Source organism: Amycolatopsis sp. NPDC023774 (assembly GCF_040639695.1).
In the GTDB taxonomy this organism is placed as follows: domain Bacteria; phylum Actinomycetota; class Actinomycetes; order Mycobacteriales; family Pseudonocardiaceae; genus Amycolatopsis.
On sequence record NZ_JBFAAJ010000015.1, the window covers coordinates 1 to 57,283 of the forward strand.

The 57,283-nt window shown below is 70.8% G+C and carries 49 protein-coding genes and 3 pseudogenes (1 of these 52 cut by a window edge); 28 read left to right on the forward strand and 24 right to left on the reverse strand.

Features of this window, described 5'->3' with window-relative positions:
- Window positions 1-437: 437 nt before the first annotated feature.
- On the forward strand, window positions 438-1,268 hold the full coding sequence (locus AB0F91_RS27160; protein WP_360601778.1) for an alpha/beta fold hydrolase: 831 nt from the start codon (window positions 438-440) through the stop codon (window positions 1,266-1,268).
- An 8-nt stretch (window positions 1,269-1,276) separates the two neighbouring features.
- Window positions 1,277-2,026 (forward strand): SDR family NAD(P)-dependent oxidoreductase, encoded by a 750-nt coding sequence (locus AB0F91_RS27165; RefSeq protein WP_360601780.1) that lies wholly within the window; start codon window positions 1,277-1,279, stop codon window positions 2,024-2,026.
- On the opposite strand, the gene AB0F91_RS27170 is transcribed toward AB0F91_RS27165, so the two are convergent.
- Complete coding sequence (locus AB0F91_RS27170; RefSeq protein ID WP_360601782.1) at window positions 2,023-3,627, reverse strand: transposase; 1,605 nt, start codon at window positions 3,625-3,627, stop codon at window positions 2,023-2,025. The genes AB0F91_RS27165 and AB0F91_RS27170 overlap by 4 nt on opposite strands.
- 153 nt (window positions 3,628-3,780) lie before the next feature.
- Between AB0F91_RS27170 and AB0F91_RS27175 the strand changes: the two genes are divergently transcribed.
- Together AB0F91_RS27175 and AB0F91_RS27180 are read left to right on the forward strand one after the other, a co-directional pair.
- Window positions 3,781-6,378, forward strand: a complete 2,598-nt coding sequence (locus AB0F91_RS27175; protein WP_360601784.1) for a bifunctional FO biosynthesis protein CofGH — start codon at window positions 3,781-3,783, stop codon at window positions 6,376-6,378.
- A gap of 87 nt (window positions 6,379-6,465) precedes the next feature.
- Window positions 6,466-6,987 carry a DUF4232 domain-containing protein gene (locus AB0F91_RS27180; RefSeq protein WP_360601786.1) on the forward strand — a complete coding sequence of 174 codons (522 nt, stop codon included), beginning with the start codon at window positions 6,466-6,468 and terminating at the stop codon, window positions 6,985-6,987.
- A gap of 3 nt (window positions 6,988-6,990) precedes the next feature.
- Here the strand turns inward: AB0F91_RS27180 and AB0F91_RS27185 are convergent, their stop codons facing one another.
- Complete coding sequence (locus tag AB0F91_RS27185; protein WP_360601788.1) at window positions 6,991-7,959, reverse strand: alpha/beta hydrolase; 969 nt, start codon at window positions 7,957-7,959, stop codon at window positions 6,991-6,993.
- 354 nt (window positions 7,960-8,313) lie between these two features.
- Between AB0F91_RS27185 and AB0F91_RS27190 the strand changes: the two genes are divergently transcribed.
- Together AB0F91_RS27190 and AB0F91_RS27195 are read left to right on the forward strand one after the other, a co-directional pair.
- Window positions 8,314-10,542 (forward strand): discoidin domain-containing protein, encoded by a 2,229-nt coding sequence (locus AB0F91_RS27190; protein WP_360602072.1) that lies wholly within the window; start codon window positions 8,314-8,316, stop codon window positions 10,540-10,542.
- A gap of 40 nt (window positions 10,543-10,582) precedes the next feature.
- Window positions 10,583-12,784 (forward strand): discoidin domain-containing protein, encoded by a 2,202-nt coding sequence (locus tag AB0F91_RS27195; RefSeq protein ID WP_360601790.1) that lies wholly within the window; start codon window positions 10,583-10,585, stop codon window positions 12,782-12,784.
- A gap of 58 nt (window positions 12,785-12,842) precedes the next feature.
- Here AB0F91_RS27195 and AB0F91_RS27200 read toward each other — a convergent pair whose 3' ends face one another.
- Genes AB0F91_RS27200 through AB0F91_RS27225 form a run of 6 tightly spaced genes read right to left on the reverse strand, consistent with a single transcriptional unit; the run spans window position 12,843 to window position 18,671 of the window.
- Window positions 12,843-14,198 carry an MFS transporter gene (locus AB0F91_RS27200; protein WP_360601792.1) on the reverse strand — a complete coding sequence of 452 codons (1,356 nt, stop codon included), beginning with the start codon at window positions 14,196-14,198 and terminating at the stop codon, window positions 12,843-12,845.
- Entirely contained in the window at window positions 14,195-14,875 is a 681-nt protein-coding gene (locus tag AB0F91_RS27205; RefSeq protein ID WP_360601794.1) for an alpha/beta hydrolase, read from the reverse strand. The genes AB0F91_RS27200 and AB0F91_RS27205 overlap by 4 nt, the downstream gene beginning before the upstream one ends.
- Window positions 14,876-14,930: 55 nt before the next feature.
- Window positions 14,931-15,929 carry a 2Fe-2S iron-sulfur cluster-binding protein gene (locus AB0F91_RS27210; protein ID WP_360601796.1) on the reverse strand — a complete coding sequence of 333 codons (999 nt, stop codon included), beginning with the start codon at window positions 15,927-15,929 and terminating at the stop codon, window positions 14,931-14,933.
- Window positions 15,926-16,888 carry a 4-hydroxythreonine-4-phosphate dehydrogenase PdxA gene (locus AB0F91_RS27215; protein ID WP_360601798.1) on the reverse strand — a complete coding sequence of 321 codons (963 nt, stop codon included), beginning with the start codon at window positions 16,886-16,888 and terminating at the stop codon, window positions 15,926-15,928. Before AB0F91_RS27215 ends, AB0F91_RS27210 begins: the two co-directional genes overlap by 4 nt.
- Entirely contained in the window at window positions 16,885-17,349 is a 465-nt protein-coding gene (locus AB0F91_RS27220; RefSeq protein ID WP_360601800.1) for an aromatic-ring-hydroxylating dioxygenase subunit beta, read from the reverse strand. Before AB0F91_RS27220 ends, AB0F91_RS27215 begins: the two co-directional genes overlap by 4 nt.
- Complete coding sequence (locus AB0F91_RS27225) at window positions 17,349-18,671, reverse strand: aromatic ring-hydroxylating dioxygenase subunit alpha (protein ID WP_360601802.1); 1,323 nt, start codon at window positions 18,669-18,671, stop codon at window positions 17,349-17,351. The genes AB0F91_RS27220 and AB0F91_RS27225 overlap by 1 nt, the downstream gene beginning before the upstream one ends.
- Before the next feature lie 142 nt (window positions 18,672-18,813).
- Between AB0F91_RS27225 and AB0F91_RS27230 the strand changes: the two genes are divergently transcribed.
- The 6 genes and pseudogenes from AB0F91_RS27230 to AB0F91_RS27255 all read left to right on the forward strand — a co-directional run bounded on the left by AB0F91_RS27230 (window position 18,814) and on the right by AB0F91_RS27255 (window position 25,658).
- Window positions 18,814-19,566, forward strand: a complete 753-nt coding sequence (locus AB0F91_RS27230) for an IclR family transcriptional regulator C-terminal domain-containing protein (protein WP_360601804.1) — start codon at window positions 18,814-18,816, stop codon at window positions 19,564-19,566.
- Window positions 19,567-19,641: 75 nt separating this feature from the next.
- Window positions 19,642-20,649, forward strand: a complete 1,008-nt coding sequence (locus tag AB0F91_RS27235; RefSeq protein ID WP_360601806.1) for a LacI family DNA-binding transcriptional regulator — start codon at window positions 19,642-19,644, stop codon at window positions 20,647-20,649.
- 116 nt (window positions 20,650-20,765) lie between these two features.
- Window positions 20,766-22,156, forward strand: a pseudogene (locus AB0F91_RS27240) (extracellular solute-binding protein).
- Entirely contained in the window at window positions 22,134-23,102 is a 969-nt protein-coding gene (locus tag AB0F91_RS27245) for a sugar ABC transporter permease (RefSeq protein ID WP_360601808.1), read from the forward strand. The pseudogene AB0F91_RS27240 and the gene AB0F91_RS27245 overlap by 23 nt, the downstream one beginning before the upstream one ends.
- Before the next feature lie 9 nt (window positions 23,103-23,111).
- Window positions 23,112-24,029, forward strand: a complete 918-nt coding sequence (locus tag AB0F91_RS27250) for a carbohydrate ABC transporter permease (protein ID WP_360601810.1) — start codon at window positions 23,112-23,114, stop codon at window positions 24,027-24,029.
- A 39-nt stretch (window positions 24,030-24,068) separates the two neighbouring features.
- Window positions 24,069-25,658, forward strand: coding sequence for a glycoside hydrolase family 13 protein (locus AB0F91_RS27255; RefSeq protein ID WP_360601812.1), 1,590 nt, complete (start codon window positions 24,069-24,071; stop codon window positions 25,656-25,658).
- Between the two features lie 224 nt (window positions 25,659-25,882).
- Here the strand turns inward: AB0F91_RS27255 and AB0F91_RS27260 are convergent, their stop codons facing one another.
- Window positions 25,883-26,143: a hypothetical protein gene (locus tag AB0F91_RS27260; RefSeq protein ID WP_360601814.1), complete on the reverse strand. Its 261-nt coding sequence runs from the start codon at window positions 26,141-26,143 to the stop codon at window positions 25,883-25,885.
- A gap of 555 nt (window positions 26,144-26,698) precedes the next feature.
- Between AB0F91_RS27260 and AB0F91_RS27265 the strand changes: the two genes are divergently transcribed.
- Both AB0F91_RS27265 and AB0F91_RS27270 read left to right on the forward strand, forming a co-directional pair.
- Window positions 26,699-27,268: a dihydrofolate reductase family protein gene (locus AB0F91_RS27265; protein WP_360601816.1), complete on the forward strand. Its 570-nt coding sequence runs from the start codon at window positions 26,699-26,701 to the stop codon at window positions 27,266-27,268.
- A 65-nt stretch (window positions 27,269-27,333) separates the two neighbouring features.
- Complete coding sequence (locus tag AB0F91_RS27270; protein ID WP_360601818.1) at window positions 27,334-27,615, forward strand: hypothetical protein; 282 nt, start codon at window positions 27,334-27,336, stop codon at window positions 27,613-27,615.
- 61 nt (window positions 27,616-27,676) lie between these two features.
- Here the strand turns inward: AB0F91_RS27270 and AB0F91_RS27275 are convergent, their stop codons facing one another.
- A complete protein-coding gene (locus AB0F91_RS27275; protein WP_360602074.1) occupies window positions 27,677-28,978 on the reverse strand; it encodes a hypothetical protein in 1,302 nt (433 codons plus the stop codon).
- Window positions 28,979-29,111: 133 nt separating this feature from the next.
- Here AB0F91_RS27275 and AB0F91_RS27280 point away from each other — a divergent pair, with 133 nt between their 5' ends.
- On the forward strand, window positions 29,112-30,569 hold the full coding sequence (locus tag AB0F91_RS27280; protein WP_360601820.1) for an ABC transporter substrate-binding protein: 1,458 nt from the start codon (window positions 29,112-29,114) through the stop codon (window positions 30,567-30,569).
- A 571-nt stretch (window positions 30,570-31,140) separates the two neighbouring features.
- Here AB0F91_RS27280 and AB0F91_RS27285 read toward each other — a convergent pair.
- Together AB0F91_RS27285 and AB0F91_RS27290 are read right to left on the reverse strand one after the other, a co-directional pair.
- Entirely contained in the window at window positions 31,141-31,728 is a 588-nt protein-coding gene (locus AB0F91_RS27285) for an NPP1 family protein (RefSeq protein ID WP_360602076.1), read from the reverse strand.
- Between the two features lie 50 nt (window positions 31,729-31,778).
- A complete protein-coding gene (locus AB0F91_RS27290; protein ID WP_360601822.1) occupies window positions 31,779-32,516 on the reverse strand; it encodes an SDR family oxidoreductase in 738 nt (245 codons plus the stop codon).
- A gap of 106 nt (window positions 32,517-32,622) precedes the next feature.
- On the opposite strand from AB0F91_RS27290, the gene AB0F91_RS27295 reads away from it, so the two are divergent.
- A complete protein-coding gene (locus AB0F91_RS27295) occupies window positions 32,623-33,255 on the forward strand; it encodes a class I SAM-dependent methyltransferase (protein ID WP_360601824.1) in 633 nt (210 codons plus the stop codon).
- Window positions 33,256-33,294: 39 nt separating this feature from the next.
- Here the strand turns inward: AB0F91_RS27295 and AB0F91_RS27300 are convergent.
- The 4 genes and pseudogenes from AB0F91_RS27300 to pip form a co-directional block, all read right to left on the reverse strand.
- Window positions 33,295-35,188 (reverse strand): annotated as a pseudogene (locus tag AB0F91_RS27300) (S8 family serine peptidase).
- A 252-nt stretch (window positions 35,189-35,440) separates the two neighbouring features.
- Window positions 35,441-36,826 carry a dihydrolipoyl dehydrogenase gene (lpdA, locus tag AB0F91_RS27305; protein WP_360601826.1) on the reverse strand — a complete coding sequence of 462 codons (1,386 nt, stop codon included), beginning with the start codon at window positions 36,824-36,826 and terminating at the stop codon, window positions 35,441-35,443.
- A 52-nt stretch (window positions 36,827-36,878) separates the two neighbouring features.
- Window positions 36,879-37,664, reverse strand: coding sequence for a lysophospholipid acyltransferase family protein (locus AB0F91_RS27310; RefSeq protein WP_360601828.1), 786 nt, complete (start codon window positions 37,662-37,664; stop codon window positions 36,879-36,881).
- A gap of 64 nt (window positions 37,665-37,728) precedes the next feature.
- Window positions 37,729-39,135, reverse strand: a complete 1,407-nt coding sequence (gene pip / locus AB0F91_RS27315) for a prolyl aminopeptidase (protein ID WP_360601830.1) — start codon at window positions 39,133-39,135, stop codon at window positions 37,729-37,731.
- A 37-nt stretch (window positions 39,136-39,172) separates the two neighbouring features.
- Here pip and AB0F91_RS27320 point away from each other — a divergent pair, with 37 nt between their 5' ends.
- The 7 genes and pseudogenes from AB0F91_RS27320 to AB0F91_RS27350 all read left to right on the forward strand — a co-directional run bounded on the left by AB0F91_RS27320 (window position 39,173) and on the right by AB0F91_RS27350 (window position 47,036).
- The gene (locus tag AB0F91_RS27320) at window positions 39,173-40,210 is read left to right on the forward strand and encodes a LacI family DNA-binding transcriptional regulator (RefSeq protein ID WP_360601832.1); all 1,038 of its coding nucleotides are present in this window, start codon (window positions 39,173-39,175) and stop codon (window positions 40,208-40,210) included.
- Window positions 40,211-40,289: 79 nt separating this feature from the next.
- Complete coding sequence (locus AB0F91_RS27325; protein WP_360601834.1) at window positions 40,290-40,973, forward strand: response regulator transcription factor; 684 nt, start codon at window positions 40,290-40,292, stop codon at window positions 40,971-40,973.
- Between the two features lie 2 nt (window positions 40,974-40,975).
- Window positions 40,976-42,319: a HAMP domain-containing sensor histidine kinase gene (locus AB0F91_RS27330; RefSeq protein WP_360601836.1), complete on the forward strand. Its 1,344-nt coding sequence runs from the start codon at window positions 40,976-40,978 to the stop codon at window positions 42,317-42,319.
- A 148-nt stretch (window positions 42,320-42,467) separates the two neighbouring features.
- Window positions 42,468-43,889, forward strand: coding sequence for an amino acid permease (locus tag AB0F91_RS27335; protein ID WP_360601838.1), 1,422 nt, complete (start codon window positions 42,468-42,470; stop codon window positions 43,887-43,889).
- Complete coding sequence (locus tag AB0F91_RS27340) at window positions 43,886-44,659, forward strand: carbon-nitrogen hydrolase family protein (protein ID WP_360601840.1); 774 nt, start codon at window positions 43,886-43,888, stop codon at window positions 44,657-44,659. Before AB0F91_RS27335 ends, AB0F91_RS27340 begins: the two co-directional genes overlap by 4 nt.
- Window positions 44,656-46,291, forward strand: a pseudogene (locus tag AB0F91_RS27345) (NAD(P)/FAD-dependent oxidoreductase). The gene AB0F91_RS27340 and the pseudogene AB0F91_RS27345 overlap by 4 nt, the downstream one beginning before the upstream one ends.
- Window positions 46,292-46,403: 112 nt before the next feature.
- Window positions 46,404-47,036: a TetR/AcrR family transcriptional regulator gene (locus AB0F91_RS27350; protein WP_360601842.1), complete on the forward strand. Its 633-nt coding sequence runs from the start codon at window positions 46,404-46,406 to the stop codon at window positions 47,034-47,036.
- A 178-nt stretch (window positions 47,037-47,214) separates the two neighbouring features.
- On the opposite strand, the gene AB0F91_RS27355 is transcribed toward AB0F91_RS27350, so the two are convergent.
- Window positions 47,215-47,943 (reverse strand): TetR family transcriptional regulator, encoded by a 729-nt coding sequence (locus AB0F91_RS27355; RefSeq protein WP_360601844.1) that lies wholly within the window; start codon window positions 47,941-47,943, stop codon window positions 47,215-47,217.
- A gap of 67 nt (window positions 47,944-48,010) precedes the next feature.
- Between AB0F91_RS27355 and AB0F91_RS27360 the strand changes: the two genes are divergently transcribed.
- The 3 genes from AB0F91_RS27360 to AB0F91_RS27370 all read left to right on the forward strand — a co-directional run bounded on the left by AB0F91_RS27360 (window position 48,011) and on the right by AB0F91_RS27370 (window position 49,718).
- Window positions 48,011-48,877 (forward strand): alpha/beta hydrolase, encoded by an 867-nt coding sequence (locus AB0F91_RS27360; RefSeq protein WP_360601846.1) that lies wholly within the window; start codon window positions 48,011-48,013, stop codon window positions 48,875-48,877.
- A gap of 84 nt (window positions 48,878-48,961) precedes the next feature.
- Entirely contained in the window at window positions 48,962-49,390 is a 429-nt protein-coding gene (locus tag AB0F91_RS27365; protein ID WP_360601848.1) for a hypothetical protein, read from the forward strand.
- Window positions 49,391-49,532: 142 nt separating this feature from the next.
- Entirely contained in the window at window positions 49,533-49,718 is a 186-nt protein-coding gene (locus AB0F91_RS27370) for a DUF5302 domain-containing protein (protein WP_285973648.1), read from the forward strand.
- A gap of 55 nt (window positions 49,719-49,773) precedes the next feature.
- On the opposite strand, the gene AB0F91_RS27375 is transcribed toward AB0F91_RS27370, so the two are convergent.
- The 5 genes from AB0F91_RS27375 to AB0F91_RS27395 form a co-directional block, all read right to left on the reverse strand.
- Window positions 49,774-50,106 carry a MarR family transcriptional regulator gene (locus AB0F91_RS27375; protein WP_360601850.1) on the reverse strand — a complete coding sequence of 111 codons (333 nt, stop codon included), beginning with the start codon at window positions 50,104-50,106 and terminating at the stop codon, window positions 49,774-49,776.
- Window positions 50,107-50,287: 181 nt separating this feature from the next.
- Window positions 50,288-51,361: a Glu/Leu/Phe/Val dehydrogenase dimerization domain-containing protein gene (locus tag AB0F91_RS27380; RefSeq protein ID WP_360601852.1), complete on the reverse strand. Its 1,074-nt coding sequence runs from the start codon at window positions 51,359-51,361 to the stop codon at window positions 50,288-50,290.
- Window positions 51,362-51,498: 137 nt separating this feature from the next.
- Entirely contained in the window at window positions 51,499-52,692 is a 1,194-nt protein-coding gene (locus AB0F91_RS27385) for a kynureninase (protein ID WP_360601854.1), read from the reverse strand.
- Window positions 52,689-53,480 (reverse strand): tryptophan 2,3-dioxygenase family protein, encoded by a 792-nt coding sequence (locus AB0F91_RS27390; protein WP_360601856.1) that lies wholly within the window; start codon window positions 53,478-53,480, stop codon window positions 52,689-52,691. The genes AB0F91_RS27385 and AB0F91_RS27390 overlap by 4 nt, the downstream gene beginning before the upstream one ends.
- Window positions 53,477-54,313, reverse strand: coding sequence for a PaaX family transcriptional regulator C-terminal domain-containing protein (locus tag AB0F91_RS27395; protein ID WP_360601858.1), 837 nt, complete (start codon window positions 54,311-54,313; stop codon window positions 53,477-53,479). Before AB0F91_RS27395 ends, AB0F91_RS27390 begins: the two co-directional genes overlap by 4 nt.
- 68 nt (window positions 54,314-54,381) lie before the next feature.
- Between AB0F91_RS27395 and AB0F91_RS27400 the strand changes: the two genes are divergently transcribed.
- Window positions 54,382-55,074, forward strand: coding sequence for an SDR family oxidoreductase (locus tag AB0F91_RS27400; RefSeq protein ID WP_360601860.1), 693 nt, complete (start codon window positions 54,382-54,384; stop codon window positions 55,072-55,074).
- Window positions 55,071-55,898, forward strand: coding sequence for an enoyl-CoA hydratase family protein (locus tag AB0F91_RS27405; RefSeq protein WP_360601862.1), 828 nt, complete (start codon window positions 55,071-55,073; stop codon window positions 55,896-55,898). Before AB0F91_RS27400 ends, AB0F91_RS27405 begins: the two co-directional genes overlap by 4 nt.
- A 64-nt stretch (window positions 55,899-55,962) precedes the next feature.
- Here the strand turns inward: AB0F91_RS27405 and AB0F91_RS27410 are convergent, their stop codons facing one another.
- Both AB0F91_RS27410 and AB0F91_RS27415 read right to left on the reverse strand, forming a co-directional pair.
- Entirely contained in the window at window positions 55,963-56,715 is a 753-nt protein-coding gene (locus AB0F91_RS27410) for a fumarylacetoacetate hydrolase family protein (RefSeq protein WP_360601864.1), read from the reverse strand.
- A gap of 41 nt (window positions 56,716-56,756) precedes the next feature.
- On the reverse strand, window positions 56,757-57,283 hold the 3' portion of the coding sequence (locus tag AB0F91_RS27415) for an SMP-30/gluconolactonase/LRE family protein (RefSeq protein ID WP_360601866.1). It continues 391 nt past the right edge of the window; only the last 527 of its 918 coding nucleotides appear in the window; the start codon falls outside the window, past its right edge; it ends in the stop codon at window positions 56,757-56,759.

Below are 57,283 nucleotides of genomic sequence, written 5' to 3' on the forward strand. Positions count from 1 at the left end.
TCTAGTTTTCTCAAAGGAAACCCCGACGAGGGGGTTTCATATAAGCTCTACTGGCTTAGTTCACTAGCACACTGTTGAGTTCTCAAGCAACACACGTCAGATCAATCCGCACCCAGTGCGCACCAACCATCGGCGTTGTTTCAAGCCTTTGTTGTTTGGGCCACCCACTCAATCGCCTGAGGCGAGAGCTTGGTTCGTGTCCCGGTGGCCGCCCGGTTTCCCTGGCGACTTGGAGAACTTTACATGGCCGGAAACGCCCCAAAACAGGGGGGTCCCTTAACGCGATCTTCCCAGGTCAAACCCCATGCAATGCCCGGAATCGGCCCGCTTCGGTCCAAGACACCCCGTCCGGCCGCTTCGTCGACCACCGAAAAACATTGCTCCGACTACATTGCGGCGTATTGCTCCGAGACAAAGCACTGCCTACCGTCAGCTCCATGCCCACCCTCCACACGGGTCCCGGCACCGTCCTCACCTACGACGACCGAGGCGCCGGCGGCCCAGCGCTGCTTCTCGTCCACGGCCACCCCTTCAACCGCTCCATGTGGCAACCCCAGACCGAGCACTTCGCCGAACGGGGCTTCCGGGTCGTCGTCCCCGACCTCCGCGGCTACGGCGAGAGCACCGGCCCCGCGGTGACCAGCCTGCGCGACTTCACGCACGACCTCATCGCGCTGGCCGACCACCTCGACCTCGCCACGTTCGTCCTCGGCGGCCTCTCCATGGGCGGCCAGATCGCCATGCAGACCGTCGCCGACCACCCCGAGCGCGTCCGAGCGCTCCTCCTGGCCGACACCTTCCCCACCGCAGAGACCCCCGAAGGCCGCCGGGACAGGCGCGCCGCTGCCGACAGGATCGAGCAGGAGGGCATGAGCGACTACGCGACAGAGCTCCTCCCGAAGATGGTCTCCCCGCGAACCCGGGCGCACGACCCCGAAGTCACTCACCACGTCCTCACGATGATGCGCACCACCCCGCCTGCCGGGGCTGCCTCGGCACTCCGAGCCCGCGCGCTGCGCCCCGACTACCGGGTGACCCTCGAACAAGTCGACGTCCCCACTCTGGTGACAGTCGGCAGCGAAGACGAGTTCACCCCGGTGTCCGACGCGCAGCTCATGCACGGACTCGTGGCCGGTTCCGCACTGGCGGTGCTGGAAGGCGCGGGCCACCTGCCTAACCTGGAGTCCACGGCCGGGTTCAACGACGTGTTCGGCCGGTTCCTGAACGCACTCCGGCCCCGGCCGGACCACCAGGCGGAAGAACGGTGACCCACCCCATGAAGACCGTATTCGTGACCGGCGCGAGTGCCGGGTTCGGTGCCGCGATCACGCGCCGGTTCGTGGCCGAGGGCGCGCGGGTCGTCGCCGCGGCCCGCAGCGCCGACCGGCTCGCCGCGCTGACCTCGGAGCTCGGTGAGTCCGTGCTGCCCGTGGTGCTGGACGTGCGCGACAGCGACGCGATCGTCGCGGCCGTCGGCGCGCTGCCCGGCGACTGGGGCCGGATCGACGTGCTGGTGAACAACGCGGGGCTGGCCAAGGGCCTCGAGCCGGCGCAGGAAGCCAAGCTCGAGGACTGGGACCAGATGATCGAGACCAACGTGACGGGTCTCGTGCACCTCACCCGCGCGGTGCTGCCCGGCATGGTCGAGCGCGGCAGCGGCCACGTGATCAACATCGGCTCCATCGCCGGCACCTACCCCTACCCCGGCGGCAACGTCTACGGCGCGACCAAGGCGTTCGTGCACCAGTTCAGCCTCAACTTGCGCAGCGACCTGCGTGGCACGGGCGTGCGCGTGACCAACATCGAGCCCGGCATGGTCGGTGGCACGGAGTTCTCCAACGTCCGCTTCGGTGACGACGAGAAGGCGGCCAACGTGTACGCCGGTACCACCCCGCTCACGGCCGACGACATCGCCGAGTCCGTGTTCTGGGCCGCCGCGCAGCCGCCGCACGTGAACGTGAACGTCATCGAGATCATGCCGGTCGTGCAGAGCTTCTCGGCCCTGAACATCCACCGCGAGAACTAGGGCGCGAACCGCTCGAGCCCGAACAGGTCGAACAGCGCCTGCTGCGCCGGATCGCGGTCGGTGAGGATTCGGCGGCTGCGCGGCCGCCCGCCGGTGGACGGGTAGCGCAGCACCGTCTCGCCGATGCCACACAGCTGGTCGAGCAGCTCGCCCACCGACAGGTTCATCCCGGCGCGGTCGGCCTCGCGCCGCATGAGGTGGGTGACGGTCGCGGCGAGCACCGAGACCAGCGCGTGCACGGCGACGCGGTGCGGGGTCCATTCCCACCGCGGCGTCGGGCCGACCGCGGCCGGGCCGGTGAGCCAGCGGAACGTGGACTCGAGGTAGGTCCGCGCGCGGTAGGCGGTGACGATCTCGGCCACCGGCCAGTCGCGGTCGGTCACCAGGATCTGCTTGCCGAAGTACTCGTCCACCAGCCGCGCGACGGCCGCCTCGTCGACCCGGCGCGTCAGCCGGATCTCGCCCGGCCGGGTACCGGTGAGCGTCGCCTCCAGGACCCGACCGATGCGGCGGCCGCGCGTGACCCGCGAGATCTCGGCGTGGACCTGCGTGCGGTCGCCGCGGTGGGTGCCGGCTTCCAAGGCCGCGGCCAGGCCGTCGAGCTCGCGGATCGCGGTGCTCAGCTCGTCGGTGAACGCGCGGTACTGAGCGGCGTACAGCGTGGCCGAGTGCGTGAGGATGACCCGGCGCCGCACTCCGTCGACGGTCGCGCGGGTGTCGATCGCGGTCAGCCCGGCGAAGCGCTCCGGGTCCACGCGCCGGCGGGCCGAGGCCGGTTGCGTGAGCAGGTCCGGGTGGTCGGCCGGCGGAAGCGAGCCGACGAACCCGCGCCGCGCGCCGAGATCGAGCTGCGCGGCCTGCCCGGCGTGGAAGACGAGCGTGACGTCCGTGGCCGGGTACCGCTCGCCCAGCTCCCCCGCCAGTGCGCCGAACGTCGGCGCCGCGCCGCTTTCCCTGCGGTACACGCGCGACGCGAGCGGGATCGCGCCGTCACGGGTGACCACGAGGCCGAGGCCGGCGAGCGCGTCCTGGCCGGCCGAGGGCACCGTGCAGTCGGCGGCGGTGAAGGCCGCGAACTGGGGGACGTCCACGGCGAGCGCGGAGGTGCCGTCGTCGCCGAGCAGGTCGAGCACGGCTTCGGCGATCGCCGTTTCGACGCCGGTGATGCGGTCCGGCGTCAGGCGCTGCAACGCCCGCCAGTGGGCCGCCGTGGTGACCGCGGCCTTCGGCGGACGCGGGCGCACGAGGTCCTGCGCCGCGCAGCCGGCCCACCACTGTTCGAAGTTCGCACCGGCGCCGGTCGCGCGGTGCAGCACGGCGAGCGCGACGTGGAACCCGAGTGTGGTCTTCGCTCGCTGCGGGCCCGCCACGGCATCGACCCGTCGCACGAGATCGAGGCGCTGGATCGTGCCCCACACGGCGGCGACGTCACCGAACGTGCGGTGCCGCGCGCCGCCCGGTTCCGCGCCGCCGGGCAGCGCGCCGGCGATGTCCTCGGCCGTGCCGAGGTACCGCTGCGTCACCACCCGCGGCGCGCCGTCGACCCGCGCGGATTCGGCCAGGTAGTAGTACGTCCGGCCGCCGATGCGCTTCCCGATCACCGATGCCACACTTTAGGTAATACACTCCTCTCGGGTGATCGACAACCTTTGCAAGCCTCTGACCAGCGCGGATGATCGTCTCTTCCGAACGGGTGAGCACGTGGCGGACAACGCACTGGCCTGCTTCCGCGAGCTGGTCCTAGCGTGACGGGAATGGCACCCGAACCCGAGTTGACCGCCCCCACCCCGTCGGCGATGCGCCGCGCGCTCGCGCGGGCCAGGGACGGGAAGACGCTCGACCTCGCCGAGGCCACCGTGCTGCTGCACGCGCGCGGTGACGACCTCAAGACGCTGTCCGAGCACGCCTCCCGCATCCGCGACGCCGGCCTCGAAGCCGCCGGGCGGGCGGGCGTCATCACCTACAGCCGCAAGGTTTTCATCCCGCTGACGCGCCTGTGCCGCGACCGGTGCGGCTACTGCACGTTCGTGACCGTACCCGGCCGGCTCGAGTCGCCGTTCCTCTCGCCCGACGAGGTCCTCGAGATCGCTCGCAAGGGCGCCGAGATGGGCTGCAAGGAAGCCCTGTTCACGCTCGGCGACCGGCCCGAGGACCGCTGGACGGCCGCGCGCGACTGGCTCGACGCCCACGGCTACGACGACACGCTCTCCTACGTCCGTGCGATGGCCATCCGCGTGCTGGAGGAGACCGGCCTGCTGCCGCACCTGAACCCCGGCGTGATGAGCTGGCAGGACTTCCAGCGGCTCAAGCCGGTGGCGCCGTCGATGGGCATGATGCTCGAGACCACGGCGACACGGCTGTGGAGCGAGAAGGGCGGCCCGCACTACGGCTCGCCGGACAAGGATCCCGCCGTCCGGCTGCGCGTGCTGGAGGACGCCGGGCGCAGCTCAGTGCCGTTCACGACCGGTGTGCTGATCGGCATCGGCGAGACGCACGAGGAGCGCGCGGACGCGATGTTCGCCATCCGCAAGACCGCGCGCGAGTACGGCGGCATTCAGGAAGTCATCATCCAGAACTTCCGCGCGAAGCCGGACACGAAGATGCGCGCGACGCCCGACGCCGACCTCGAGGAGCTGGCGGCGAACATCGCCGTGGCGCGGCTGGTGCTCGGGCCGAAGATGCGCATCCAAGCGCCGCCGAACCTCATCGGCAACCAGTACGACCTGATGATCCGGGCCGGCATCGACGACTGGGGTGGCGTCTCGCCGCTGACCCCGGACCACGTGAACCCCGAGCGGGCGTGGCCGCAGATCGACCAGCTGGCCCGGCAGACGGAGAAGGCCGGATTCTCTCTGCGCGAGCGGCTGACCATCTACCCCGAGTACGTGAACCTCGGCGAGCCGTGGCTCGATCCGCGCGTGACCCGGCACGTGGCTGCGCTCGTCGACCCCGCGACGGGGCTGGCGCGCGAGGACGCGATGCCCGTGGGGCTCCCGTGGCAGGAGCCGGACGGCGGCTGGCAGCAGTCGGGCCGCACCGACCTGCACACCGAGATCGACACCACCGGCCGCACCGACGACCGCCGCGGCGACTTCGACTCCGTCTACGGCGACTGGAAGGAAATCGGCCGCAAGATCAAGACGGGGCCGCAGAAGTTCGACACGGACATCCTGGAAGCCTTGCGCAGCGCGGAAAAGGACCCGGCCGGTCTGTCGGACGACGCCGCGTTGGCGCTGCTGCACGCCGACGGACCCGAGCTCGACGCCCTGGCGCGGATCGCCGACGACCTGCGGCGCGAGACGGTGGGCGATGACATCACGTTCGTGGTCACGCGCAACATCAACTTCACCAACGTCTGCTACACCGGCTGCCGCTTCTGCGCGTTCGCCCAGCGGCGCACCGACGCCGACGCGTACACGCTCTCGCTGGAGCAGGTGGGCGATCGCGTAGACGAGGCGTGGGCCGCGGGCGCCACCGAGATCTGCATGCAGGGCGGCATCCACCCGGACCTGCCCGGCACCGCGTACTTCGACCTCGCCGCCGAGGTCAAGCGCCGCCAGCCCGACATCCACCTGCACTCCTACAGCCCGATGGAGGTCGTCAACGGGGCGTCGCGGACCAACCTGTCGTTGCGCGACTGGCTGATCCGAGCCAAGGAGTCCGGTGTGGACTCCCTGCCGGGCACCGCCGCCGAGATCCTCGACGACGACGTGCGGTGGGTGCTCACCAAGGGCAAGTTGCCGACCTCGGCGTGGATCGAGGTCGTGACCACCGCGCACTCCGTGGGCCTCCCGACGACGTCGACGATGATGTACGGCCACGTCGACAACCCCAGCCACTGGGTCGCGCACCTGAAGCTGCTGGCTCGCCTGCAGCGCGAGGGCATGGAACGCAACGGCCGGCGCGGGTTCACGGAGTTCGTGCTGCTGCCGTTCATCCACCAGAGCGCGCCGATCTACCTCGCCGGCCTGGCTCGCCCCGGCACTTCCCTGCGCGAGAACCGCGCGGTCCACGCGCTGGCGCGGCTGCTGCTGCACGGCACGATCGACAACATCCAGAGCTCCTGGGTGAAGCTCGGCGAGGAAGGCAGCCGCGCTGTGCTGCAGGGCGGCGTCAACGACATCGGCGGCACGCTGATGGAGGAGACGATCTCCCGCATGGCCGGCGCGTCGAACGGCTCGTACAAGACGATCAGCGACATGCGCGCGATGGTCGAGCCGCTGGGCCGGCCGCTGCGCCAGCGGACGACGGGGTACGGGGTGCCGTCGGCTGAGCGCGTGGCGGCGGCTGAGGCGTCGGACGGGGTGGCGACTGCGGTGCGGAAGCCGTTGTTGCCGTTGCTGACTTCGTGACGGCTGGTTGAGTTCTGACACCGAGCGCCCCGGGCCGATGTGGTCGGTCCGGGGCGCTCGTCGGTTCCCCGCCGCTAGGTTTCTCCCATGGGGACTCTCCGGGCTCTGCCCGTCTTGTGCACCGCTCTGCTGGCCGCCGCGTGCAGTTCCGCCGTGGCCGAGCCGTCGGCTCCGGCGCCGACGTCATCGAAGGCCGCGCCGCCACCCCCGCTGGTGGTGTCCGCCGGGATCGTCGAAGCCGGTCTCGGGCACCGCGCGTCGGTGCTCACACTGACCAACAACGACTCCGAAGCCCACACACTCGACGGCTATCCCACGGTGAAGGTCCTCGACGGCACCGGCAAGCCGCTGGACGTCCAGGTGCACCACGGCGTCTCGTACTTCTCGCCGGATCCCGGGCCGAAGCCGTTCACCTTGGCCCCGCACGAAAAGCTGCTGAGCGTGGTGTCGTGGTCGGCCACCGTGACCTCGGGTGAGACGACGACCGGCGCGTCGGTGGCCGTGGTCGCGGCGCCCGGGGGACCCGAGCAGACGGTGCCGCTCAAGACCGACCTCGGGACGACCGGGGAGATCACCGTGACCGCCTGGATGAAGGACATCCCGAAGTAGGCCTCAGCCGAGAATCCGCCGCAGCCACGGCGCCCGCGCCGCGCGGGCCTGCACGGACAGGGCCGCGTCCGGGGCCGAGCCGTCGAAGCCGTGGTAGGCGCCCGGCCAGACGTGGAGCTCGGCCTGGACGCCGGCTTGCCACAGGCGCGTGGCGTAGGTGACGACCTCGTCGCGGAAGGTTTCGGCGGTGCCGACGTCCAGGAAGGCCGGCGGGAGGCCCGACAGGTCCGCGGCCCGGGCCGGGGCGGCATAAGGCGAGACGTCCGGACCGCCGCGCGCGGCGCCGAGCAGGGCGGTCCAGCCGATGTCGTTGGCCGTGCGGTCCCAGACGCCGAGGCTCTCCATCTGGAACGACGACGGGGTGTCGTTGCGGTCGTCGAGCATCGGGTAGAGCAGGAGCTGGCCGAGCAGCGCCGGGCCGCCGCGGTCGCGCGAGAGCAGGGCCACGGCGGCCGCCAAGCCGCCGCCCGCGCTGGCGCCGCCGACGACCACGCGGGAATGGTCGATGCCCAGGGAAGCCGCGTGCTCGAGTGTCCACTTCAGACCTGTGTAGCAGTCCTCGACCGGCGCGGGGTGCGGGTGTTCCGGGGCGACTCGGTAGTCGACCGAGACGAACGCGAGGCCGAGCGAAACCGCGTACTCCTTGAGCATCAGCAGGTCCCGGCCGCGGTGCCCGCCGAGGATCATGCCGCCGCCGTGCATCCAGTAGAGCACCGGGGCGTCGGCGGTCACGTGGGCCGGGCGGCCGATGACGAGCGGCACGCCGTCGGCGTCCACTTCGGACAGTTCGACGGTGTCGTCGGCAGCGACCTCGGCCAGGGAGAGCTCACGCGTGGCGCGCTCCTCACGCAGGGCAGGAATCGCGGCGGCCGAGTCGAGCGCCGGCCGCTCGGCCCGCATCTGCGCCAGTACCACCTCGAGCTCGGGGTCGAACGGCAGCGGCGGCCCCACCTGCGGACGGGTCGCGGTCATCTCGGTACCTCCCAGGACGTCGTGGCTCTCGCCTGATCATCCTGGCCCGGCCGGGTCCCGCGCCACCTCCGCCAGGTGGCGGGAAATCCGCGAGGCAGACAGTCCACGACGACTTTTGTCGAAAATTTGCGTAAGTCCGTCCGACTATTGCGATTTCCTGTCGGGAATTCGTATGATCCAGCTCACACGCTGTCCCCACCAGTGCACCCGACCCCGACGAAAGGCGAGTGCTGCCCCGTGTCTCCCCTACGTGTCTTCACCGCGCCCGAAAAACGCCCGTCGACCGGAAACCGCCGGCTCGCCGCGCTCGGCAGTGCCGTGCTCGCGGCCGCCGGCCTCACCGCCCTGACCGTCATCGCGGCTCCCGGAAACCCGGCGACAGCCACCCCGAACGCCGCCGTCGCCGGACGCGGCGCGACCGTCCCGTTCGTCGAGCAGGAAGCCGAGAACGCCGCCACCAACGGCACCGTGATCGGCCCGGAGCGCAGCGCCGGCACGCTCGCCGGCGAGGCATCCGGCCGCAAGGCGGTCACCTTGACCGGGCAGGGCAAGTACGTCGAGTTCACCCTCAGTGCCGCGGCCAACTCGCTCGACTTCCGCTACAGCCTGCCCGACAGCGCCCAGGGCACCGGCATCACCGGCACGATCTCGGTCTACGTCAACGGCACCCACAACCGCGACCTGAACCTGACCTCCCGCTATGGCTGGTACTACGGCGGCTACCCCTTCAGCAACGACCCCGGCCAGGGCAAAGCGCACCACTTCTACGACGAGGTGCGCACCCTCTTCGGCACCAGCTACCCCGCCGGCACCAAGATCAAGCTGCAGATCGACGCCGGCGAGGTGACCCCCGCGACCGTCGACCTCGCCGACTTCGAGCAGGTCGCCGCCCCCGCCGCCAAACCGGCCAACGCCGTCTCGGTCACCGACTACGGCGCCACCGCGGGCGACTCCAGCGACGACGCCGGTGCATTCGACGCGGCCGTGGCCGCCGCGAAGAGCCAGGGCAAGCAGGTCTGGATCCCGGCGGGCTCGTTCACGCTCAACCACCACATCACCGTCGACCAGGTGACGATCCGCGGCGCCGGGCCCTGGTACTCCGAGCTGCACGGCGCCCGCGCGGGCATCTTCGGCAAGGGCGAGCCGACCAGCTGCTCCACCTCGACGTACCCCGGCAACGCGGCGGTGCCCGGCAGCAGCACGAACGTCGGGCTCTACGACTTCGCGATCATCGGCGACGTCCAGGCCCGCGTCGACTGCGACCAGTCCAACGCCATCGGCGGCGCGCTCGGCGGCGGTTCGGTCGTGCAGAACCTGTGGCTGCAGCACACGAAGGTCGGGCTGTGGCTCGACGGGCCGTTCGACGGGCTCACCGTGCGCGGCAACCGGATCCTCGACCAGACGGCCGACGGCCTCAACCTGCACCAGGGCATCAGCAACACGCTGGTGACGAACAACTTCCTGCGCAACACCGGCGACGACGGCCTCGCCATGTGGGCCGAGCACGACGCCGACCACCACAACACGTTCTCGTTCAACACGGTGCTGCTGCCGATCCTCGCGAACAACATCGCGATCTACGGCGGCCACGACAACACCGTGTCCGACAACGTGGTGGCCGACAACCAGGACCAGGGCGGCGGCATCCACGTGGCCAACCGGTTCAGCGCCGTGCCGCTCTCGGGCACCATTACCGTCACGTGCAACACCGCGATCCGCACTGGCGTGCTCGACTCCAACTGGCAGTTCGGTGTCGGCGCGCTGTGGTTCGACGGTCGTGACTCGGCCATCACCGGCCGCATCGACGTGGTGGACAACGACCTGCTGGACAACAACTACGAGGGCGTGCAGTTCATCGACGGCGCCACCACCGACGTGCACTTCGACGGCCTGCGGATCACCGGCGCGGGCACGTTCGCGTGGCAGCTGCAGTCCAAACCGAGCGGTACGGTCAAGAACGTCGTCGCGACGAACATCGGCCGCGCGGGCGTCTACAACTGCATGGGCCCGGACGCGCTCACGGGCCTGGCCGATCAGGGCGGCAACTCGGGCTGGACCACCACGTTCTGCGGTTCCTGGCCGACGCCGGTCTACAACGGCGACAACGGTGGCACCACACCCCCGACCACGCCGACGACTCCCACCACTCCCACGCAGCCGCCGATCGGGAACCTGGCGCTGCACAAGACAACCACGGCCAGCGGCTCCCAGGGCGGCTTCCCGCCGGCCAACGCCGTGGACGGCAACGCGAGCAGCTACTGGGAAAGCAGCAACAACGCGTTCCCGCAGACGCTGACCGTCGACCTCGGCAGTGCCCTGACCGTGGGACGGCTCGTGCTGGAGCTGCCGCCGGCCACCGACTGGGGCGCGCGCACCCAGACCCTCACCGTGCAGGGCAGCACCAACGGTTCGTCGTTCACCACGCTGAAATCCGAAGCCGGCTACCGCTTCGACCCGGCGAGCGGCAACACCGCCACCGTCTCCTTCAGCCCCACGAGCACCCGCTACCTGCGGCTGAGCTTCGCCGGCAACACCGGCTGGCCGGCCGGGCAGCTGTCCGAGTTCGAGGCCTACGCGTCCTGATCCTCCCCGGAAAATCCCCAGAAAGGTGAGTGTGCCGAAGATGTCCCCCACCTCAGCACGACCCAGGGCGGCCTTGCTGGCCGCGGCACTGGTGTCCTCCGGGCTGACCGTGTTCGCGGTCGGCTCGGGCACCCCCGCGGCGGCGGCGACCTGCCCGGCCACGGCGTCCGGCGGTGCGAGCGTTCCGTTCCGGACCGTCGAAGCCGAATGCAGTGCCACCAACGGATCCGCCGTCGGCCCCGACTTCACGCAGGCCACGGTGGCCTCCGAGGCGTCCGGCCGCCAGGCCGTGCGGCTCGGGCAGGGCCAGTACGTGGAGTTCACGCTGCCGGCCGCGGCCAACTCGGTCAACGTCCACTACAACCTGCCCGACGGCGGCTCCGGCCGGATGTCGGTGTACGTCAACGGGACCAAGCTCGGCACCGGGCTTTCCGTGACGTCGCAGTACACCTACACCGACACCCCGGGCATCCCGGGCGCGAAGACCCACCACTTCTTCGACGACGCCCGGCTGCTGTTCGGCCAGAACGCCGCCGCGGGCGCGAAGGTGAAGGTGCAGCTGGACTCCGGCGACGTCGGGCAGGCCACGATCGACCTCGCCGACTTCGAGCAGGTCGGCGGCACCGGCGCGCAGCCGGCCGGCTCGCTGTCGGTCACCGACTACGGCGCCACCGCCGACGACGCCGGTGACGACACGCAAGCTTTCCGCAACGCCTTGCAGGCCGCCCGGCAGCAGGGCAAGGAAGTCTGGGTGCCGAGCGGCCGCTTCGAGATCGGGTCGGCACTGCAGATCGACCAGACCACCGTGCGTGGCGCCGGGCAGTGGTACACGGTGCTGCACGGCAACAACATCTTCAACAACGGCAGCTCGTCGGGGAACATCAAGCTCTACGACTTCGCCGTGTTCGGCTCGGTCTCCGAACGCAACGACTCCAGCCCGGACAACGCGTTCCACGGCGTGCTCGGCAACGGCTCGATCGTCTCGGGGCTGTGGATCCAGGACACCAAGTGCGGCCTGTGGCTGATGAACGGCGCGTCCTCGAACCTCACGATCGAGAACAACCGCATCCTCGACACGCAGGCCGACGGCGTGAACTTCGATGGTGCCGTCACCAACTCCGCGATCCGCAACAACTACCTGCGCAACAACGGTGACGATGCGCTCGCGCTGTGGTCCAACGGCCAGGCCGACACCGGCATCACGATCGCCGACAACACTGTCGTGCAGCCGAACCTGGCCAACGGCATCGCCCTCTACGGCGGCTCGAACAACACCGTGAGCGGCAACCTCGTCCAGGACACCAACGCGCTCGGCGGCGGCTACCTGGTGGCCAACCGGTTCAACTCGGTGCCGCTCTCGGGCACGGTCACGCTGACGAACAACACCGCGCTGCGGGCCGGGGCGCTCGACCCCAACTGGCAGTTCGGCGTCGGCGCGCTGTGGTTCGATGCCCGTGACCAGGCCATTTCCGGTGCGGCCATCCGTGTGAACGGGTTCACGGCCATCGACAGCCCGTACGAGGCCATCCAGTTCATCGACGGCAACGGCGCGGGCAAGCAGGTCAGCGGTGTCACGATCGACGGCGTCACCGTGCGCGGCACGGGCACGTTCGTCGCGCAGTCGCAGACGCAGGGCACGGTATCGATCAGCAACCTCACGGCGTCCGGGGTCGGTGTCGTCGGCACGTACAACTGCCCCTATCCGAGCACTATCCCGAAGATGACCTTCAACGGCAACGGAAACAGCGGCTGGACCGGCATGTGGAACGACTGCTCCAGCTGGCCCGCGCCGAACTCCGGCCCGCCGCAGCCGCCGCAGTCGGGCGCGAACATCGCGAGCGGCAAGGCGATCACGGCCAGTGGCTCGCAGGGTGGGTTCCCTCCGGGCAATGCGGTGGACGGCAACGCGAGCACGTATTGGGAGAGCACGAACAACGCGTTCCCGCAGACACTGACCGTCGACCTCGGTGACGCAGCGGCGATCGACAAGGTGACGCTGAAGTTGCCGCCGTCGGGCGACTGGGCCGCCCGTACCCAGACGCTCACCGTGCAAGGCAGCACCGACGGCGGCTCGTGGACGACGCTGGTCGCCTCGCGGGGCTGGAACTTCAGCCCTTCGTCCGGCAACACCGCGTCGGCGAGCTTCGGCACGACGACGCAGCGCTTCGTGCGCGTGACGATCACCGGCAACACCGGCTGGCCGGCCGGGCAGGTCTCGGAACTGGAGGTGGCCGCGGCGTAGGTCAACCGACAGGGGCTCCCCGGCCACCGGTGTCGCCGGCGTACGGGGAGCCCCTCGGTCACAGCGCGGGCGCCGGTTCCCGCTCGGCGACCTCGGCCGTCTGCCGAGCCCGCCGTCCCAGGTAGAGGATCAGCACCGCGCACACCAGCATCGGTCCGGACAGCGCCAGGAAGATCGCCGCCGGGGACCAGGAGGCGGCCACCGCCGCGCCGACGATCAGCGGGCCGAGGATCCCGCCCAGGCGGCCGATGCCCAGCGCCCAGCCGACACCCGTGGAGCGGATGTTGACCGGATAGACCACGGCGGCCAGCGCGATCAGCGCCTTCTGTCCGCCGCTGACCCCGCAGCCGACGAGGAACATCGCCGCCAGCAGAAGCCACCCCGGCGCGTGGAACGCCGGCCCGGTCACCGCGAGGAACACCGCGCCCACCACGAACAACGCGCCCAGCGAACCGAACGCCCCCAGGCGGTCCATCGCCGGGCCGACCACGAGCGCGACGACGATGCCGCCGACGGTCGTGAGGCTCGTGGCCGTGACCACGGTGCCATTCGCGAACCCGAGGTCCGTGAGCATCGTCGGCAGCCAGCTCTGCAACGCGTAGAACTCGCCGAGGTTGACGGCGAAGACCACCCACAGCAGCACCGTGCTCAGCACCCCGCCGTTGGCCAGCAGCGCCTTCAGCTTGACGCGGCCACCGGCTTCGGCCGCGTCGACACTCACCGGCTGCGTCGCCGAGGGCAGCGCCGGGTCGATGCGGCGGCACAGCCGGTACGCGCGTTCGGAGTTCGCGCCGCGACCCACCAGGAACACGAGCGACTCCGGCAGGAACTTCAGCATCAGCGGGATGATCACCAGCGGCGCCAGCGCACCCACGAGGAACACCGAACGCCAGCCGGCCGTCGGCACGAGCCAGCCCGACACCACTCCGGCCACCACGAACCCGAGCGAGAATCCACAGTAGATCGCCAGCACGAAGCTCGCCCGCAGGCGTTTCGGCGTGTACTCGGCGGTGAGCGCGACCGCGCTGGGCGCGGCGGCTCCGAGACCGATGCCGGTGATCAGACGCAGCACCACGAGCTCGGCGACTCCGCCGACCCACACGGACACGAGGCTCGTGAGCGCGAACAACGCCGTGCCCGCGATCACGAGCCGCCGGTGGCCGAAGCGGTCGGACAGCGGCGAAAGCACGAGGTAGCCGATCATCAGGCCGACCAGGGCCGAGGAGAAGATCGGGCCGAGCACCGCGACCTTCAGGCCCCAGTCCTTCGCGATGTGCGGGGCGAGGTAGTTGATGGCCTGCGTGTCGAAGCCGTCGAAGAACATCACGAGCCCGCACAGCACCACCGTGCCGTACTGGAACGGGCTGACGCGCTTGCCGTCGACGAACCCCGTCAGGCGCACACCCGCCGTCATCGGGTGCCGGCCAGCAGATCGGCCACTTCGCGCGGGTGCGTCAGCGGGGCCAGGTGCGGGGCGTCGAGGCGCAGGACGTGGTCGGCGCCGTCGGCCATCTTCTCCTGGTCGACGGGGAAGATCGTCTCGTCGCGCTCGCAGACGACGTAGGTGACCGGGTGCGTGCGCTCCGGTTCGGTGGCGGGCTGGGTGAAGGTGACAGCGGCGTGCGCGTGGCGCCGCCCGTGGACGCCGGCGAACGCGGCTTCGTCGAGGTCGGGAGCAAGTACCTTGCGGGCCAGTGCGTGGTCGTCGGTGACGTGCAGCGTGCCGTCTTCGCGGGGGACGATCCACTCCTCCGGGTGCGGCGAGCGGATGTCGAGCAGGTTCTCGCCGCGGCGCGGGCGGAACGCCGACAGGAACACGCTGTGGCGTACGCGCGGGTGGTCGGAGAGCTCGCCGACGACGATGCCGCCGTAGGAATGCCCGACCAGCACTACGTCACGCTCGAGGCCGTCGATGAGGTCACGCACGTGGGCAACGTCCGCGGACACGTCGCCGAACGCGGCTGGGTCCGTTCCCCCGCTGGGCAGCTGCTCCACGACGTGCGCCTCGTGGCCCTGCTCGCGCAGCGCGTCGGCCACTTCCCGCCAGCTCCAGCCGGCGTACCAGGCGCCGTGGACGAGCACGAAGTCCATGGGATTCTCCTTTGAATCGTGGTGGGATCGAACGGAAACGCAGGACGGAAAGCGGTCAGGCGGGAACGCTGGGCTCGGCGGCGGGCACGAACGAGTCGGCCAGGAAGCTCTCGGTCGGCAGGCCGCCGCGGCCGGTGAGCAGGTCGTGGGCGTCGGTGGTCATCGCCTCGCTGCCGCAGGCGTACGTGCGATGACCCGCCAGCTCCGGGTGGTCGGCCAGCGCGACGTGCTGGACGTGGCCGGTGGCTCCGGACCAGCCCTTGCCCGGGCGCGAAAGCACCGGTGTGTAGTCGAACCAGCCGTGCCGGGCCGCCCAGCGTTCCGGGAGCTCGGCCAGGTAGAGGTCCTCCTCCGTACGCGCGCCCCAATACAGGTGGACGGGCCGGGTGCGGCGACGGGCGATGAGGTCGAGCACGATCGACTGGATCGGCGCGAACCCCGTGCCGGTGGCGAGCAGCAGGATGGGGCCGTCGCCGTCGTCGAGCACGAACTCGCCGAACGGCGTCTCGACGTCGAGCGTGTCACCGGGTTGCAGCGTGCCCACCGTGTGCTCGGAGAACCGCCCGCCCGGCTCGGTGCGGACGTGCAGCTGCACCGCGTCGTTGTGGTGCGGCGGGTTCGCGAGCGAGTACGGGCGCGGTTCGTCGTCCGGCAGCTGCACTTCCAGGAACTGCCCCGCGCGGAACGGCGCGCGCCGTCCGATCGGGAACCGCAGGTCGAGCACGGTGACGCGGGGCGCGGGCCGGCGGATGCGGTGCACCACCGTGGTGAGCTTCTTGCGCCGCGGCGGCTCGCTGCGTTCGATGCGGCGTGGCCGGACAACGACCGGGCCCTGGGGTTCGGCGCGGCAGAGCAGCACGCCATCGGCCGGGCCCGTCAGCTCACCGCGTCCGCGCACGAGCACCGAACCCGCGACGAGCGAGCCGGCGCACGACGTGCAGACGCCCTTGCGGCACGAGTACGGGATCGCCCAGCCCGCGTTCTCGGCGGCTTCGAGCACGGTATGCCCGTCGTCGCACGGGATCTCGACGTCCGTGTCCGCCACGGTGATCATGCGGTGGTCTCCTTCGTTCGTCCGAACAGGCCGAGCGCGCGGATCACGGCCGTGGGGTCGGCGACGCCGCGCCCGGCGATGTCGAACGCGGTGCCGTGACCGACGCTGCAGAACGGCACCCCCGCGCCCACGGTCAGCGCGGTCGCGGTGCGGCCGGCCAGCAGCTTGACCGGGATGTGGCCCTGGTCGTGGTACAGCGCGACGAACCCGTCGTGGCCCGGGGTGGTGAGCGCCACGTCGGCGCCGGTCGGGCCGACGGCGTCGATGCCCTGCGCGACCAGCGAGGTCACCGCCGGCGCGGTGACGTGCTCGTCGTCGCTGCCGAAGAGGCCGCCTTCGCCCGCGTGCGGGTTGATGCCGAAGACGCCGATGCGCGGGGCGGCGACGCCGAACGTCCTCAGGGCCTCCCACAACGCTTTCCCGGCGGCGGTGACCAGCTCCGGGGTGAGCCGTGCGAGGGCGTCGGCGAGGCGTTTGTGCAGGGTCGCGTGGACGATGTTCAAGCCACCGCCCGAGAGCAGCAGGAACACACGATCCTCGGGCACGCCGGTGAGCTGCGCGATCAGCGGCGGGTAGCCGCGGAACGGGATGCCCGCGGCGTGCACGGCCGTCTCCGAGTGCGGGCAAGCGACCACCCCGCGGTACCCGCCGCCGAGGGCGAGCGTGACGGCGGTGCTGACGTACCGGATCGTCGCCGCGCCCGCCTCCGCGCTCAGCACGCCCGGCCGGAACTCGTCCGGCGGCAGGTGCCCGACGTCCACGAGGTCGAGCACGCCGTCTTCGGGCAGAGCGCCGGGCGTGTGCTCGCGAAGCCGGAACCCTCGGGCGGCGGCCAGGCTCGCGAGCACGGAGTGGTCGCCGACCAGCACCGGCGGGTCCTGGGTCTGAGTGGCGGCGGCGACGGCGATCTCGGGTCCGATGCCGTTGGGGTCACCGATGACCAGCAGTACGCGGCTCACAGCGGCAGCGCCAGAAGGGTGTCGATCTCCTTGCTGTCGCACACGACCACGCGCTCACGCAGCAGCGCCTGATCGCCTTCGACGCGGTAGCGGTCGACATAACGACCGCTGGCGAACAGGTCGGTCGGGCCGCCGCCGGTCACGCGGAGCACGAAGAACGGCGTCTCGCTCTCGACATCGCCTCCGGACTCGGAGAGGATCGCGGGCTGGCCGAGCATGTGGCGGTACACGTGCGGCTCGTAGATGTTGGCTTCCTTCAGCGCCGACACGCGGTCCTTCAGCATGCCGCGGGTGTCGGCCCAGATCAGGCCGGCGGGCAGGCCGCGGGCGTAGTTGTCGGCTGTGGTCACGCGGTAATGGCAATCTTCGGTGAAGAACGTGGGCCAGTCTTCGAGCGGCCCGTCGTCGATGCAGCGGGCGTAGTGCGCCTGGGCGCGGGCGATGGCGACCTGGTTGTCCATCAGCCACGCACCACCCGGGTGCGCTCGTGCTTGCCGATCTCGGGCAACGGCGCGTCGTCGTCGGGCACGAAGCCCATCGACTCGCGATACGCCAGCCAGAACCCGCGGACCGACGCTTCCGTGACGCGGCTTTCGCTCGACTCCGCGGTGTCGCCGCCCATCTGGAGGGTCGCGTACTCGTCGGACGCGCCGGCGATGCCGCGCTGAACGAAGCCGCCGATGCCTCCGTCCTCCATGGACACGTAGCCGGCGGGACCGACCAGGTTGGCCTGTTTCATCCGGACCAGCCGCTGCTCCTCGGTGTCGGACTCGAAGCCGAGGTAGGTCCAGTTGAGCAGCGTGTCGTCCGTGCCGCGCGGGAGAATCTGGCGCACGGCCACGGAGTTCTGGATCTGCTGCAGCACGAACCCCGGGTAGACCGAGAGGATCTGCAGCGTCACGTCGTCGCCGACCTCGCTGAACCCCTCGAGCAGCGACGGGTCGGCGAGGCGGTACTCGCTGTCGGACCGGATGTTCTGGTCCCGGTATTCGGTGGACTCCGTCGCGCTGCGGTCGATGGCGGAATAACTGACGTGGTGGCCACCGGACTCGTCGACGATGATCGCGCCGCGCTGCGAAAGCCGGTTGATGCCGAACGTCGTGAAGAACAAGTGCAGGATGCTGGCGTGGTAGGAGTCGCGGACGTTCTCCGCGTACAGCTTCCAGTTGTTCGGCAGCCGCTGCGCGAACCGGCCCAGCACCACGGGTTTGCGGCCGCCGAGCACACGGTCGATGCGGTCGAGGATTTCCTCGCCGAGATACTCCTCGATGTCGGGCAGGTCGTTGGACAGCGTGCCGAACACCAGCCCGTGGACCACGGCGATGCGCAGCTTGCGCGGCCCGTGGTCGGACAGGCAGAAGTTCGGCGGCATCCCGCCCTTGCCGCCGACGCCCTCCGCGAACGCGACAGCCGTGAGGTCTCCCTGCAGGTTGTAGGTCCAGGCGTGGTAGACGCAGGTGAAGTCACGGGCCTTGCCGTGGTCGGCCATCGCGATCAGCGCGCCGCGGTGAGCGCACCGGTTCTCGAACGCGTACACCTCGCCGTCGACGTCGCGCGTCACCAGCACGGGCTGCTCGCCGATGAAGGTCGCGCAGAAGTCGCCCGGCTCGGCCAATTCGGCCTCGAGGCACAGGTAGCTCCAGTGCGGGCCGTGGAAGATCCGGTCCTGCTCGGCGCGGTACACCGCCTCGTCCTGGAAGACCCAGTACGGCACCCGGGTCAGCGACCGCGGCCAGCTGCGGTCGGGTGCGCGGCCCGCGGTGGTCCCCGTGAGGCGATCCATCGTCGGTTCCTCCTCGCCCGGGGTGCTGCTCGACAGCTCGCGGCACCCCTGATAGTGTTCGAATAACGAACGTAGATTCACTTACCGAACACATTGAAGGCAGGTGGGAGCCTGCCGTCAAGACCCATCTCCGGAGAGAGCCGTGCCCGCAGCCGAGGGAATGGCCGGTTTGGCCAAGGGACTGGCGATCCTCGAGCTCTTCGGCGAGGCCACACCGAAGCTCGCGATCAGCGACGCGGCACGCCTCACCGGCCTCAACCGCGCCGTGGCCCGCCGCTGCCTGCTCACGCTCGTCGACCTCGGGTACCTCACCCACGACGGCAAGCACTTCCTGCCCACGCCCCGGCTCCTGCGCCTGGGCGACGCGTACGTCGAGTCGACGGCGCTGCCGCAGCTCGCACAGCCGCACCTGGCGGCGGTGCGCGAGCACGTGCAGGAGTCGGCGTCACTGGCTGTGCTGCAGAACGACGAGGCACTGTTCATCGCGCGCAGTGAGGTGAAGCGGATCGTCAACACGGGCGTACGCATCGGGGCGAGCCTGCCGGCCTACGCGTCCGCGACCGGGCACGTGCTCCTGTCCGCACTGTCCACTGAGGACCTGACGGCCTACCTCGAACGGTGCGAACCCCGCCCCCGGACCCCGAAGACGCCGGTGTTCCCCGCCGAGATCCGCCGGCGCGTGGACCTCGTGCGCGAGGAAGGCGCGGCGTTCACCGACGAGGAGCTGGAGTACGGCCTGCGCTCGCTCGCCGTGCCCGTGCTCGACTCGCGCGGCCGCACCGTCGCCGCGATGTCGGTGAGCGCCACCGCGGGCCGCATCTCGATGGACCAGCTGCGCGACGAGTTCCTGCCGGTGCTGCGCGACCAGGCGGAGCAGCTGGGACGCAAGCTGTAGCTGGTGGCACAGCGTGTCAGCACCCTCGCGCGGTGAAGTCGAGATTTTGCGAGCCATTGCAGTAAAGTTTCAGCCATGACGCGTCGACTTGCCGAAGTGGCCCGACAGGTGGGGGTCAGCGAAGCCACGGTCAGCCGGGTACTCAACGGCCGGCCCGGGGTTTCCGCGAGCACCCGGGCCGCCGTTCTCACCGCGCTGGACGTGATGGGCTACGAACGCCCCACCCAGCTGCGCGGGGAGCGAGCCCGCTTGGTGGGGCTCGTACTGCCCGAGCTGCAGAACCCGATCTTCCCCGCGCTGGCCGAGATCATGGGCAACGCGCTGGCCCAGCAGGGGTTCACGCCCGTGCTGTGCACGCGCACCGCCGGCGGGGTGTCCGAAGCCGAGTACGTGGAGCTACTCCTGCAGCAGCAGGTGTCCGGGGTGGTGTTCGCCGGCGGGCTGTTCGCCCAGGGAGACGCCGTGCACACGCATTACCACCACCTCGTGGAACGCAAGCTGCCCACGGTGCTGATCAACGCCGCCGTCGACCACCTCGGGCTGCCGCAGGTCTCGTGCGACGACGCGGTGGCCGTGGAGCAGGCCGTGGGACACCTGAGCTCGCTCGGCCACGAGAAGATCGGCCTGGTCCTGGGCCCGGGCGACCACGTGCCGTCGCAGCGCAAGCTCGCGGCTTTCCGCGCGTACGCGGCGAAACTCGGCCTGCCCGTGCTCGACGAGCTGGTGGAGCACGGCATGTTCTCCATCGAGGGCGGGCACGCGGCGGCGGCGCGCCTGTACCCGCGCGGGGCCACCGCCGTGCTGTGCGCGAGCGACCTGCTGGCCCTCGGCGCGATCCGGGCCGCACGGCGGCAAGGCCTCGCGGTGCCGGACGACATCTCCGTGGTCGGCTACGACGACTCCGCCCTCATGAACTGCACCGACCCGCCGCTGACGACCACGCGCCAGCCGATCGAGGCGATGGGCCGCGCCGTGGTGGAGCTGCTCGTGAAGCGAATCAACGGCGGCGAGGTCGCGGCCGAAGAACTGCTGTTCGCCCCCGAGCTCGTGGTGAGGGGGTCGACCGCGCGGCACCGGGCGTGATCACGTCCTGTTCGTAACTTGCAAATCCTCGTCAGGTTATTGCGGCGTTCTGGTCTCACACTTTAGAGTGACGGCCATCACGACACAGCCGTCGCGACCGCGAGAAGAGGCTTGAGATGAGCAGTCCCTGGTCCCGAGCAGCGAGGTCCAGCCGCACCCGCAGAACTGTGATCGCCCTGCTCACCGCGGGTGGCCTGGCGGTGAGCCCGGCCGCCTGCGGCTCTGGCTCCGAGGGCGGTGACGCCGGCGGAAAGGTCCAGATCACCGTCACCGGGCAGCCGCCGACCACGCAGCCGTTCGAGCGCAAGGTGTTCGACGCCGACGTCGCCGAGTTCGAGGCTTCGCACCCGGACGTCGACATCGTGCCCCACGAGGGGTTCATGGACCCCAAGACGTTCTCGGCGAAGCTCGCCGGCGGGCGACTCGAAGACGTGTACTACGTGTACTTCACCGACCCGGCGCAGATCATCGCCCGCCACCAGGCCGCCGACATCACGGAAGCGGCGAAGAGCGTGCCGCACGTCAACGACATCCAGCCGCAACTCCTGGACAACTTCCGGGACGCGAGCGGCAAGCTCTACGGCCTCCCGACGGCCAACTACACCATGGGGCTCGTCTACAACCGCAAGCTCTTCCAGCAGGCCGGGCTCGACCCGGACAAGCCGCCCGCCACCTGGGACGAGGTGCGCGCCGACGCGAGGAAGATCTCCGCGCTGGGCAACGGGATCGTCGGGTACGCCGACTACAGCAGAACAACCAGGGTGGCTGGCACCTGACCGGCTGGCTGTACTCGATGGGCGGCGACATCGCCCGCAAGGACGGCGACAAGTGGGTCGCCGACTTCGACAACGACAAGGGCCGCGCCGCGCTGAACCACCTGCACGCCATGCGCTGGGACGACAACTCCATGGGCAGCAAGCAGCTGCTGCAGGACGTCGACGTGCAGCGCATGATGGGCGCCGGCCAGCTCGGCATGTACATGGCCGCGCCGGACAATGTGCCCGTGCTGGTGAAGCAGTTCAACGGCAAGTACGAGGACTACGGCATCGCCGGCATGCCCGGCACGCAGGGCACCCTGCTCGGCGGCGAGGGCTACATGATCAACCCGAAGGCGTCGGCCGCGAAGATCAAGGCCGGGCTCGAGTGGATCCAGTGGAAGTACCTCAACCCCGACCGCTTCGACAAGCACGTGAAGCAGTACGCCGACGGCAAGCAGCCCGTGGGCCTGCTCACCGAGCCGACGCCGGACATCTGGCAGGGCGCGGTGCGCGACCAGCAGCTGGCCGTGAAGAAGAAGTACGCCAACGTGCCCGCGGAGAACTACCAGTCCTACGTGGACACCGCGGACAAGATCAAGGGCAGCATCGAACCGCCGAACGCGCAGCAAATCTACGCAGCGCTCGACAGTGTGATGCAGGCCGTGCTCACCGACCGCAACGCGAACATCGACCAGTTGCTCGGCTCGGCGCAGTCGAAGGTCAACAGTGTCCTCGCCCAGGTCAGGTAACGTGCTCGACTGGCCCGCGGTCACCCCGCGGGCCGGTCGGCCTGCCGCCTCGGCCGCCGAACGCCGGCGGGCCCGGCTCAAGCGGCGCCTGCGCGAGAACCTCACCGCGTACACGCTCTTGTGCGCCGCGCTCGTGGTGTTCGCGATGTTCTCCTGGTATCCCATCGTGCGCGGGGTGCTGCTGAGCTTCCAGCAAGTGGACTTCGTGAACCCGCCGACGTGGGTCGGCTTCGACAACTTCATGCGCCTGTTCGCCGACCCGCTGTTCGGGGTGGCGTGGCGCAACACGTTGCTGTTCACCGCGTTCGCGCTCGTCTTCGGGTTCCTCGTGCCTTTCCTGGCGGCGGTGCTGCTCAACGAGCTGCGCCACGCGCGGGCGTACTTCCGGCTCGCGGTGTACCTGCCGGTGATGCTGCCGCCCGTGGTCACCGCGTTGATGTGGAAGTGGTTCTACGACCCGGGTCCCGGCCTGTTCAACTCGGCGCTGAACGCGGTCGGCCTGCCGGGCCTGCAGTGGCTCGACTCCTCGACGACCGCGATGCTCTCGCTGGTGTTCGTGTCCACGTGGGCCAACATGGGCAGCACCACGTTGATCTACCTGGCCGCGCTGCAGACCATCCCGGGCGAGCTGTACGAGGCCGCGGAGCTCGACGGCGCCGGGATGTGGCGGCGGCTGCGGCACGTGACGTTCCCGCAGACGCGGTTCGTGCTGCTGGTGCTCCTGCTGCTGCAGGTCGTGGCGACCATGCAGGTGTTCACCGAGCCGTACGTGATGACCGGCGGCGGTCCGGACGACTCGACGGTGACCGTGCTCCTGCTGCTGTACCGCTACGCCTTCGTCTACAACGACTTCGGCTCGGCCAGCGCGATGAGCCTGCTGCTGTTCGTGGCCCTGGGCGTGTTCTCGGCGATGTACGTGCGGCTGACCCGGCGCGCGGACGACTAGGAGGTGCCCATGACGACCGCTCTGCCGTCCAAGGCGAAACGTGCATCTGTCCCCTCAGGACGGACGCTGATCTCCCTCTCGCAGCTGCGCACCGGCGGCGGGAAGACCGTGTACGCGATCGTGTTCGTCTGCACGTTCGTGCTGTTCACGCTGGCGTTCCTGTTCCCGTTGTACTGGGCCGTGACGGGCGCGATGAAGTCGCCGGCGGAGCTGGCGGCGACCCCGGCCACGATCGTGCCGCGCGAGTGGCACCCGGAGTCGTTCACCGAGGCGTGGGACCAGATGGACCTCGGGAAGTACTTCCTCAACACGGTGGTAGTGGCCGGCGGCGCGTGGCTGGTGCAGCTCGCGGTGGACGTGCCGGCGGCGTTCGCGCTGTCGAAGCTGCGGCCGAAGTTCGGCAACGTGGTGCTCGGGCTCATGCTCGTCACGCTCATGCTGCCGGCCGCGGCGCTGCTGGTACCGACGTACGTGACGGTGACCGACCTGCCGCTGCTGCACCTGAACCTGATCAACTCCCCCACCGCGATCTGGCTGCCGGCCGCGGCCAACGCGTTCAACATCTACCTGCTCAAACGGTTCTTCGACCAGATCCCCGACGAGCTCGTCGAAGCCGCGCGCATCGACGGCGCCGGACCGGTGCGCACGTTGTGGAAGATCATCCTGCCGATCTCCCGCCCGATCCTCGCCGTGGTCTCGATCCTCACGATCGTGGCCGCGTGGAAGGACTTCATCTGGCCGCTGCTGGTGTTCCCGGACACCGGAAAGCAGACGCTGAGCGTGATGCTGCAGCGGGTGGCGATCGACATGCCGCTCAACCTGCTCGTGGCGGGCATGGTGCTGGCGAGCGTGCCGATGATCGTGCTGTTCCTCGTGTTCCAGCGCCAGATCCTCGCCGGGCTCACCGCCGGTTCGATCAAGGGCTGACACACCGACTGTGACAAACGACTCTGGGAGGACTACGCAGTGACCGGACTGTCTTCGGCTTGGTGGCGCAGCGCGGCGATCTACCAGGTGTACATCCGCAGCTTCGCCGACGGAAACGGTGACGGCATCGGCGACCTCGCCGGTGTTCGGTCCAAACTGGACCACCTGGCGGAGCTGGGGGTCGACGCCATCTGGTTCACGCCGTGGTACCCGTCGCCGATGGACGACGGCGGCTACGACGTCGCCGACTTCCGCGACATCGAACCGCTCTTCGGCACGCTCGACGAGGCCGAGGAGCTCATCGCCGAGGCGCACGAGCGCGGCATCCGCGTGATCATCGACCTCGTGCCCAACCACTGCTCCGACGAGCACCGGTGGTTCCGCGCCGCGCTCGCGGCCGAGCCGGGATCCCCCGAGCGGCAACGGTTCTGGTTCCGCCCGGGCCGCGGCGTCGACGGTTCGGAGCCGCCGAACAACTGGAAGTCGCGCTTCGGCGGGCCGGCGTGGACCCGCGTCGAGGACGGCGAGTGGTACCTGCACCTGTACAGTTCGCGCCAGCCCGACTTCAACTGGGACAACGCCGACATCCGCGCGGAGTTCGAGGACGTGCTGCGGTTCTGGTTCGACCGTGGCGTCGACGGCTTCCGCATCGACGTCGCCGACGGGCTCGTGAAGGATCCCGCGCTGCCCGACGTCGAGGGCGGGGACGAAACGCCGTTCTCCGACCAGGAGGGGCTTCACGAGATCTACCGGTCGTGGCGCAAGATCGCCGACTCCTACGCGGGTGACCGCGTGCTCGTCGGCGAGATGTGGCTGCCCGACATGTCGCGGGCCGCGCGGTACCTGCGCCGCGACGAGCTGCACTCGGCGTTCAACTTCGACTTCCTGGTGTGCCCATGGGACGTGTCGCGCTTGCGCGACGTCATCTCGCGCACGCTGCGGGCCCACGACGAGGTCGGCGCGCCCGCGGCGTGGGTGCTGTCCAACCACGACGTGACGCGGCACGTCACCCGGTACGGCCGCTCCGGGGACACGGGCTTCTCCTTCGCGGACCGGCTGCACGGTTCGCCGGTGGACCTCGCGTTGGGGACCCGCCGGGCGCGGGCGGCGGCGTTGCTGACGTTGGCGCTGCCCGGCGGGGTGTACGTGTACCAGGGCGAAGAGCTGGGGTTGTGGGAAGTCGAGGATCTTCCTTCGGAGCTGCGGCAGGACCCGGTGTGGGCGCGGACCGACGGCGCGGACCCGGGCCGGGACGGGTGCCGGGTGCCGCTGCCGTGGTCGGGTCCTGCCGCACCGTTCGGGTTCGGGACGGGGACGCCGTGGCTGCCGCAGCCGGCTTCGTGGGCCGAGTACACGGCTTCGGCTGAGGCGGGGGACCCGGCGTCGATGCTGTCGCTGTACCGCGACGGCCTGCGGATCCGGGCGGACCACGCGGCGCTCGGCGCGGGCGGGCTGGAGTGGCTGACGCTCGGCGACGGGGTGCTGGCGTTCACGCGGGAGCCGGAGTTCACGTTCGTGCTGAACTTCTCCGCCGCGCCGGTCCCGTTGCCGGCCGGAGAGATCCTGCTGGCGAGCGGTCCCGTCACCACGGAGATCCCGACGGACACCGCTGTGTGGCTGCGGTCCTGAACATCCGTGGAGGGCATCTCTGAGTCACGCAAGGTGCCCTCCACGGTCAGGGGGACTCGCCGTGGAGCGGACCCCGCGAATGGGGCGGTACGGCTTTGCCGGGCCCCCTTGCTCAGGCGAGTGCGACCACCGGCCGGTGCGCGTTGACCCGAGCCGGCGGCCACTCGCGCGTCCCGAGGAGCACGTCGTCGGTCACGATGCGGTAGTCAACGCGCGCACCACCATCAGGCCCAGGCCGGCAGGTACGACCTCCGCTTCGCGAGTTCCGGCTGGGCGCCGTGCCGGCACCGGGCGTCGACGACCGCGACCGCCGACGCCCACGACGGCGGCCGCCAGTACACCGCCCAGTCGATCACCGCCGGGGCCTGGCCATCGGCGAACAGTATGTTGCCGAGCAGGCCCCCGTGCACGGCCTGCGAGACGAGGTCGACCGGACCGCGAGCGGCCACGAGCGGGCGCAGCAGTCGCGCGGAGTCGCTCCGCACGGGCGGCTTCCCAGGCGACGCGGTCGCTCGTGGCCCGCGGATCGTCGCGCCGGTTCAGGAAAGCCGGCCAGGGCAGGGCGGCGACGGCCTCGTGGCACGCGAGACCGGCCCGCACCACATCGCCCGCCCGGCCGACGTCCGGTTCACCCGCGACGAGCAGAGCCGCCTCCCCGCCGTCGGCGAACCAGCCGCCGCCGGTCATCCTGAGCGGCCTCGCGATGCGGAGCCCGGCCGGATCCAGCCCGGAAAGGGCGCCGGCGCGCCACACCGTCTCGGACACGAACTCCACGCGTTTCAGCACCGCCCAACCGGCGGGCCACGTTCCGCCTTTGCCGCCGGGCAGCCGCTCAAGCGACTGGTCGGCGAGCCCGAACGCGGCCAGGCCGGAGGGGGTGGAGGCGTCACGGCCGCTGATCGCAGGAGAGCTCAGGTCCGCTTGTCGTCGTGGTTTCGACCCGCCCCGAGATTTTTCCGAGCCGGTGTCGATTGGCGTCGAGCGGGTTCGTAGGCAGGGTGAGGGGCCGCCCGGCCCGAACCTCACTCAAGGAGCACATCATGACCGCCACCTACACCTTCGACGTCTTCTCCAGCCTCGACGGCTACGGCTCCCACACCGGCGACTGGGGCGGCTACTGGGGCAAGCAGGGCCCCGAACTGCTGGCGCGCCGGCTCGAGCTGTACGGCGAGGGGCAGCGGATGGTCTTCGGGAAAACCACGTTCCGGGACAACGCGGAGATGTTCGCCCAGTTCGGTGTGGAGAACCTCGACCCCTGGGTCGCCCGGATGCGGAACCTGCCGGCCACCGTCGTGTCCACCACCCTGCGCGGCCCCCTCGACTGGCCGGACGCGACGGTCATCAGCGGCGACGCCGTCGACGTCGTCGCGCACCTCAAGAAGGAGTCCGACGCGCCGCTGCGCTCGCACGGCAGCCTGGCGATGAACCGCGCCCTGATGGCCGCCGGCCTGGTCGACCGCGTGCAGCTGACGGTCTTCCCCGTGCTCACCGGCCGAACCGGCGCCGCCCGCGTCTTCGAGGGGTTCGAGGACTTCGACCTGGAACTCCTCGAAAGCCGCACCTTGGACGGGCACACGCAGGAGCTGATCTACCGGCCCACGCGGCATTGATCCGGCTGCTTCCACGCGGCCGCACGGCTGACAGACTCCGTCTCGTGGCAAAGCTCCATGCAACGGTGACCCGATGGGTGGACGAAGAGTTCCCCGGCTTCGTGGAACTGCGGTTCGCCGAGGCGGACGGCACCGTCGTACTGATCACGGAGAAGGTGCCCGTCCTGACCGCGGAGTACTGGGCCGCGGGCACTCCGCTGCCGATGCCGTTCGACCTCGACTGCGAAGTGCTGCGGCGCGAACGGGTTCCCCACGGCCCTGCCACAGCGGTCGTCGAACTGAGCCACGGAGTCGAGGACGACAACGGCCGGCGGCAGTTCACGGTGCCGGCGGACCAGGTGCGCTGAACCTCAGACCGCGCGGGTGCGGGGCCGCTCGAAGGCGTTCGGGCGGCCCGGCGACCGGACCTCAGGCAGTGAGCTTCAGAACATCCACCCCACGCACGTTGTCCGCCACGTACACGTACCCGTCATGCCAATACGGCGCCCACGAGCTCGCGTCCGCGGGGCGGAAGTAGGCGATCTGGCGCGGGTTGGTCGGGTCGCTGACGTCGAGGAAGCGCGTGCCCTGGGAGTAGAAGGACTGGACGAGCACGTGGTCGCGCAGGTCGAAGTAGTGGGCGGAGCAGTCGTCGGAGGCGGGGTCGCTGCCTTCCTGGCCCGCGACGCTCCAGGTGCCGATGCTCTGCAAGCGGAAGGGGTCGTCCGGGGTCGAGCGCCAGCCTTCGCCGTGGTACGAGCCGGCCAGCGAGGAGATGGTGAGCACGCCGTCGCCCGCGCAGCCGTCGAGGAAGTTCTCCTCGGTGGCGTACACGAGGTCGTGGCCGCGCCAGGCGCCGGCGTCGCGGGGACCGACCGGGTGGAAGCTGTTGTGCAGGAACTTCGACGGCGCGGCGGTCTCGTCGACGCCGCCGCCGGCGTACGGGATGGGTTCCAGCGCGGTGGCGCGATGCACACCGCCGCGGACGGGGTCGCGGTGCAGGCCACTGGTCCAGTAGCCGCGCACACCGCCGCGGCCCGACACCCACGCCACGCCCGCGGAGTCGACCTGGACGTCGTGGACGTAGTCGGTCCGGCCGTCGTTGCGGGCGAGCTCGATGGGGTCGGGGTGGACCACAGGGTGGCGCGGGTCGCGCACGTCGGTGACCCAGATCGGGCGCCCGCCCCAGTCGGCCGGCTGGTCGTCGGCCTTCGCGGGGCCGCCGGTCCACAGGTAGCGGCAGCCGTTGACGCAGCTGGTGGTGTGGCCGGCGGGCACGCGCACGTAGCTGAGGATCGCGGGCTTCTCCGGGCGCGAGACGTCGACGACGTAGATGCCGGACTCGCCGGTGTGCGTGTTGCCCTCGAACGCGCGCGGATCGCGTGAAAGGAACACCAGCTTGCGCTGCGCGTCGACCTCGGTGTCCTCGGTCTCCCACAGGCCGGGGAGGCTGAGCTGCCCGATCGCCTTCGGCGCGGCGGGGTTGCGCGTGAGGTCGTAGACCTTGAGGCCGAACTCGCCGGACACCACCATCACGTCGCGGTGGCCGTACTGCAGGAAGTTGGCGGAGATCGCGCCCGCCGCGTCGGGCACGTTGCCGACGGCGCGCACGCCCTTGACCGCGCCCGGGTCACCGGCGGTGTGTTTGGCCTGAACCACCGGCTTGTCGTCCTCGCCGCACGCGGCCGCGGGCAGCTCGGTCGCGATGAGCGTCGCGGCGACAGTGGTCAGGGCCAAGCAAGATCGAACCCACCAGCGGCGCACACGAACCTCCCAGAACGCCCAGCGTGACCCTTGCACTCTATGACGGTGACCAACCGGACACAACCACCTTTCGTCTCTTTCCAACTGGTATTAAGACACCATGCGCCTGCCTGCCCTGCTCGCCGCCGCGATGGTGGCGTTGTCCGCGCTCGCCGGCTGTTCGTCCGACGACCCGGCGCGCCCAGGTGTCGTCACGGTCGGGCTGCAGGAGCCGGGCACGCTGCTGCCCGCCGACGTCGACGACCAGGCCGGACGGTTCGTCACGGGCGCACTCTGGACGCCGCTCGCCGACTACGACCCGGCCACGGGCGAGCTCACCCCGCGCGCCGCCGCGTCGATCGCGAGCGCCGACCGCGTGACGTGGACCGTGAAGCTGCGCCCCGGGTGGAAGTTCCACGACGGCACCCCGGTCACCGCACAGTCCTATGTGGACACCTGGCGGGTCATCGCCGGCGAGAACTGGGAGGTCACGCCGGTGCTGACGAAGTCGTTGCGGGCCAAGCAGATCACGGCGCCCGACGCGACGACGATCCGGCTCGTGCTCGACCGTCCGAGCAGCCAGGTGCCGGCATGGCTCTCGGCACCGGGGCTCGTGCCGATGCCCGCGTCGGTACTCGCTTCGCACGACTGGAACGGCTTCGCCCGCCACCCCGTCGGCGACGGGCCCTTCCGCCTCGCGGACGACTGGACCCCCGGCACCGGCGGCACGCTCCTGCGCGTCACCCCGGCCGGCGAGCGGGCCACCGAGGTCGACCTGCGCGTGGGCGACCCGGTGGAGCAGTACGACGCCGTGCGCGACGGTTCGCTCGACCTCGTCACCTCCGTCCCCGGCGAACGCCACGAAGCCATGCACACCGACTTCGCCGAGCGCCACACCACCTGGCCCCTGCCCGAGGCCGGCTATCTCGTCTTCCCCACGAACGACCCGCGTTTCGCCGACGCGGCCGTGCGCCACGCCTTCGCACTCGCCGTCGACCGCGGCGCGCTGGAGGCCGGTCCTCTCGCGCACCAGGTCGACCCCGCCCACGCCCTCCTCCCACCCGCCGACGCCCCCGGCGAACGCACCGGCACCTGCCGCCCCTGCTCCTTCGACGCGGCGGCCGCCAAGTCACTGCTCGGCCAATCGGGGTTCAGCAGTCCCGCGACGGTGTACTTCGACCCCGGCGCGGGCCAGTGGACACGGCCGCTCGCCGCCGGTTTGGCCACGGCGCTGGGGGTGCCGGTGACCGCCGCCCCACGGCCGACCGAGCAGGCGGCCGGCCTGTCTACTGTGGACCTGAATCTCGCCTCCGCGAGCCCGGCAGACCTGCTGTCGGCCTTGGCTTCCGCCTCGGGCTACTCGGACGCCGGCTTCGAGCAGGACCTCTCGGCGGCGGAGTCCGCGGCCACCGCCGCGGAAGCCGGGCAGCTGTACCGGGTCGCCGAGAACCAGCTGCTGCGCGACCTCCCGGTCGCTCCCCTGTGGACGGGCCACGGGCACGCCGTGTGGTCGCCCCGCCTGCACGACGTGACGGCGGCGGCGTTCTCGGGGATCGACCTGTCCGGGCTTTCCGTCTGAGCACACCTTCGCGTGCGGCACGCGGGGAACCTCGACGAAACCTTTGCACATCCCGGCAGACGTTCGAATCGGGCCGCCAGGCGCGGCAGGACGTCACACGCGAAACCACGAGCGCCGCGGCGGCCCGCAGGACCCAGTTGTGCCGGTCAGCACGACCATTCCCAGTGCGACCGCGCCGCCAATCCGGCCCGGAGAAAGCCCTACCCTCGCCGATGTCGCTCGCGACCGTGATGGCGGACAGGGAGCCGCGGTGGTCCCGGATCTCCGCCGAGCACGGCCTCAAGCCGGCCTACCGCGACGTGTCCGCCTGGGCCTTCGGCGACTTCGTGTTCCCGTGGGACCACGACCTGTCCGCCGACACGTCGAAATCACGCCGCGCGGGCTTCCACTCCTCTGTGACACCGAACGAATGTGCTACCTCGTGGTCGACGAGTTCCGCCGCGACAAGGTCATCCCCTGAGCCTCAGGCGTTCGGGTCCAGTCCGACGTCAGCCGGTTTCGCGGTCGCGAGCGTGCCGTTGAAGCGGTCGTCCGTCAGCTTGATCGTCGCGTCCCCGAAGTCGGCGCGCGGTCAGCCTGTCGCGGATGCCCGAGGGGTAGTTGTCCCAGCCGACGAGGCCCTTGACCTGTCCACGCCCTCGTCGTTCTCCGGCGGCTCGTCGTCGTTGCCGGCCTTGGGGCAGCGGAAGTCGTGGGTCGAGACGCCGTCCTTGTGGTACACGGCCTTCGGGTGGCTGTCCTGGAACGGAACCGCCGAGGCGGGATTCGTCTCATAACCCTGGTGCTGGGAAACGGAAATGTAGTTCACCTGGTCGTCCTGCACCCACACGACGATGTGCTCCCGGTCGTGCTTGTGACCCGCCGACACGGGTCCGTCGGAGACCTGGTCCTTCTCGAAGTAGTACCCGTACAGGTAGGCACACCAGCCGTTGTTGCACTTGGACCGGGAATAGACGTTGGTGTTGGCCAGGTCGGGCTTGTCGTGGCAGTTTCCGTTCACCGCGCCGCCGAGGTCGAGGCCCGGGTTGAGCGTGCCGTGGCGATCGCCAGCGGTACGACGGCCACCCTGCGCAACGTGCGGTGCTTCATCGAGCGCGTCCCTTCTCGTGGTCGCACGCCCAGCGTGGTCCCGGGACGCGAGCTCCGCAGTGTGGATCAGGCCACTCGAAGATCATGACCCGAACGGCTAAATCCGGCGGTACGGAAGGGTCAACCCCTCCCAATGAACGGCATGGTCGTGGCCGTGATGGTCAGGAACTGGACGTTCGCGTCCAGCGGCAGCCCCGCCATGTACAGCACCGCGTCGGCCACGTGGCCCGCGTCGAAGGTGGGCTCGGCGAGCACGCGGCCGTCGGCCTGCGGGATGCCGGCCGACATGCGCTCGGACATCTCCGTGGCGGCGTTGCCGATGTCGATCTGGCCACACGCGACGTTCCAGGCGCGGCCGTCGAGGGAGATCGACTTGGTCAAGCCCGTGACGGCGTGCTTCGTGGCGGTGTAGGCGACGCTCGCGGGCCGCGGCGCATGCGCGGAGATCGAGCCGTTGTTGATGATCCGCCCGCCCATCGGTTCCTGGTCCTTCATCAGGAGCACGGCCTGCTGCGCGCACAGGAACATCCCCGTCAGGTTCGTGTCGACCGTCCGGCGCCAGCGCTCCACCGACAGGTCCGCGACGGTCCCGCCCGCCGACACCCCGGCGTTGTTCACCAGCAGGTCGAGCCGGTCCCACTGCTCCCGCACCGCCGCGAACAACGCCGCCACGGCCTCGGGCGAGGTGACGTCCGTGGGCACCACCAGCGCGCCCTCGGCACCGCCTGCTGTCTCCGAAAGCGCTTCGGCCCGGCGCCCGGCCAGCGCGACCTGGTAGCCGGCGTCCAGCAACGCCCGCGCGACCCGCCGACCGATGCCCGAACCCGCTCCGGTGACCACCGCGGTCTTGCTGCTCATCCCGAACGCCCTCCTCGTCGCGGCCGCCCCGCACGCTGCCACACCATCCGGGCCACCACAATCCACGGCGTGGACTCGCGGCCGTCGCGCGGGCAGACTTGCGGAAATGGGACCACGAGACACTCTGCTCGCCGGGGTGGCGAGGCAACTCGGCCACCCCAGCGGGCTGCCCGGCCGGGCCGTCGGGCGGCTGCTGAACCGCGCCAACCGCGGCAGAATGACGGCGGCCGTCGAAGCTCTCGACCTGAAGCCCGGGGAGACGGCGCTCGACATCGGGTTCGGCGGCGGTCTGGGCCTCGACCTGCTGCTGCGCGCCGCGGCGGGCGGGACGGTGCACGGCGTCGACATCTCCGACACGATGATCGCCAAGGCCCGCGCCGCGTTCCCCGCCAACATCGCCGCCGGCCGGCTGCGCTTGCACCGCGGCACGATGACCGCGCTGCCACTGGAAGACGCGTCGGTGGCCGCCGCGATCACGCTCAACACGGTGTACTTCATCGACGACCTCGACCTGGCGCTCGCGGAGGTCGCCCGCGTGCTCACGCCAGGTGGCCGGTTCGTGCTCGGCATCGCCGACCCGGAAGCCATGAAAGCCATGCCGTTCACCGAGCACGGTTTCCGGCTGCGCCCGGTCGCCGACGTCGAGACGGCGCTGGGCGCGGCGGGTCTGAGCCTGGACCGCCACCAACGCGTCGGCGAGGGCACCCGCGCCTTCCACCTGCTGATCACGAGCAGGTGAGCCGGCGGCCCCGGTCAGCCGGGGCCGCCGGAACCCCGCCTAGCTCTGCGGCACGCCCAGCGCCGCCAGCGCCGGACCGGCCATGATCACGCCGGCGCCCGTCACGGGGTCGTACCCGGGCGCGCCCAGGTCGATCGCGCTCGACACCAGGGCCGAGCGGATCTCCGCGGGCGTCGCGGTGGGCTTGCCCGACAGCAGCAGCGCCGCGATCGCCGCCGCGTGCGGGGCGGCCGCGGACGTGCCGTAGAACGGCTGGAAGCCGGCCACGGACGTGGCGACACCGTCGGCCGCGGTGATGTCCGGCTTGGCGCGCGTGGCGCCGCCCGTCGAGGACACGTTGCCGGGCGTGATCGCGCTGCCGTCGGGGTTGTAGAACAGGTGGCGCGGCCCGTCGGAGGTGAAGCGCTCCCACTTGCTCGCCGAGCTGAACTGCCCCGGGTACGGACCGGCCGGGTTGGCCGGGTCACCCGTCTCGAGCGGGCGGCCGAACGCCGTCGCCGCCGGGGCCGCCGCCACGCTGAACGCCGCGGCCGCCGCCGAGTGGCCCGAGGTCACCCCCGCCGAGCTGAACGCCGGCAGCGAACCCTGCGCCACGAACCGGCCGCGGATCACGTTGAGCGCAAGGAACCGGTCGGCGCCGCTGTACTTGACCACGGCGACGCGGTAGCCCGAGCCGTTGGCCGGCACCGAAGCGATCTCGTACGGGTTCTGCGAACCGCTCTGCGGGTTGTCGCTGGAAGCCACGACGCGGCCGGAGGAGTTGAGGACGTACAGGTCGTAGTCGTTGGCCGACTTGCCCCAGGGGTCCGACCAGAACAGCGTGACGGGCTTGCCGAGCGAACCCGCCGACAGCGGGTCGGTCGTCTGGGTGGCAGGACCGGGGTCGAAGTCGTGCGCGGTGCCGCTGACCCGCGGCAGCGTCGTGCCGGACGAGCGGAAGTCGCCCTCGTAGTACCCGCTGGTGCCGTCGGTGAGGTTGCCTGAGTTGCCGGCGGAGGAGAAGTAGAGCGCACCGGCGGCGGTGACGTCGTTGACGGCCTGCGCGACCTGCGTGTCCTGGAACGGCGACTCGTCGAAGTAGGCGACGTCGTCGACGATCACGGTGCACTTGCCGGTGGTGCGCAGCGCGCGGATGTTGGCGGCGAAGCTCGATTCGCTGGTGAACGCCGTCGCAAAGCCGAGCGTCGCCCCGGGGGCGAGGTCGTGGATGATCTCGAGCATCGCGGTGCCCTCGTCGCCGCTGCCGGCCTGACCCGACAGCACGTCGACGGCCGGCAGCTCACCCGCGGACTGCGACTTCGCCAGGGAGTTCACGCCGTCGGACAGCACGCAGACCTTCACGCCGGTGCCGGTGACGCCGTACTGGGCGCGGGCGGTGTCGGCGCCGTGCGCCTTGTCCCCTTCGGACACCTGCGTCGCGGCGACGGCCTTCGCGGCGAGCTCGGCCCGCGGGTCCTGCTCACGCCAGGTCATGGCCTGTACGGCGGGCCTGCACGCTGGTGACGTCCGCGCGCGCCGCGATCCGGTCCACGGCGGCGAGCGGCAGGTCCGCGCGCACGGCGCCGTCGGGCGAGGCGTAACGCACGGTGCCGCCCGCCGCGCGCACGGCCCGCGCCACGCCCTTGCCGCCCTGGATGTCGACGGACACCGCGCCGGCCTTCGTCACGGCCAGGCCGGTGCGGTAGTCGGGCAGCAGGGCCGCGAGCGCCCGGTCCGCGCGCAACCGCTTTTCGATCACGAGCTGACCGGCTTGCTTGCGCTCCGCGGGCGTCAGCGACTTCTTGATGCTCTGCAGCGCGCCGATCCCGGCCTCAGTGCGCTGCGCCGCCGCGTCGGCCGCGGACGGCTGGGCGCTCGCCACCCCCGCGCCGAGCAGCGCCAACCCCGCCGCCAACGCCGCCGACTTCGTGGCGACCCGGCTGAATCTCACCATCGGTCCTCTCCCTGCCTCGGCCGCTCCACCGGCGGTAGTCAGGAGAATCTAGAGAGTGATCGACCGCCGGGTACACCGACAAAAGTTTGAATCGTCCTCCCTGTCCAGTACGTGGACGGCTGACAAGCTCCCCCGGGTCCGAGGCCGCGCGCCGCGGGCACCGGGGAGCGTCCCGAGCCGACGTTCACCCTCCGCACACGACAGCGCCGGACCGTCCACAGTGGACGATCCGGCGCTCGTGAAGCCGAAAACTCAGAAGTTGATCATGTGCCCGGCCAGCCCGTGGATCGCTTCCTTCACCGCCTCGCCCAGGGTCGGGTGGGCGTGGACGTTGCGGGCGACCTCGTGCACGGTCAGGTCCCACTGCTGGGCCAGCGTGAGCTCGGGCAGCAGCTCGGTCACGTCCGGGCCGATGAGGTGCGCGCCGAGCAGCTCGCCGTACTTGGCGTCGCTGAGGATCTTCACGAAGCCGCCGGCGTCGCCGAGGCCCTGCGCCTTGCCGTTGGCCGTGAAGGGGAACTTGGCGACCTGCACGTCGTAGCCCTTGTCGCGGGCCTGGGCCTCGGTCCAGCCGAAGCTGGCGATCTGCGGCTGGCAGTAGGTCGCGCGCGGGATCATCACGAAGTCGAGCTCCATGGTCTCCGCGCCGGCGATTGTCTCGGCCGCGACGACGCCCATGGACTCCGACGCGTGCGCCAGCATCAGCTTCGCCGTCACGTCGCCGATCGCGAACAGGTGCGGCACGTTGGTGCGGCCCCGGCCGTCCACCGCGATGGCGCCGCGCTCGGTGAGCTCGACGCCGGTCTTCTCCAGGCCATAGCCCTGCACATTGGGCGCGAAGCCGATGGCCTGCAGGACCTTGTCGGCCTCCAGCACGTCCTGCTTGCCGTCCTTCGACACCGTGACCCGAACCTTCGCGCCCGAGTCGTCGATGGCTTCGACCTTGGTGCCGGTGAGGACCTTGATGCCGAGCTTGCGGTAGCGCTTGGCCAGCTCCGCCGACACCTCGGCGTCCTCCAGCGGCACCATCCGGTCGAGGAACTCGACGATGGTCACGTCCACGCCGTAGTTGCGCAGCACGTACGCGAACTCCACGCCGATCGCGCCGGCGCCCGCGATCACGATGCTCCCGGGCACCTCGCTCTCGAGGATCTGCTCTTCGTAGGTGACCACGCGGTCACTGCGGGAAGTACCGGGCAGCAGACGCGCCGTGGCGCCGGTCGCGATGACGCAGTGGTCGAAGGTGATCCGCTCGCCGTTGACCTCCAGGGTGTGGTCGTCAACGAACTCGCCGTGGCCGTCGTACTCCGTGATCTTGTTCTTCTTCATCAGGAAGTGCACGCCCTTGACGCGGCCGTCCGCGACCTTGCGGCTGCGCTCGTAGGCGGCCGAGTAGTCGAAGCGGATCTCGCCGTCGGAGGAGATGCCGTAGGTGGCGGCTTCTTCCTTCACCGTGTGCGCCAGCTCGGCGTTGCGCAGCAGCGCCTTCGACGGGATGCAGCCGACGTTGAGGCACACCCCGCCCCAGTACTTCTCCTCGACGACCGCCGCGCTCAGCCCGAGCTGCGTGGCGCGAATGGCGGCCACGTAGCCGCCGACCCCGGCCCCCAGGACCACGACGTCATAGTGTGCACTCATACCGTCTAAATTACCCCGAACCGACTGGCGGGGCGGGGTGACGGTGCTCGCCTCACGCACGGTCGCCAGGCGGCTCTTCGCCGCGGATGCCGGCCAGCAGATCCGTCACCGCGCGCATGATCCGGGCGGTCGCTTCTTCGAGCACCTCACGGGTCGGCTCGCCGTTGCGGAGATCCGAAAGGTCCACCGGCGGACCCGCCACGAGCTCGACGGTCTTGCGCGGGATCCCGTGCGGCAACCAGGCCCCGGCGGGCAGCAGGTGGTGCGTGCCCCAGTTCGCGACGGGCACCACCGGCACGCCGGTCTCCAGCGCGATCCGCGCGACGCCCGTCTTGCCCTTCATCGGCCAGCCGTCCGGGTCGGTCGAGAACGTGGCCTCCGGGAAGATCGTCACGCACTCGCCGGCTTCCACCGCCTTCACGGCGTCGCGGTAGGCGCCCGCGGCCGTCGGCGCCCCGCGGTACACCGGGATGTGCTGGCCGGACCGCATCACCGAGCCGACCACCGGCAGATCCCACAGGCTCGACTTCGCCAGGTACCGCGGCACGCGGCCGGCCGCGAGGCAGAACGCGGTGAGCGTGGTCGGGTCGGCGAAGGACAGGTGGTTCGACGCCACCAGCATCCCGCCCGAAGCCGGGATGTGGCGCGCACCGCGCACGCGGAAGCGGCTGAACAGCACGAGGAACTGCCAGACCACCTCGATCGCGAAGCTGTACCAGGCGCCACGGCCGGCGCGGGCGAAGCGCCGGCCGTAGGCCTCCATCTGACGGAAGGTGAGCAGCTCCCCCTCGTTCTCGAGCGGGGTCCAGCGGTCGCGCGACCGGTTTCGCAGGGCCATGAGCGTCATTCGTAGCCGAAGACCACCCGGCTCGGTTGACCCCGGGTCTCGGACGCGGCGCGGATCACACCCGCTCGAGGACCACCACGGGGATCTCGCGGTCGGTCTTCTTCGCGTACTCGTTGTAGTCCGGCCACACCGCCGCGAGCTTGTTCCACAGCCGGGCACGCTCCTCGCCGGAGACCGTGCGGGCCCGGGCGGTGAACTTGTCGGCCAGCACCTGGACGCGAACCTCCGGGTTGGCCTCCAGGTTCAGGTACCAGCCGGGGTGCGTCGGCGCGCCGCCCTTGGAGGCGACGATCACGGGGTTGCCGTCCACCTCCTGGTAGATGAGCGCGAACTTGCGGTCCTCACCGGACTTGCGGCCCTTGGTCGTGAGCACCAGGGTCGGTACGCCGGGCTGCCACTCGTGGCCGACCTCGCCGTCGGTCTCCTCGTAGCGGCGGACGTGCTCGTCACCAAAAAGCATCCGTGTGTTTCCTCTCGGCTCGTCGATCTCGTGCTCGTCCCAGCCTGCCGCGAACCGGTCGGTCGTGCTGATCAGCTCGTGCAGGGTCCGGGGCTCGTCGAAGGCGTGACCGGCGTCGGAGATCATCTTCAGCTCCGCGCCGGGCAGTACCTGCGCCAGCTCCCACGCCGTAGTCGCGGGAGTGACCACGTCGTACCTTCCCTGCACGAGAACGCATGGGATGCCCGCGAGCTTCCCGGCCTCGCGGATCAGCTGGTCCTCGGCCAGCCAGCCGCCGTGGCGGAAGTAGTGGTTCTCGATGCGCGCGATGGCGAGCGCGAACTCCGGCTCGGTGAATGCCGACACCACTTCCTCCTGCGGCGTGAACTTCACCGTCTCGCCCTCCCACCGGCTCCAGGCGATCGCTGCGGGACCGTGAACTTCGGGGTCCGGGTGGTGCAGCAGCTCGTGGTACACCTCGAGCAGGTTGTCGCTGCGGCGCGCGTACGGCACGGGCGCGAGGAACCGCGACCACGCTTCGGGGAACAAGCACGCGGCGCCGCCGCCGAAGAGCCACTGGATCTCTTTCACCCGCAGTGTCGCGACTCCGCGCAACACGAGCTCGCTCACGCGGTTCGGGTACTGCTCGGCGTACGCGAGGGCAAGCACACTGCCCCAAGAGCCGCCGAACAGCTGCCACCGGTCGATGCCGCGGTCTTCGCGCAGGAGTTCCATGTCGGCCACGAGGTGCCAGGTGGTATTCACCGACAGGTCCGCCTCGGCCGTGCTGCCGTGGGGCGTGCTGCGGCCGCAACCGCGCTGGTCGAACAGCAGGATCCGGTACCGCTCGGGGTCGAACAGCCGCCGGTGCCGCGCCGACGCGCCGCCGCCGGGACCACCGTGCAGGAACGCCACCGGCTTGCCCGCGGGGTTCCCGCACTCCTCCCAGTAGATTACGTTGCCATCGCCCACCGGCAGCATCCCGTGGTCGTAGGGTTCGATTTCCGGGTACAGACCGAGCATGGGGCCACTATGCCCGAGGAACCACCATGGAGGAGCGATGAAGTCCGGGCCGCACGTGACCCTGGCGGACGTGGCACAAAGCGCCGACGTGTCACTCGCCACGGCTTCGCGGGTGCTCAACGGCACCGCGTCCGTCCGCACGGACCTGCGCGACCGCGTGATGTCGGCCGCGACTGAGCTCGCGTACGCACCGAACGCACACGCGCAGGCACTCGCCGGAGGGACACATCGGACGGTCGGGGTGATCTGTCACGATGTGTCCGATCCGTACTTCTCCGCGGTCGCCGGCGGAGTCATGAAGGTGGCCAACGGCAACGGCCTGCTCGTGATGCTCTCCGACACGTTCCGCGACCCCGACCGCGAAGTGGCGTATGTCTCGGCACTGCGAGCCCAGCGGGCGTCGGCGATTTTGCTGATCGGGTCGGCGTTCGAGGACCGCTCGTGGGAACGCGCGATGACCGCGGAGCTCGATCCGTACCGCCGAGGCGGCGGCCAGGTCGCCGCCGTCAGTCGGCACCGCGGGCTCAAAGTGGACACCGTGCAGCCCGACAACCGCGGCGGCGCGGCCGCTCTGGCGAAGGCGCTCGTCGGGCTGGGCCACAAGCGGTTCGCCGTGCTGGCCGGACCGACTCGGCTCACCACGGTGTGCGACCGGCTTGGCGGCTTCGCTGAGGAACTCGCCGCCCACGGCGTGCCGCTGTCCGATGAAGATGTCCTCGAGACCGCCTTCACCCGCGACGGCGGCTACGAAGCGGCGAAGCGGCTTCTGGAGCGGCCGAAGCGGAAACGCCCGACATGCGTGTTCGCCGTCACAGACCTGATGGCGATCGGCGCGCTGGCCGCGTTGCGCGAGGCCGGCGTCGCCGTCCCGGGTGAGATCTCCGTGGCGGGTTTCGACGACATCCCGGTGGTGCGCGACCTCACGCCGGCACTCACCACGGTCGCGCTTCCTCTGGAACAGCTGGGCGAACGGGCGATGGACCTCGCGCTCAAGGGTTCCGGCGCGCGAGCGCGCACGGTCCGCCTCAACGCCGAGGTCGTGCTTCGCGAAAGCACCGCGCGCCCGAGGCGCTGAGCACCGTCCTCTGTAGACGCCACGAGCCTCCGCGGATTTCCCGGCACAGTCCTTCCGGGGTGTTGGTTAGGCTGCCCCCGTGGCCAAGGTGCTGGTGGTGGAGGACGACATGACGATCGGCGGCGTCCTGGAGTCGTCGCTCGCGCGCCACGGCCACGAGGTGCGCTGGTGCCGCGACGGCCGCAGCGCCCTGAACGAGACCGGGGCCGAGCTCGTGCTGCTCGACCTGGGTCTGCCCGACCTCGACGGCGTGGACGTGTGCCGCCGCCTGCGCACGAGCATGCCGGGTGCCGTCGTCGTGATCCTCACCGCGCGGGCCGACGAGATGGACGTGGTCGTGGGCCTCGACGCGGGCGCCGACGACTACCTGACCAAACCCATCCGGCTCGGCGAGTTGCTCGCCCGCGTGCGCGCTCACCTGCGCCGCGGCGCGCCCGCGAGCTCTGCGGTGCCGGTGGTCACCGTCGGCTCGCTCGTGGTCGACGCGGCGAGCCGGCGCGTCGTCGTCGGCGGGCGGGAGGTGGACCTGCGGGCGCGGGAGTTCGACCTGCTGGCTCGCCTCGCCGAGCAACCGGGCGTCGCGGTGAGCCGGGAGCGGCTCATGGCCGACGTCTGGGACGCGAACGCGCTCGGCTCGACCAAGACGCTCGACGTCCACATCGCGGCCTTGCGGCGCAAGCTCGCCGACGCCGCGCCCGAGCCGGCGGACGTGCCCCGGATCGCCACCCTGCGGGGGCACGGCTACCGCCTGGAAGAGGCCTGAGCGTGCGCCGCCGGATCGTCACGCTCACGGTGCTCGCCGCCGTGCTCGCCACCGTGCTGTTCGGGCTCCCGCTGGCCGTCGCGGCGCTGTGGTACTTCCGGGAGAACACCGGCTCCGAGCTCGAACGCGCCGCCGACGGCACGGCACTGGAGGTGTCCGACGCGCTCGCCGCCGGGCGCGCGCCCCGCCAGCCGGTGCAGGGCAGCGTGACCGTCGGGATCTACGACCCGGGGGGACAGCTGGTCTCCGGTACGGGTCCGGACACCGCCGACGCGGTGGTGAGCCAGGTGTCCGGGGCGGACGTCGACGTGGCGTCCGGTCCGGTCGACGGCGAGGACGTGCTGGCGGTGCCGGTGATGGACGGCGCGCGGCTCGCGGGCGTGGTCCGCGCGGCGATGCCGCACACCGTGCTCCTGCGTCGCGTCGGGCTGACCTGGCTCGCGATGATCGGGTTCGGCGTCGCCGCCGTCGCCGCGAGCTGGCTCATCGCACGGCGCCTCGCGGCCCGGCTGTCGAGCCCGCTGGAGGAGCTGTCGTCCGCGGCGACCAGGCTCGGCGACGGTGACTTCACCGCTCGCGGCCCTCGCGCCGGCATCGCCGAGATCGACCGGGTCGGGGCGGCGCTGGACGTGACGGCGGAGCGGATCGGCGAGACGCTCGATCGCGAGCGCGCGTTCTCGGCCGAGGCGTCGCATCAGCTGCGCACGCCACTCGCCGGCTTACGGCTGCAGCTGGAGGCCGCGCTGGAGACGCCCGGGCTCGACCCGTACGCGGCGATCCGCGCCGGCATCGACTCGGCCGACCGGCTCGAGCGCACCATCGACGACCTGCTCGCGTTGTCTCGCGAACGCCGGGCACCGCGCGCGGAGCTCGACCTCGACACGGTGCTGGCCGAGCTGCGCGAGGCCCGCACTCCGTTGCTCGACGGGTGCGGCCTTCGCGTCGAAGTCCAGGACCCGCCCACCGTCCGGGCATCGGCGGCGGCCGTGCGGCAGGTGCTCGCGGTGCTGCTCGAGAACGCGACGACGCACGGCCGGGGCCCGGTCACCGTCGTCGCGCGCGACGCCGGTGGCGCGCTCGCGATCGACGTGGCCGACCACGGCCCGGGCCTCGGCGACACCGACCCGTTCGCCCTGGCCCGCACCGCGCCGCCGGGACACGGCATCGGGTTGCGGCTGGCCCGCAGCCTGGCCGAGGCGGAGGGTGGGCGGCTGCGCCTGTCGAGCCCGCACCCGCCGACGTTCACCTTGCTGCTGCCCGCGAGCGACGAGCCGGCGGAGGCGGCCGCGCCCGCGCGGCCCGAAGCGACCCAGCCGGCCGATCCGTCGCCCGCGGTCGCGGAGTGAACGGATCACCGTTCCGACCGTCAAACTGCAATGAAACACCGAGACCGCATCCGAACGCGCAACGTTTTCCAGTTGTCGGGTACACCTCGCTCGATACCGTGGCTCGCACCCGATCTTCAACGCAGCCTCGACGACGAGGAGTAGCCAGGTGACGTCCACCCCGACCCGCGTGCGGTTCGGCACCGCGCTGTGGCGCCGCAAACCGGTCGCGGACCTGGTGGCCGAGGCCGGCCACGGCCCGTTGAAACGGTCACTCGGCCTGGGCCAGCTCACGATGCTGTCCATCGGCGCGACGCTGGGCAGCGGCATTTTCGTGGTGCTCGGCGAGGCCGTGCCGGTGGCCGGGCCCGCCGTGGTGGTCTCGTTCGTGCTCGCCGGGGTCACGGCGTTGTTCTCCGCGCTGTCCTATGCCGAGCTCGCGGGCATGATCCCGCTCTCGGGTTCGTCGTACTCCTACGCGTATGCCACGCTCGGCGAACTCGTGGCGTGGGTCTGCGGTTGGTGCCTGATCCTCGAGTACGGCGTGTCCGTGGCGTCGGTGGCCGTCGGCTGGGGCCAGTACGTGAACGAGCTGCTGCAGCTGGCGTTCGGGTTCGCGCTCCCCGAGTCGATCAGCGGCCCACCCGGCGACGGCGGGATGGTGAACGTGCCCGCGATCGTCGTGGTGCTGCTGGCGATGGTGCTGCTGCCTTCGGGTGCGAAGGAGAGCGCGCGGGCGAACGCGATCATGGTCGGGGTGAAGATCGCGACGCTGGTCCTGTTCTGCGCCATCGCGTTCACTGCCGTGCAGGCCAGGAATTTCACACCGTTCCTGCCGCTGGGCCTCGCGGGTATGAGCGCGGGCGGCGCCAAATTGTTCTTCTCCTACATCGGGTTCGACGCCGCGTCGACCGCCGGCGAGGAGGCCCGCAACCCGCAGCGCGACCTGCCGCACGCGATCCTGCTCTCGCTCGGCATCGTCACCGTGCTCTTTTGCCTGGTGGCCGTCGCGGCCGTCGGCGCCCTGCCGTGGCAGCGGTTCGACGACCAGCAGGCCGCCCTGTCGCACGTGCTGACCGCGGTGCTGGACAGCCCGTTCTGGGCGGGGGTGCTCGCCGTCGGCGCCATCGTGGCGATCTCCAGCGTGGTGCTGACCGTCCTCTACGGACAGACACGGATCCTGTTCGCCATGTCGCGCGACGGGCTCGTGCCCACGGCACTGTCCACAGTGCACCCGAGGACCGGCGTGCCGCGCACGACCACCCTGGTGGTGTCGGCGTTCGTCGCCGTGCTCGCCGCGTTCGTGCCACTGGGCAAGCTCGCCGACGCGACGAGCATCGGCACACTTTTCGCTTTCGGCCTGGTCAATATCGCCGTGCTCGTGCTGCGCCGGCGCCGCCCGGACGACGCGCGCACGTTCCGCGTGCCGTTCTCCCCCATCACACCGGTCCTCGGCGTGCTCTGCTGCGCGGACATGATGTTCAGCCTCGACGGGGCCACGTGGGTCGTGTTCGGTGGCTGGATGCTGCTCGGGCTGGTGCTGTACTTCGGCTACGGCATCCGGCGTTCACGGCTGGCGGAAGCGAAATGATCGTCGCCGTCCACCAGGGGCCCTACGAGGACCTGCCCGCCGCGCTCGCTGCCGCGGCCGAAGGCGGGGCCGCGCTCGTCGTCACCGCGGAGATGATCACTACGGGGTATGCCCTCGGCGCCGCCGTGGTCGCCGAACGCGCCGAGCCGGCCGACGGACCACTCGCGCGGGAACTGGGCGCGCTCGCGCGAGAGCACGACGTGGCGCTGGTCTACGGCTACCCCGAACGCGACGGTGAAGCCGTGTACAACTCGGCGCAACTTATTTCCGCACAAGGGGAACGGCTCGCGAACTACCGCAAGACGCACCTCTACGGCGAGATCGACCACACCCAGTTCTCCCCTGGCGCGGACCTGGTGGTGCAGGCGGACCTCGGCGGGCTGCACGTGGGGCTGCTCATCTGCTACGACGTGGAGTTTCCCGAGCCGGTGCGCGCGCACGCCCTCGCCGGCACCCAGTTGCTGCTCGTGCCGACCGCGTTGATTCGGCCGTACGAGCGGGTCGCGGACGCGCTCGTCCCCATCAGGGCGCACGAAAGCCAGCTGTACGTGGTGTACGCGAACCGCTGCGACACCGAGGGCGAGCTGACCTACTGCGGCCATTCCACCGTCGCCTCCCCCGACGAGACCGTGGCGAAAGCCGGCGAAGGACCCGAGCTGATCTTCGCCGACATCGACCCGGCCGTGCTCACGCGTCCGGAGAACACCTACCTCGCCGACCGCCGGCCCGCGCTGTACCGATCCCTGACCGAAGAAGGACCCCAGGCATGACCTCCGCCGTCCCGACCGCGATCCCCACGGACGAGCCGGCCGGGCGCCCGATCACCATGTTCGGCCCCGACTTCCCGTTCACCTACGACGACTACCTCACCCATCCCGCCGGCCTCGGCACCGTGCCGGCGCAGCACCACGGCACCGAGGTCGCTGTGATCGGCGGCGGACTGTCGGGCGTCGTCACGGCCTACGAGCTGATGAAACTCGGGCTGCGGCCGGTGGTGTACGAGATCGCCGAGCTGGGCGGACGTCTGCGCACGCACCGCTTCCCCGGCCTGCCCGACGACGTGGTCGCCGAACTGGGCGCCATGCGCTTCCCGCCGGCGTCCACCGCGTTGTTCCACTACATCGACAAGGTGGGGCTGGAAACCTCGCCGTTCCCGAACCCGCTCTCGCCCGCGACGCCGAGCACCGTCGTGGACCTCAAGGGGCACAGCCACTACGCGCGCACGCCGGACGATCTGCCACCGGTGTTCACCGAAGTCGCCAAGGCCTGGCAGCGCACGCTCGACGAGCACGCGTCGTTCGCCGAGATGCAGATCGCGATCCGCGACCGCGACGCGAAAACTGTGAAGCGCATCTGGAACGAGCTCGTGCCGCGCCTGGACAACCAGACCTTCCACGGATTCCTGTGCGATTCGCCCGCGTCCGCGTCGTTCCGCCACCGCGAGATCTTCGGCCAGGTCGGCTTCGGCACAGGCGGCTGGGACACCGATTTCCCCAACTCGATCCAGGAGATCCTGCGCGTCGTCTACACCGGCGCCGACGACGAGCATCGCAGAGCATCACCGGCCGCAGCAGGCAGCTGCCGGTGCGGTTGTGGGACGACGCACCGGAAACCCTTGCGCACTGGCCCGCCGGCACGAATCTGGCCGCGCTGCACGAAGGCGGCCGGTCGCGCCCCGGCGTCACGCGGCTGCACCGCACGGCACCGAACAACGTGACCGTCACCGACGCGTCCGGGCACATCCGCACCTTCCGCGCCGCGGTGTTCACCGCGCAGAGCTGGCTGCTGCTGTCCAAGATCGACTGCGACGAGGCGCTGTTCCCGATCGACCACTGGACGGCGATCGAGCGCACGCACTACATGGCGTCGTCGAAGGTCTTCGTGCCGGTGGACCGGCCGTTCTGGCTCGACCGCGATCCCGTGACCGGGCGGGACACGATGAGCATGACACTGACCGACCGGATGCCGCGCGGCACGTACCTGCTCGGTGCCGACCCTTGCAAACCCGCCGTGATCTGCCTTTCCTACACGTGGGCCGACGATTCGCTGAAGTGGTTGCCGCTGAGCGTCTCCGAGCGCGTGGAGGTGATGCTGCAGTCGCTACGCGAGATCTACCCCGGAGTGGACGTGCGCAAGCACCTGGGCGACCCGGTGACCGTGTCGTGGGAGGCGGAACCGCACTTCATGGGCGCGTTCAGGACAACCTGCCCGAGCGCTACCGCGGGCTGTTCCTCGCCGGCGACCACGTTTCCTGGACCGCGGGCTGGGCCGAGGGCGCCGTGCAGACGGCGCTCAACGCGGCGTGGGGCGTGCAGCGGCACTTCGGCGGCGAGTCGGCGCCGGCCAACCCCGGTCCCGGTGGCCTGTTCGACGACCTGGCGCCGATCGAACTGCCCGCCTGACCCCGCGGCCCGTCAACCCGTACCCGGCGGTAGCCAACCGATGGTGTCCCCGGGCGCGACACCTCCGAAGATCGGTCGGTCCCGCTGAACCGATCATGCGAAAATATTACGTATGAATACGGAGCCGGCGCCGAAGTGGCGGAGACTGGAACCGGACGAGCGCCGGGAGCAGATCTACGCCTGCGCAGCGCGCCTGTTCGGCGAACGGCCCTACTCGGCGGTGTCCACTTCGGACATCGCAGCGGCCGCCGGGGTCGCGCGGGGGTTGATCAACCACTACTTCGGCACGAAACGCGAGCTGTACCTGGAAATCGTGCGGCGCGCGCTGACCGTGCCACGGCTCGCGATCGAGATTCTGCCCGAGGGCCCGCTGGAGCTGCGCGCCGACGTCGCCATCGACTGGTTCCTCGACATGGTGCGCTCGCAGGAGAAGACGTGGCTCGCCGCGATCGCGCCGGAAGGCATCGGGCGCGACACGGAGGTCGACCGCATCCTCGAAGAGGCCGACCGCGAATCGGCCGACCGCGTGCTGGAGGCCGTCGGGCTTTCGCGCGACAGCGAGCACGGCGAGGAGCTGAACGCGGCCGTGCGCGCGTTCGCCGGCATGGTGAAGGCGGCGGGACGCGAATGGCTCGTGCGGGGATCACTGAGCCGGGATCAGGTGCACACCCTGCTGAGCAAATCGCTCGTCACCCTCATCGGTGAGGTGTTCCCGCTGATCCAGGGCGAAGTTCCCGGGGAATGACGGAACCCCCGGCACCACGAGGGGGGAGGAAAGTGCCGGGGGCCCCGGCCGGAAGCCTCGCGACCCCCGGCTCCTTTCCACGTTACCCCTGGTCGACGTGGGTTCGGTGTCAGTTTCCCCCGGATAACACCGGGGCGGTCACACGTTCGGCCCACGCAGGAAGGCTGCTGCGACCAGATCAGGCCCGCGGCTCGGCCTCGAGCTCGGCCAGGCGGTGCGCCAGCCCGTCCACGCAGCGGCGCACCGCGTAGTCGTAGAGCCGGGCGTACCAGCCGGCCGCCAGCTCCGGATCGGCCATCAGCTCGTGCATGGCGCGCCCCTGCGCGGCCATGCCGGGCAGGTCGGTCCGGTCGCGATAGGTCGCGTACTCCTCGGTGTTGTCCAGGCGCAACGCGAGTGTGCTGTCACGGTCGTCCTCCATCGCCACGAACTGGCAGGCCGTGGCGACGAGCACGTTGTAGGCCAGCACGCTCTCCTCGCGGAAGCCGGCGGCGAGCAGCACGCCGATCCCGCGGTCGATGGTGCGGATGGCGGCCGACACCGACGGACCGAACAGCACCAGCCGCCGCGCGGTGCCCGGGTGGGCCCGCAGCACCGTGCGCAGCTCGCCCAGCAGTTCAGCGAACCAGTCCTGCCACGACAGGTCCTCGTCGGGCAGGCTCAGCAGGCCGACGACGCGGTCGAGCACCGCGGCCACGACCGCGTCCCGGTCGCCGACGTGGTGGTAGATCACTGCGGGGTAGGCGTCCACGGCCGCCGCCAGCTGGCGCAACGTCCAGTTGTCGAGGCCGCGTTCGGCGGTCAGCGCGACCGCCGCGTCGACCACCTTCTCGGCGGTGACGGCCGGCAGTCCCGCCGCCGCGCGCGAGCGAGGGCGGTTCCCGGCCCGCGAGGACGAAGACGGCATGCGATGTACCGTATCCGGATAACGACGGCCCGTGCCAGGATTTGGGGAGCTAGGGCAGGATCAGGGCATGCCCCGTGCCCTGGCCAACGGCCTCGAACTCGAGTACGACACTTTCGGCGACCCCGCGAACCCGCCGCTGGTGCTCGTGATGGGCCTCGGTGCCCAGATGGTGACCTGGGAGACCGGGTTCTGCGAGCTGATCGCCAGCAGGAGGTTCTTTGTCGTCCGTTTCGACAACCGCGACATCGGCCTGTCGGCCTACCTCGACGACCTCGGCGCGCCCGACCTCGCGGGGATCGCTGCCGGACAGGCCTCGGCGCCGTACCTGCTCTCCGACCTCGCGGACGACACCGTCGGCCTGTTCGACGCGCTCGGCTTCGCGAAGGCCCACGTGGTGGGCGCGTCGATGGGCGGGATGGTCGTGCAGCAGCTGGCCATCGACCACCCGGACCGGCTGCTGAGCCTCACGTCGATCATGTCCACGACCGGCGACCCGACCGTCGGCCAGACCTCGCCCGCCGCGCTGGCCACGCTGACGCGCCCGCCCGCGGCGACGCGCGAGGAGGCCATCGAGCAGAGCATCGCCTCCTACCGCACCACCGGCTCGCCGGGTTATCCCGCGACCGACGAGTACCTGCGGTTCAGGGCGACCCGGGGCTACGACCGCGCGCAGCACCCGATGGGCACGCTGCGCCAGGCTGCGGCAGTCATCGCTTCGGGCGACCGCACGGAGGCCCTGCGCTCGCTGCGGCTGCCGACGGTGGTCGTGCACGGGGACTCCGACCCGATGATCGACGTGAGCGGCGGCAAGGCCACCGCGGCCGCGATCCCCGACGCCGAGCTCGTGGTCATCCCCGGTATGGGCCACGACCTGCCCGAACCGCTGTGGCCGGAGATCGTGGACGCGATCGTGCGGGCCACGAGCCGCAGTTAAGGAGACGTCAAGAACACCGCGCGGGCTGTAGGGGAAGCGTCCGCGCCTCTCGTGCGGTGCGGGCGGGCGCGCTGAGCTGGACCCATGGGCATCACCGGTGGTTTCGGTTTCCCGCTCGGCTGCGCGGCCGTGGTGGCCGCCGCGATCGGAGCGGATGTCGCGGGGGCGACCGCGCACCCGCTCTACGCGCTGGTGCCGCTGGCGCTCGTCGTGGTCGCCGCCGCTGCGACCACGGCACCGGTCGCCGCGGCGGGGATCGCCGTCGTGGCCTGGGCCGTCGACTCCGGCTTCATCCTCGGCCGCGAAGGCCGCCTCGTCTTCGACGGCGCGAGCGGCCGCGCCGCCCTCGTGCTCTGCGTGGTGCTCGTCGCAGGCTTGCTGTCCCGCCTCGTGGTGACGGCGGCGGTCCGCGCCCGCCGCCGCGTTCACCCGCGGCCGCACCGGTTCGTGGCGTCCGTCCCCTCACCGCGAACCGCCGGACAGCGGCGGGCCGATCACGCAGCGTCGGCCTGATCGATCCGGTGCATCCCGCCCTGGTCGAGCGTGGTTGGCTGTGCGGGTGTGAGCGTGTCCCGGTGTGTCGAAATCGACTCGCGCCGGGCTCCCGGCGGTGCCAGGCTGGGACGGTCACACGTCGTCACCTTCGGAGGTAAGCATGAGTGATCCGCAACCGTCGCCCAGCGGCGAGGAGGACGACGTCAAGCGCAAGTTCCGCGAGGCGCTGGAGCGCAAGCAGGCCCACGCCCGCTCCGGCTCCGCCCACGAAACCGGCGGCGGCAAGAACCAGCACGCCCACGGGCCCGCCGCGAACAAGCGCACGTTCCGCCGCAAGAGCGGCTGAGCATCGCCCACCGACGAAGGCCCCCTCACCGCGGTGAGGGGGCCTTTCTCACGCCTCAGGAGCCGGGCGAGCCGGGCGGTGTCGCGCAGGTACTGCTCATACGGGAAGCCGGCTTCGAGCAGGGCGGCACGCAGCTCGGCGTAGAGCGGTTTCCCGTTGTCGTGGAAGGCTTCGAGCCGACCTCGGTGATGCTCACGAGCCGGCGGCGGACGTGTTCGGGGTCCTGGCAGGCCTGGACGAGCCCGGCGGTCTCCAGCGGGCGCAGCGCGCGGCTGATCGCCGGGTCGGACACCGGCAGCGCCTGTGCCAGTCGGTGCTGGGTCACCGGCTGGATGTCCTCCAGCGTGCCCAGCAGCCGCAGCTGGCTGTAGCTCAGGCCCCCCGGCATCGTCACCACGCCGGCGCGCGGCCTCCGCGAGCAGGAACAACACGCGAGGCAGCAAGTCAGCGCGCTCGTCCCGGCCGTGTCCACATCGGAACAGCCCGGCACGCCGGCGCTCGGCTGAAACCGTTCCTGCCGAGCAAAGCGGGCGCACGGAAATCCCGCGCGCCCGCCGTCGTGAAAAATCTCAGACCGTCAGGATCGACCGCAGCCGGCCCACGTCGGCCATGCGGCGTTCGGCGAGGCGGTCGGCCGCCGTGGCGGGCGGGACACCGTCGGCCTTGGCCAGGGCGTACACGGCCTTCGTGGTGTCGAAGATGGCCGTGGTCTTGCGCTGGGCGCGGGCGAAGTCGAAGCCGTGGCGTTCGTCGTCGACCTGGATGACGCCGCCGGCGTTGACGAGGTAATCGGGGGCGAACAGGATGCCGCGGTCGTCGAGGAGCTTGTCGACGCCCGGGTGGGCGAGCTGGTTGTTCGCGGCACCGCAGACGATGCGGGCCTGCAGCGCGGCCACGGTCTCGTCGGTGAGCACACCGCCCATTGCGCACGGGGCGAAGACGTCGAGGTCCGTGCCGATCAGGGTGTCCACATCGGACACCACCTCGACGCCCGGGTACGCGGCGCGCGTGCGCTCGACGGCGAGTGCCGAAACGTCGGTGATCACGACCTGCGCCCCCGCCTCCACGAGGTGGCCCACCAGGATGTGGCCGACCTTGCCGACACCGGCGACGCCGACGCGACGGCCGGCCAGATCGGGCACGCCCCACACGTGGTCGGCCGAAGCGCGCATGCCCTGGTAGACGCCGTACGCGGTGAGCACCGAGGAGTCGCCCGCACCGCCGTCTTCGGGCGAGCGGCCGGTGACGAACTTCGTCTCGCGGGCCACCACGTCCATGTCGTGCACGTACGTGCCCACGTCGCAGGCCGTGATGTAGCGGCCGCCGAGGGACTGCACGAAGCGGCCGTAGGCACGCAGCAGCGCTTCGGACTTCATCGTGGCCGGGTCGCCGAGGATCACGGCCTTTCCGCCGCCGAGGTCGAGTCCGGCCAGCGCGTTCTTGTACGCCATCCCCTTGGAGAGCGCGAGCACGTCGTCGAGCGCGTCGTCCTCGGTGGCGTAGGGGTAGAAGCGGGTGCCGCCGAGCGCGGGGCCCAGTGCGGTGGAGTAGATGCCGATGATGGCTTTGAGGCCGCTGGCCTCGTCGTGGCAGTACACGACTTGTTCATGGCCGCTGTGCCGGCCGAACACTCCTTCGGTCACGGTGGTGACTCCCTTGTCTGACCGCTCGCGGTTCGTGGCCGCGCGCTCCGGAAGGTGGTGTGCCGAGCAGAGATCGTCTACCCGCACACCGCCAACCTAGAGCCATCCGCGCGAACCGACCACCGCAGGTCGTCCCCTCAGCCGGCGACGACCTTGCCGAGCGCCGCCATCGCCGCTTCCAGCTGTGCGTCCGACAGGTAGGGAGCGGGGCCGAACCGCAGGTAGGAGCCCCGGCTGTCGGTGCGGACGCCGTGCTCGGCCAACGCGCTGCGCAGCTCGCCGGCCGACGGGCTGCGCAGCGACAGGAACCCGCCGACCATGCCGAGCGGCGTCTCGCGGTCCCTCGACACCACGTCGGCGGGCAGGCCGAGATCGTCGAAGCACCGCGCCAGCAGGCCGACCTGGTGCTGTGACACTGTGCGCAGGAACTCCGGCGTCAGGCCGTGCTCGGCGAAGAACCGCTGCACGCGCACACCGCGGTAGTGGCTCGACGGGTCGTAGGTCGCACCGGCGAAGCGGTCTCCGCCGGTGGCGTAGGCGACGCGGTCCGGGCGCTGCCGGTCGGCGAGCGCGCCGAATTCCGCGTACCAGCCGGTGACGACCGGCCGCAGCTCCTGCGCGTGGGCGGGCAGGCGCAGGAAACAGTTGCCCTCGCCGAGCTGGAGGTACTTGTAGCCACCGCCGACCACCCAAGCGCATGCGAGCCCCAGGTCGTGCAGCGAGAACGGCACCACCCCCAGCGCGTGGTAGGCGTCCACGACCAGCTCGACGTTGCCGGCGTGGCAGACGTCGGCCAGGTGCGCGAGCCCGGGCACGAGCCGCGAGGTCTCGAACAGCACGGCGGACACGAGCACGGCCGCGGTATCGCCGTCGACCTGCGCGGCCACGCGTTCGGCCAGCGTCGGCACGGGGTCCACAGGCACCCGCACGACCTCGACGCCTTCCTCCTCCAGCCGCGTGAGCTGCCGGCGCAGGGTGTGGAACTCGCCGTCGGTGGTGACCAGGCGCGGCCGCGAACGCAGCTCGATCGCCGAGAGGAACCGGATCACGAGGTCGTGGGTATTGGCGCCCAGCGCGTACTCGCCGTGCGGGTCGGACAGCAGCGCGCGGAAGCCGGCGCGCAGCTCGTCGGCCTTGGCGAACGCGGCTTCCCATTTCTCGTCGACGTCGCGGGCGGCGTCGGCGAACGCCTCCAGCAGACCTTCCTCGGCGACGTCGGGCCAGGCCTGGTGCGAGTGCGCCGACAGCAGCAGCCGGTCGGCCACGCGGAAGCGCGAGTAGTGCGGCGCTAGCGCGTTGTCGTCCGCGCGCAGGGAGTCGAGCGTCGTCACAGCTTGCTCCGCACGGCCCACAGGTCCGGGAACATCGGCTGGAAGAGGGTGGCCCGCAGGTACGTCGCGCCCGACGACCCGCCCGTCCCGGTCTTGTCGCCGATGGTCCGCTCGACCATCTTCACGTGCCGGTAGCGCCACTCCTGCATCCCTTCGTCGAGGTCGACGAGGCACTCCGCGACCACCGAGGGGCCGCCGTCGTCCTGATAGACCTTCAGCAGTACCGCCTGCAGTTCCGCCGACGGTGCCACCGGCCGGGTGACGTCTCGCTCGCAGTCCACGGCATAACCGCTGTTCGCGAGGTACTTGAGGAACGAGTCGAAGACCGACGGCCGGGCCATCGCGGCGGCGATCCGCGCGCGCTGCTCGCCGCCTTCCGGGTAGTGCGCGAACACGCGCTCGTCGCGGCGGCCGAGCACCGCCTCCAGCTCGCGGAACTGCGCCGACTGGAAGCCGCTGGACGCGTCGAGGCGCGCGCGGAAGCTCGCGAACTGGCTGGGCGTCATCGTCTCCAGAACGTCGATCTGCGCAACCACGACCTTGAGCACCGTGAGGATGCGCCGCAGTGTGCGGATCGCGTGCGCGGTGTTGCCGGCTTCGAGGTTTACCTGCAGGAACTCCGCCTCGTGCAGGATCTGTTTGAACCACAGCTCGTACACCTGGTGGATCACGATGAACAGCAGCTCGTCGTGCTCATCGGAACGCGGGCGCTGGGCTCCGAGCACCTCGTCGAGCGCGAGGTACGACGTGTAGCTCAGCGCGGCCTGCGTGTCGTCGGCCTGGGTCATGGGTTCCTCACCTCGTCGAAATCACTGGTCCGCACGGCACGATCGAAGTGCCGTTGCGCCGCGGGCGCGAGCGCGGCGTACAGGTCGTGGAAGAGCTCGACGGCCGCCTCGCGCCGGCCGGGCGCGGGGATCAGTTCGCCGGGCAGCTCGGGGTCGAGCGACGGGAACACGCGGAATTCGTGGACCAGTCTCGTGCGCACCGTAAACGCTTGCGCGTCGGGCAGATCGTGCGGGCTGCCACCGAACTCGGTCACGAAGGCGTCGTACCGCGCGGACAGCTCGTCGAGGTCCCAGGCCCGCCCGGCGAACCGGCGGACGTCCAGCGCTTCCGAAGGCGTGCCCAGCATCAGGCCGGCGTGCTCGGTCACGCCGAGCTCGGCGAGCAGGCCGAGCACCTCGGCCTCGCGGTCGTGGGGTGCGATCCACGTGCCATCCTGCACCGGGCCGAAGCCGAGGAACCGCAGGCGCCGCACGAGCGTCTCGCGCGCCTGGCGACGGGTCTCGGGGATGTTCTGCCACAGCACCGTCCACGGACCGGTGGGCCGGTCGCGGCGGCCGAGGCTGAAGATGCGCCGGTCGCCGTCGGCCAGGACCGCGACGGTGCGGCTCGTGAGCGAGTAGTGCACCAGCCTACCTTCGCGGTGGCGCGTCAGCAGGTCGCGGTTGACCAGCCGGGTGAGCGCGATGCGAGCGGCGCCGTCGGAGAACCCCAGCTCGGTGAGCAGCGACACGAGACCACCCGACCACACACGCCGGCTCTCGCGCGGGCGCACGTAGCTGCCGAGGAGGGTGATCACCAGCTCCTGCGGTCCGGTGGGCGATGGTTCGGGCACAGCTCGACTCTATACACCCCAGTCCGCTGCGGTGTAGCTTTCGGACGAGCACGTTGTCAGGAGGCTGGATGAAACGGCTGGTGGTCGTCACCGGCGGCACTCGCGGTATCGGCGCGGCGATCGCCGAACACTTCATCGCGGCGGGTGACACGGTGCACGCGCCGGGAAGACGTGAGTGCGACGTGACCGACGAGCAGGCCGTGCGCTCGTACTTCGCCGAACTGGGCCCCGTCGACGTGCTCGTGAACAACGCCGGCATCTCCTCGAGCGCCCCCACCGCGAAGACGTCGCTGGAGGACTGGCGGAGCCAGTTCGAGGTGAACGCGACCGGCGCGTTCCTGTGCACCCGAGAGGTGCTGCCGGGGATGCGCTCACGCGACCGCGGCCGCATCGTCACGGTGGCTTCGACGGCCGGGCACGTCGGTTACCGCTACACCGCGGGCTACACAGCCTCGAAGCACGCCGCGGTGGGGCTGATGCGTGCGGTCGCCGCGGAGATCACCGGGACCGGGGTGACGGCCAACGCGGTGTGCCCGGCTTTCGTGCGCACGGACATGACGGCCGACTCGGTCGCCCGCATCCGTGAACGCACCGGCCGCGGCGAAGCCGACGCCGAGGCGGCCCTGGCGGCCGCGTCGCCGTTGGGGCGGCTGCTCGAACCCTCGGAGGTCGCGTTCGCGGTGGCGTTCTTCGCCGCCGAGGAAGCGGCCGCGATCAACGGACAGACCCTCGTACTCGATGGTGGAGGAATTCAGAAATGAGCCCGTTCCGTGCGACTGCCCCGATCACGAAGTCGTGGGACCACTTCGAGTTCACCGTGGACGACGGCGTGGCCACGCTGACGTTCAACCGGCCGGAGAAGCTCAATGCGCTGACGTTCGACGTGTATGCGGATTTGCGGGATCTGGTCACGGAGCTGCCGCATCGCGGGGACGTGAAAGTGCTCGTGATCACCGGCCAGGGGCGCGGCTTCTGCTCGGGCGGCGACGTCGAGGAGATCATCGGCGAGCTCCAGAAGATGGAGACCGCCGAGCTGCTCGAGTTCACGCGCATGACCGGCGCGGTGGTGAAGGCGTTGCGAGAGACACCCATTCCGGTCATCGCCGCCGTCAACGGCGTGGCGGCCGGGGCCGGGTCGGTCATCGCGTTGGCCTCGGACTTCCGTGTGCTGGCGAAGTCGGCGAAGTTCGCGTTCCTCTTCACGAAGGTCGGGCTGGCCGGCGCGGACATGGGCTCGGCTTACCTGCTGCCGCGGCTGGTGGGGCTCGGCCGGGCCACCGAGCTGCTGATGCTGGGCGACAAGCTGGAGTCGGCCCGGGCCGAGGCGATCGGGCTGGCGACGTCGGTTGTGGAGGACGCCGACCTGGCGTCGACCGCGGCCGCGCTGGCGCGCCGGCTCGCCGACGGGCCGGCGTTGGCGTACTCGACCACGAAGGTCCTGCTCACCCGGGAGCTGGACATGGACCTGGGGTCGTCGATCGAGCTCGAGGCGATGACGCAGGCGTTGCTGATGACGGCTCACGACCACAAGGAGTTCTACGCCGCCTGGTCCGCGGGGCGTAGTCCACAGTGGACCGGGCGGTAACCCCGCACGACAGCACGATGCCCCGGCACGCGGTGTGCCGGGGCTCGGTTCGTCTCAGTGGCGGCTACTCCGTCGCCAGCGTCAGGCTGCCCAGACCCGACACCTCGGCACACAGGGTGTCCCCGCCCGTGAACGGCGTCGGCGCGCACAACGTGCCCGTCAGGACCACGACCCCCGCCGGAAGCGACTCGCCCGTCTCCGCCAGGTGGTTCGCGAGCCACGCCACCGCGGCCGCCGGGTTGCCGTTCATCACCGCCGCGGCGGAGCCGGGGACGACCTTGTCCCCGATCTTGAGCGTGCACTCGAGGCCGGAAAGGTCTCGCGGCAACGCGACCTGGGGGCCGAGGCAGGCGTAGGCGGCGTTGGTGTTGTCGGCGGCGAGCATGGCCAACGTCGTCGGCCCGCCGGACCAGCGGGAGTCGACGATTTCGAAGGCGGGGGCGATCGCGGCGGTCGCGGCGAGGACGTCCTCGGCGGTGGCGGCGGGACCGGAGAGCGACTGGCCGAGTATGAAGGCGATTTCGACCTCGGCGCGAGGAGCGAACATGCCGGCTGTCGGCAAGGCCTGGCCCGCGTCCAGCACGGTGGAAGCCAGGACGTAGCCGAAGGCGGGTTCGGTGGCACCGTAGGTGGCGCGGGCCGGCTCGGACGTGAGGCCGACTTTGTAGCCCGCCAGGCGGTCGCCGGCGGCCAGAGCCAGGTCGCGGGTCGCTCGGGAGACGCGGTAGGCGTCCGCGAGATCGGCCACGGGTGCGGGGGCGACGGCGGGGCCGCCGTGGGTCGCCTTGGTCAAGCGCCGGGCCAGGTCGTCCGCCACCGTGTGCTCCTCGAGGGTCCGGGATGGGTCCCGACATCTGATCACACCTCGGTGTGCGCGATGGCGTGCCCCTCCAGCGAACCGAACCAGAGGCGGCCGGCGTGTTCGCGGACGCCGACGAGCATCTGGAAGCCCGGGACTTCGCCCCACAGTTCGTGCTCCACCGCGCCGTCGGCGGCGATGCCCAGCACTCCCACGTGGCGTTTCGGGGCGGGCTGCAGGGCATCCGGCAGCGCACGGACCGCGGCACGCAGGGGCTCGGGCAGTTTGCGGACGACGTCCAGGGCAGGGACGCGGACGGAGGCCTGCGTGACCCAGATCAAGCCGTCGCTGCCGGTGGCGATGTTGTCGGGGAAACCGGGCAGATCCGCGACGAAGGTGTCGCGCTGGCCCTGGCGCGTGCCGTGGAGCCAGAAGCGCGTGACGCGGAACTCGCCGGTTTCGGCGACGGCCACGAAGGACTCGTCCGGGGGCAGGGCGACGCCGTTGGCGAACTGGAGGCCATCGGCGATCAGATCGATGGTGCCGTCCGGGGCGCGGCGCAGGAGGCGCCCGCCGGCGGTCTGCT

Bases quoted from the DNA above. Each gene is read 5' to 3' on its own strand.
- AB0F91_RS27205 (WP_360601794.1), bottom strand. From the start codon at position 14,875: ATGGACTTCGTGCTCGTCCACGGCGCCTGGTACGCCGGCTGGAGCTGG.
- AB0F91_RS27310 (WP_360601828.1), bottom strand. From the start codon at position 37,664: ATGGCCCTGCGAAACCGGTCGCGCGACCGCTGGACCCCGCTCGAGAAC.
- AB0F91_RS27195 (WP_360601790.1), top strand. From the start codon at position 10,583: ATGTCCCCCACCTCAGCACGACCCAGGGCGGCCTTGCTGGCCGCGGCA.
- AB0F91_RS27250 (WP_360601810.1), top strand. From the start codon at position 23,112: ATGACGACCGCTCTGCCGTCCAAGGCGAAACGTGCATCTGTCCCCTCA.
- AB0F91_RS27235 (WP_360601806.1), top strand. From the start codon at position 19,642: ATGACGCGTCGACTTGCCGAAGTGGCCCGACAGGTGGGGGTCAGCGAA.
- AB0F91_RS27225 (WP_360601802.1), bottom strand. From the start codon at position 18,671: ATGGATCGCCTCACGGGGACCACCGCGGGCCGCGCACCCGACCGCAGC.
- AB0F91_RS27365 (WP_360601848.1), top strand. From the start codon at position 48,962: ATGGGCATCACCGGTGGTTTCGGTTTCCCGCTCGGCTGCGCGGCCGTG.
- AB0F91_RS27185 (WP_360601788.1), bottom strand. From the start codon at position 7,959: ATGACCGCGACCCGTCCGCAGGTGGGGCCGCCGCTGCCGTTCGACCCC.
- lpdA (WP_360601826.1), bottom strand. From the start codon at position 36,826: ATGAGTGCACACTATGACGTCGTGGTCCTGGGGGCCGGGGTCGGCGGC.
- AB0F91_RS27340 (WP_360601840.1), top strand. From the start codon at position 43,886: ATGATCGTCGCCGTCCACCAGGGGCCCTACGAGGACCTGCCCGCCGCG.
- pip (WP_360601830.1), bottom strand. From the start codon at position 39,135: ATGCTCGGTCTGTACCCGGAAATCGAACCCTACGACCACGGGATGCTG.
- AB0F91_RS27220 (WP_360601800.1), bottom strand. From the start codon at position 17,349: ATGGACAACCAGGTCGCCATCGCCCGCGCCCAGGCGCACTACGCCCGC.
- AB0F91_RS27210 (WP_360601796.1), bottom strand. From the start codon at position 15,929: ATGATCACCGTGGCGGACACGGACGTCGAGATCCCGTGCGACGACGGG.
- AB0F91_RS27295 (WP_360601824.1), top strand. From the start codon at position 32,623: ATGGGACCACGAGACACTCTGCTCGCCGGGGTGGCGAGGCAACTCGGC.
- AB0F91_RS27370 (WP_285973648.1), top strand. From the start codon at position 49,533: ATGAGTGATCCGCAACCGTCGCCCAGCGGCGAGGAGGACGACGTCAAG.
- AB0F91_RS27405 (WP_360601862.1), top strand. From the start codon at position 55,071: ATGAGCCCGTTCCGTGCGACTGCCCCGATCACGAAGTCGTGGGACCAC.
- AB0F91_RS27290 (WP_360601822.1), bottom strand. From the start codon at position 32,516: ATGAGCAGCAAGACCGCGGTGGTCACCGGAGCGGGTTCGGGCATCGGT.
- AB0F91_RS27390 (WP_360601856.1), bottom strand. From the start codon at position 53,480: ATGACCCAGGCCGACGACACGCAGGCCGCGCTGAGCTACACGTCGTAC.
- AB0F91_RS27265 (WP_360601816.1), top strand. From the start codon at position 26,699: ATGACCGCCACCTACACCTTCGACGTCTTCTCCAGCCTCGACGGCTAC.
- AB0F91_RS27360 (WP_360601846.1), top strand. From the start codon at position 48,011: ATGCCCCGTGCCCTGGCCAACGGCCTCGAACTCGAGTACGACACTTTC.
- AB0F91_RS27400 (WP_360601860.1), top strand. From the start codon at position 54,382: ATGAAACGGCTGGTGGTCGTCACCGGCGGCACTCGCGGTATCGGCGCG.
- AB0F91_RS27350 (WP_360601842.1), top strand. From the start codon at position 46,404: ATGAATACGGAGCCGGCGCCGAAGTGGCGGAGACTGGAACCGGACGAG.
- AB0F91_RS27180 (WP_360601786.1), top strand. From the start codon at position 6,466: ATGGGGACTCTCCGGGCTCTGCCCGTCTTGTGCACCGCTCTGCTGGCC.
- AB0F91_RS27160 (WP_360601778.1), top strand. From the start codon at position 438: ATGCCCACCCTCCACACGGGTCCCGGCACCGTCCTCACCTACGACGAC.
- AB0F91_RS27280 (WP_360601820.1), top strand. From the start codon at position 29,112: ATGCGCCTGCCTGCCCTGCTCGCCGCCGCGATGGTGGCGTTGTCCGCG.
- AB0F91_RS27200 (WP_360601792.1), bottom strand. From the start codon at position 14,198: ATGACGGCGGGTGTGCGCCTGACGGGGTTCGTCGACGGCAAGCGCGTC.
- AB0F91_RS27175 (WP_360601784.1), top strand. From the start codon at position 3,781: ATGGCACCCGAACCCGAGTTGACCGCCCCCACCCCGTCGGCGATGCGC.
- AB0F91_RS27375 (WP_360601850.1), bottom strand. From the start codon at position 50,106: ATGCCGGGGGGCCTGAGCTACAGCCAGCTGCGGCTGCTGGGCACGCTG.
- AB0F91_RS27320 (WP_360601832.1), top strand. From the start codon at position 39,173: ATGAAGTCCGGGCCGCACGTGACCCTGGCGGACGTGGCACAAAGCGCC.
- AB0F91_RS27165 (WP_360601780.1), top strand. From the start codon at position 1,277: ATGAAGACCGTATTCGTGACCGGCGCGAGTGCCGGGTTCGGTGCCGCG.
- AB0F91_RS27355 (WP_360601844.1), bottom strand. From the start codon at position 47,943: ATGCCGTCTTCGTCCTCGCGGGCCGGGAACCGCCCTCGCTCGCGCGCG.